The sequence below is a fragment of the Streptomyces sp. NPDC101219 genome, from assembly GCF_044767675.1.
GTDB lineage: Bacteria > Actinomycetota > Actinomycetes > Streptomycetales > Streptomycetaceae > Streptomyces.
On sequence record NZ_JBIWOK010000002.1, the window covers coordinates 439,581 to 497,033 of the forward strand.

General features: G+C 73.6%; 47 protein-coding genes, 1 pseudogene and 1 riboswitch (2 of these 49 running past the window's edge). Of the genes and pseudogenes, 21 read left to right on the forward strand and 27 right to left on the reverse strand.

Annotated elements, in window-relative coordinates; all coding sequences use genetic code 11:
- Positions 1–74: the 3' end of an APC family permease gene (locus ACIRPP_RS05295; protein ID WP_403638115.1), read on the forward strand. Its footprint begins 1,177 nt before the window's first position; only the last 74 of its 1,251 coding nucleotides appear in the window; its start codon lies off the left edge, out of view; its stop codon occupies positions 72–74.
- 461 nt (positions 75–535) lie between these two features.
- Here ACIRPP_RS05295 and ACIRPP_RS05300 read toward each other — a convergent pair whose 3' ends face one another.
- The 12 genes from ACIRPP_RS05300 to ACIRPP_RS05355 all read right to left on the reverse strand — a co-directional run bounded on the left by ACIRPP_RS05300 (position 536) and on the right by ACIRPP_RS05355 (position 12,835).
- Positions 536–931 carry a YccF domain-containing protein gene (locus ACIRPP_RS05300; protein ID WP_164333300.1) on the reverse strand — a complete coding sequence of 132 codons (396 nt, stop codon included), beginning with the start codon at positions 929–931 and terminating at the stop codon, positions 536–538.
- Positions 928–1,791 carry a zinc metalloprotease HtpX gene (gene htpX, locus ACIRPP_RS05305; protein ID WP_403638117.1) on the reverse strand — a complete coding sequence of 288 codons (864 nt, stop codon included), beginning with the start codon at positions 1,789–1,791 and terminating at the stop codon, positions 928–930. The genes ACIRPP_RS05300 and htpX overlap by 4 nt, the downstream gene beginning before the upstream one ends.
- A gap of 279 nt (positions 1,792–2,070) precedes the next feature.
- Entirely contained in the window at positions 2,071–3,570 is a 1,500-nt protein-coding gene (locus ACIRPP_RS05310) for an NADH-quinone oxidoreductase subunit N (RefSeq protein ID WP_403638119.1), read from the reverse strand.
- Positions 3,567–5,138 (reverse strand): NuoM family protein, encoded by a 1,572-nt coding sequence (locus ACIRPP_RS05315; protein WP_403638121.1) that lies wholly within the window; start codon positions 5,136–5,138, stop codon positions 3,567–3,569. The genes ACIRPP_RS05310 and ACIRPP_RS05315 overlap by 4 nt, the downstream gene beginning before the upstream one ends.
- Before the next feature lie 6 nt (positions 5,139–5,144).
- Entirely contained in the window at positions 5,145–7,139 is a 1,995-nt protein-coding gene (locus tag ACIRPP_RS05320; RefSeq protein ID WP_403638123.1) for an NADH-quinone oxidoreductase subunit L, read from the reverse strand.
- Complete coding sequence (gene nuoK, locus ACIRPP_RS05325; RefSeq protein WP_403638125.1) at positions 7,136–7,567, reverse strand: NADH-quinone oxidoreductase subunit NuoK; 432 nt, start codon at positions 7,565–7,567, stop codon at positions 7,136–7,138. Before nuoK ends, ACIRPP_RS05320 begins: the two co-directional genes overlap by 4 nt.
- On the reverse strand, positions 7,567–8,445 hold the full coding sequence (locus ACIRPP_RS05330; RefSeq protein ID WP_403638127.1) for an NADH-quinone oxidoreductase subunit J: 879 nt from the start codon (positions 8,443–8,445) through the stop codon (positions 7,567–7,569). The genes nuoK and ACIRPP_RS05330 overlap by 1 nt, the downstream gene beginning before the upstream one ends.
- Positions 8,442–9,143, reverse strand: a complete 702-nt coding sequence (locus ACIRPP_RS05335; protein ID WP_403638128.1) for a NuoI/complex I 23 kDa subunit family protein — start codon at positions 9,141–9,143, stop codon at positions 8,442–8,444. The genes ACIRPP_RS05330 and ACIRPP_RS05335 overlap by 4 nt, the downstream gene beginning before the upstream one ends.
- Positions 9,143–10,111 carry an NADH-quinone oxidoreductase subunit H gene (locus tag ACIRPP_RS05340; protein ID WP_164349466.1) on the reverse strand — a complete coding sequence of 323 codons (969 nt, stop codon included), beginning with the start codon at positions 10,109–10,111 and terminating at the stop codon, positions 9,143–9,145. The genes ACIRPP_RS05335 and ACIRPP_RS05340 overlap by 1 nt, the downstream gene beginning before the upstream one ends.
- A complete protein-coding gene (locus ACIRPP_RS05345) occupies positions 10,108–11,625 on the reverse strand; it encodes an NADH-quinone oxidoreductase subunit C (RefSeq protein ID WP_403638130.1) in 1,518 nt (505 codons plus the stop codon). The genes ACIRPP_RS05340 and ACIRPP_RS05345 overlap by 4 nt, the downstream gene beginning before the upstream one ends.
- On the reverse strand, positions 11,622–12,410 hold the full coding sequence (nuoB, locus tag ACIRPP_RS05350; protein WP_403638131.1) for an NADH-quinone oxidoreductase subunit NuoB: 789 nt from the start codon (positions 12,408–12,410) through the stop codon (positions 11,622–11,624). The genes ACIRPP_RS05345 and nuoB overlap by 4 nt, the downstream gene beginning before the upstream one ends.
- Positions 12,401–12,835 (reverse strand): NADH-quinone oxidoreductase subunit A, encoded by a 435-nt coding sequence (locus ACIRPP_RS05355; RefSeq protein WP_164346097.1) that lies wholly within the window; start codon positions 12,833–12,835, stop codon positions 12,401–12,403. Before ACIRPP_RS05355 ends, nuoB begins: the two co-directional genes overlap by 10 nt.
- Before the next feature lie 209 nt (positions 12,836–13,044).
- Between ACIRPP_RS05355 and ACIRPP_RS05360 the strand changes: the two genes are divergently transcribed.
- The 5 genes from ACIRPP_RS05360 (at position 13,045) to ACIRPP_RS05380 (ending at position 20,327) form a co-directional block, all read left to right on the forward strand.
- Positions 13,045–14,304, forward strand: coding sequence for a sensor histidine kinase (locus ACIRPP_RS05360; protein WP_403638133.1), 1,260 nt, complete (start codon positions 13,045–13,047; stop codon positions 14,302–14,304).
- 319 nt (positions 14,305–14,623) lie between these two features.
- Positions 14,624–16,009: a sensor histidine kinase gene (locus ACIRPP_RS05365; RefSeq protein WP_403638134.1), complete on the forward strand. Its 1,386-nt coding sequence runs from the start codon at positions 14,624–14,626 to the stop codon at positions 16,007–16,009.
- 341 nt (positions 16,010–16,350) lie between these two features.
- Positions 16,351–17,010 carry a response regulator transcription factor gene (locus tag ACIRPP_RS05370; RefSeq protein WP_343239743.1) on the forward strand — a complete coding sequence of 220 codons (660 nt, stop codon included), beginning with the start codon at positions 16,351–16,353 and terminating at the stop codon, positions 17,008–17,010.
- 316 nt (positions 17,011–17,326) lie between these two features.
- The gene (locus ACIRPP_RS05375) at positions 17,327–19,255 is read left to right on the forward strand and encodes a 2-oxoacid:acceptor oxidoreductase subunit alpha (protein WP_403638135.1); all 1,929 of its coding nucleotides are present in this window, start codon (positions 17,327–17,329) and stop codon (positions 19,253–19,255) included.
- Positions 19,248–20,327, forward strand: a complete 1,080-nt coding sequence (locus tag ACIRPP_RS05380) for a 2-oxoacid:ferredoxin oxidoreductase subunit beta (protein WP_403638136.1) — start codon at positions 19,248–19,250, stop codon at positions 20,325–20,327. Before ACIRPP_RS05375 ends, ACIRPP_RS05380 begins: the two co-directional genes overlap by 8 nt.
- An 88-nt stretch (positions 20,328–20,415) precedes the next feature.
- On the opposite strand, the gene ACIRPP_RS05385 is transcribed toward ACIRPP_RS05380, so the two are convergent.
- Positions 20,416–20,796 (reverse strand): winged helix-turn-helix transcriptional regulator, encoded by a 381-nt coding sequence (locus ACIRPP_RS05385; RefSeq protein WP_403638137.1) that lies wholly within the window; start codon positions 20,794–20,796, stop codon positions 20,416–20,418.
- 98 nt (positions 20,797–20,894) lie between these two features.
- On the opposite strand from ACIRPP_RS05385, the gene ACIRPP_RS05390 reads away from it, so the two are divergent.
- From ACIRPP_RS05390 to ACIRPP_RS05405, 4 genes are all read left to right on the forward strand, one after another.
- Positions 20,895–21,749 (forward strand): SDR family oxidoreductase, encoded by an 855-nt coding sequence (locus ACIRPP_RS05390; protein WP_403638138.1) that lies wholly within the window; start codon positions 20,895–20,897, stop codon positions 21,747–21,749.
- A gap of 173 nt (positions 21,750–21,922) precedes the next feature.
- Positions 21,923–22,945, forward strand: a complete 1,023-nt coding sequence (gene rarD, locus ACIRPP_RS05395; RefSeq protein ID WP_403638139.1) for an EamA family transporter RarD — start codon at positions 21,923–21,925, stop codon at positions 22,943–22,945.
- A gap of 34 nt (positions 22,946–22,979) precedes the next feature.
- Complete coding sequence (locus ACIRPP_RS05400; RefSeq protein ID WP_403638140.1) at positions 22,980–23,453, forward strand: VOC family protein; 474 nt, start codon at positions 22,980–22,982, stop codon at positions 23,451–23,453.
- A 254-nt stretch (positions 23,454–23,707) separates the two neighbouring features.
- Positions 23,708–24,652, forward strand: coding sequence for a M28 family metallopeptidase (locus ACIRPP_RS05405; RefSeq protein WP_403638141.1), 945 nt, complete (start codon positions 23,708–23,710; stop codon positions 24,650–24,652).
- Between the two features lie 40 nt (positions 24,653–24,692).
- Here the strand turns inward: ACIRPP_RS05405 and ACIRPP_RS05410 are convergent, their stop codons facing one another.
- Positions 24,693–25,796 carry a tetratricopeptide repeat protein gene (locus tag ACIRPP_RS05410; RefSeq protein ID WP_403638142.1) on the reverse strand — a complete coding sequence of 368 codons (1,104 nt, stop codon included), beginning with the start codon at positions 25,794–25,796 and terminating at the stop codon, positions 24,693–24,695.
- A gap of 195 nt (positions 25,797–25,991) precedes the next feature.
- Here ACIRPP_RS05410 and ACIRPP_RS05415 point away from each other — a divergent pair, with 195 nt between their 5' ends.
- Positions 25,992–27,377, forward strand: a complete 1,386-nt coding sequence (locus tag ACIRPP_RS05415; RefSeq protein WP_403638143.1) for an amidase family protein — start codon at positions 25,992–25,994, stop codon at positions 27,375–27,377.
- Positions 27,378–27,412: 35 nt separating this feature from the next.
- Here the strand turns inward: ACIRPP_RS05415 and ACIRPP_RS05420 are convergent, their stop codons facing one another.
- Both ACIRPP_RS05420 and ACIRPP_RS05425 read right to left on the reverse strand, forming a co-directional pair.
- The gene (locus ACIRPP_RS05420; protein WP_403638144.1) at positions 27,413–28,645 is read right to left on the reverse strand and encodes an outer membrane lipoprotein carrier protein LolA; all 1,233 of its coding nucleotides are present in this window, start codon (positions 28,643–28,645) and stop codon (positions 27,413–27,415) included.
- A gap of 303 nt (positions 28,646–28,948) precedes the next feature.
- Positions 28,949–29,959: a polyprenyl synthetase family protein gene (locus ACIRPP_RS05425; RefSeq protein WP_403638145.1), complete on the reverse strand. Its 1,011-nt coding sequence runs from the start codon at positions 29,957–29,959 to the stop codon at positions 28,949–28,951.
- Between the two features lie 556 nt (positions 29,960–30,515).
- A riboswitch (cyclic di-AMP (ydaO/yuaA leader) is annotated at positions 30,516–30,678 on the forward strand.
- Between the two features lie 5 nt (positions 30,679–30,683).
- Here ACIRPP_RS05425 and ACIRPP_RS05430 point away from each other — a divergent pair.
- Positions 30,684–31,175, forward strand: coding sequence for a transglycosylase SLT domain-containing protein (locus tag ACIRPP_RS05430; RefSeq protein WP_403638146.1), 492 nt, complete (start codon positions 30,684–30,686; stop codon positions 31,173–31,175).
- Here ACIRPP_RS05430 and ACIRPP_RS05435 read toward each other — a convergent pair.
- Entirely contained in the window at positions 31,169–32,068 is a 900-nt protein-coding gene (locus tag ACIRPP_RS05435) for an HAD family hydrolase (protein ID WP_403638147.1), read from the reverse strand. The genes ACIRPP_RS05430 and ACIRPP_RS05435 overlap by 7 nt on opposite strands.
- Positions 32,069–32,327: 259 nt before the next feature.
- On the opposite strand from ACIRPP_RS05435, the gene ACIRPP_RS05440 reads away from it, so the two are divergent.
- The 3 genes from ACIRPP_RS05440 to ACIRPP_RS05450 all read left to right on the forward strand — a co-directional run bounded on the left by ACIRPP_RS05440 (position 32,328) and on the right by ACIRPP_RS05450 (position 35,785).
- Positions 32,328–33,392 (forward strand): GNAT family N-acetyltransferase, encoded by a 1,065-nt coding sequence (locus tag ACIRPP_RS05440; protein ID WP_403638148.1) that lies wholly within the window; start codon positions 32,328–32,330, stop codon positions 33,390–33,392.
- 18 nt (positions 33,393–33,410) lie between these two features.
- The gene (locus ACIRPP_RS05445; RefSeq protein WP_403638149.1) at positions 33,411–34,874 is read left to right on the forward strand and encodes a glycosyltransferase; all 1,464 of its coding nucleotides are present in this window, start codon (positions 33,411–33,413) and stop codon (positions 34,872–34,874) included.
- Between the two features lie 155 nt (positions 34,875–35,029).
- Positions 35,030–35,785 carry a polysaccharide deacetylase family protein gene (locus ACIRPP_RS05450; protein ID WP_403638352.1) on the forward strand — a complete coding sequence of 252 codons (756 nt, stop codon included), beginning with the start codon at positions 35,030–35,032 and terminating at the stop codon, positions 35,783–35,785.
- Positions 35,786–35,908: 123 nt separating this feature from the next.
- Here ACIRPP_RS05450 and ACIRPP_RS05455 read toward each other — a convergent pair whose 3' ends face one another.
- From ACIRPP_RS05455 to ACIRPP_RS05475, 5 genes and pseudogenes are all read right to left on the reverse strand, one after another.
- Positions 35,909–37,072, reverse strand: a complete 1,164-nt coding sequence (locus ACIRPP_RS05455; RefSeq protein ID WP_403638150.1) for a glycosyl hydrolase — start codon at positions 37,070–37,072, stop codon at positions 35,909–35,911.
- Positions 37,069–37,500 (reverse strand): hypothetical protein, encoded by a 432-nt coding sequence (locus ACIRPP_RS05460; RefSeq protein WP_403638151.1) that lies wholly within the window; start codon positions 37,498–37,500, stop codon positions 37,069–37,071. The genes ACIRPP_RS05455 and ACIRPP_RS05460 overlap by 4 nt, the downstream gene beginning before the upstream one ends.
- Entirely contained in the window at positions 37,497–39,311 is a 1,815-nt protein-coding gene (locus ACIRPP_RS05465; RefSeq protein WP_403638152.1) for a glycosyltransferase, read from the reverse strand. The genes ACIRPP_RS05460 and ACIRPP_RS05465 overlap by 4 nt, the downstream gene beginning before the upstream one ends.
- Before the next feature lie 1,793 nt (positions 39,312–41,104).
- Positions 41,105–42,667, reverse strand: a pseudogene (locus ACIRPP_RS05470) (lipopolysaccharide biosynthesis protein); the annotation flags it as partial.
- Positions 42,660–43,850: a DegT/DnrJ/EryC1/StrS family aminotransferase gene (locus ACIRPP_RS05475; protein WP_403638354.1), complete on the reverse strand. Its 1,191-nt coding sequence runs from the start codon at positions 43,848–43,850 to the stop codon at positions 42,660–42,662. The gene ACIRPP_RS05475 and the pseudogene ACIRPP_RS05470, both read right to left, overlap by 8 nt.
- Before the next feature lie 359 nt (positions 43,851–44,209).
- Here ACIRPP_RS05475 and fahA point away from each other — a divergent pair, with 359 nt between their 5' ends.
- Both fahA and ACIRPP_RS05485 read left to right on the forward strand, forming a co-directional pair.
- The gene (gene fahA, locus ACIRPP_RS05480; RefSeq protein WP_403638153.1) at positions 44,210–45,427 is read left to right on the forward strand and encodes a fumarylacetoacetase; all 1,218 of its coding nucleotides are present in this window, start codon (positions 44,210–44,212) and stop codon (positions 45,425–45,427) included.
- Positions 45,428–45,665: 238 nt separating this feature from the next.
- Complete coding sequence (locus ACIRPP_RS05485; RefSeq protein WP_403638154.1) at positions 45,666–46,604, forward strand: M56 family metallopeptidase; 939 nt, start codon at positions 45,666–45,668, stop codon at positions 46,602–46,604.
- Between the two features lie 186 nt (positions 46,605–46,790).
- Here the strand turns inward: ACIRPP_RS05485 and recQ are convergent, their stop codons facing one another.
- Both recQ and ACIRPP_RS05495 read right to left on the reverse strand, forming a co-directional pair.
- Complete coding sequence (recQ, locus tag ACIRPP_RS05490) at positions 46,791–48,812, reverse strand: DNA helicase RecQ (protein WP_403638356.1); 2,022 nt, start codon at positions 48,810–48,812, stop codon at positions 46,791–46,793.
- Positions 48,813–48,936: 124 nt separating this feature from the next.
- Positions 48,937–49,392: a GNAT family N-acetyltransferase gene (locus ACIRPP_RS05495; RefSeq protein WP_403638155.1), complete on the reverse strand. Its 456-nt coding sequence runs from the start codon at positions 49,390–49,392 to the stop codon at positions 48,937–48,939.
- A 124-nt stretch (positions 49,393–49,516) separates the two neighbouring features.
- Between ACIRPP_RS05495 and ACIRPP_RS05500 the strand changes: the two genes are divergently transcribed.
- The 4 genes from ACIRPP_RS05500 (at position 49,517) to ACIRPP_RS05515 (ending at position 53,151) form a co-directional block, all read left to right on the forward strand.
- Positions 49,517–50,320: an SCO2525 family SAM-dependent methyltransferase gene (locus ACIRPP_RS05500; RefSeq protein WP_403638156.1), complete on the forward strand. Its 804-nt coding sequence runs from the start codon at positions 49,517–49,519 to the stop codon at positions 50,318–50,320.
- Positions 50,321–50,347: 27 nt separating this feature from the next.
- Positions 50,348–51,292, forward strand: a complete 945-nt coding sequence (locus tag ACIRPP_RS05505; RefSeq protein WP_403638157.1) for an SCO2522 family protein — start codon at positions 50,348–50,350, stop codon at positions 51,290–51,292.
- Position 51,293: 1 nt separating this feature from the next.
- Positions 51,294–52,244: an SCO2521 family protein gene (locus ACIRPP_RS05510; protein ID WP_403638158.1), complete on the forward strand. Its 951-nt coding sequence runs from the start codon at positions 51,294–51,296 to the stop codon at positions 52,242–52,244.
- A 91-nt stretch (positions 52,245–52,335) separates the two neighbouring features.
- A complete protein-coding gene (locus ACIRPP_RS05515; RefSeq protein WP_403638159.1) occupies positions 52,336–53,151 on the forward strand; it encodes a hypothetical protein in 816 nt (271 codons plus the stop codon).
- A 92-nt stretch (positions 53,152–53,243) separates the two neighbouring features.
- Here ACIRPP_RS05515 and nuoN read toward each other — a convergent pair whose 3' ends face one another.
- The 3 genes in view from nuoN to nuoL are tightly spaced (at most 5 nt apart) and all read right to left on the reverse strand, a layout consistent with a single transcriptional unit that may run on beyond the window.
- A complete protein-coding gene (nuoN, locus tag ACIRPP_RS05520) occupies positions 53,244–54,893 on the reverse strand; it encodes an NADH-quinone oxidoreductase subunit NuoN (RefSeq protein ID WP_403638160.1) in 1,650 nt (549 codons plus the stop codon).
- Complete coding sequence (locus ACIRPP_RS05525) at positions 54,890–56,461, reverse strand: NADH-quinone oxidoreductase subunit M (RefSeq protein ID WP_403638161.1); 1,572 nt, start codon at positions 56,459–56,461, stop codon at positions 54,890–54,892. Before ACIRPP_RS05525 ends, nuoN begins: the two co-directional genes overlap by 4 nt.
- 5 nt (positions 56,462–56,466) lie before the next feature.
- Positions 56,467–57,453, reverse strand: the 3' portion of a protein-coding gene (nuoL, locus tag ACIRPP_RS05530) for an NADH-quinone oxidoreductase subunit L (RefSeq protein WP_403638162.1). 978 nt of this gene lie beyond the right edge of the window; only the last 987 of its 1,965 coding nucleotides appear in the window; the start codon falls outside the window, past its right edge; the stop codon is at positions 56,467–56,469.

Genomic DNA, 57,453 nt, shown 5'->3' on the forward strand with positions numbered 1-57,453 from the left:
TGGTCGGCGCCGGGGTGCTGGTGGTGGGCGCGCTCGTGTACGGAGCGCGGCGGGGAACGGCCTCCCTGCGGTAGGCGGGCGGGGCGGTGTGCGCGTACGCGGGCAGGCCGGTATACGGGCACGCGGGCAGGCCGGTATACGGGCACGCGGGCGTGCCGGGTGCGGGCACGCGGGCGGAGGCTTGGCCCGGGCGGGGAACGGCCTCCCTGCGGTAGGCGGGCGGGGCGGTGTACGGGCACGCGGGCAGGGCGGTAGGCGCGTACGCGGGCGTGCCGGGTCCGGGTACGCGGGCGTGCCGGGTGCAGGTACGCGGGCGGAGGCTTGTCCCGGGCCGGGCCGGTCGCGCCCTCGGTCTGGCGCCTGGCCAGGGTGGCGAGGGCCGGAGGGGATCGCGGGGCCGGGTGGTGGGTGTACGGGCTGGCTGTCATGGGTCCATCGTGAGGGCCGTCCGCAATCAGCGGGCGGGCCTGTGGACAACCACCGGCTTGTGGATACGTGGTGTGCCCGTGCTGCCGGGGGCCCAGGGCCGGCAGATCTAGTAGGTCGAGGTGAACGGGCGGTCCGTGCGGACGATCTCGCGGCCCATCGGGAGCAGCGACACCGGGATCAGCTTGAAGTTCGCGATGCCGAGCGGGATGCCGATGATCGTGAGGCACAGGGCGATGCCGGTGGCGATGTGGCCGAGGGCCAGCCACCAGCCGGCGAGGACCAGCCACAGGACGTTGCCCACGCAGGACGGGGCACCCGCGTCCCGGCGTTCGACGGCCGTGTACCCGAAGGGCCACAGGGCGTAGACGCCGATGCGGAAGGCGGCGATCCCGAACGGGATACCGATCACGGTGATGCACAGCAGCACACCTGCGAGCAGGTAGGCGAGGAAGAGCCAGAAGCCGCTGAGGACGAGCCAAATGACGTTCAGGATGGTCTTCACTGGGTGCGACCTGCCATCTTCTCGAGCCGGGCGATGCGTTCGGCCATCGGCGGATGGGTGGAGAACATCTTCGACAGCCCCTGGCCAGGACGGAACGGGTTCGCGATCATCATGTGGCTCGCGGTCTCGATCCGGGGCTCGGGGGGCAGCGGGAGTTGCTTGGTGCCTACTTCCAGTTTGCGCAGGGCGGCGGCGAGTGCGAGTGGATCGCCGGTGAGCTGGGCGCCGGAGGCGTCGGCCTCGTACTCGCGGGAGCGGCTGATGGCGAGTTGGATCAGGCCGGCGGCGAGGGGGCCCAGGATCAGGATCATCAGCATGCCGAGGATGCCGGGGCCGTCGTCGTCGTTGGAGCGGCCGATCGGGATCAGCCAGGCGAAGTTCACCAGGAACATGATCACGGAGGCGAGGGCGCCCGCCACCGAGGAGATCAGGATGTCGCGGTTGTGGACGTGGCTGAGTTCGTGGCCGATGACGCCGCGCAGCTCACGCTCGTCGAGCAGGCGCAGGATGCCTTCCGTGCAGCACACCGCGGCGTTGCGGGGGTTGCGGCCGGTGGCGAAGGCGTTGGGCGCCTCGGTGGGCGAGATGTACAGCCGGGGCATGGGCTGGCGGGCCTGGGTGGAGAGCTCGCGGACCATGCGGTACAGCCCCGGTGCCTCGAACTCGCTGACCGGGCGGGCCCGCATCGCGCGCAGGGCGATCTTGTCGCTGTTCCAGTACGCGTAGGCGTTGGTCCCCACGGCGATGACGACGGCGACGACGAGGCCCATGCGGCCGAAGAAACTGCCGATGACGATGATGAGTGCGGACAGTCCCCCGAGGAGGACCGCGGTCCTGAGCCCATTGTGCCGGCGGTGCACGGTACGCCCTCCAAATCCTGCGGCAGGGGGACCCTTGCGCTTGCTTGCTGATCTTCCGTCCGACCTGTGACACCACGGGCGTGCGGTGTCACGTCCAGTGGACCCTTCCCTTTCGGTCAACGCCAGGCGGGGAGCACTAGTTCCCTTGTGCCCGTGGCGGCACGGGGCAGCCGTCCGGGTGAGGGCGGGTCCGGGCGGCGCGCGGCGCCCGGCCGGTGCCACCCCTCACGGTGCCGGCCCCGTGCCCTGCGGGGCCGGCACCGGGTGTCACCGGCCGGCTCAGAAGAGGCCGGTGCCGGTGAACCGCAGGATCAGCTGGGGCGCCCCGGACAGAGCGATGCCGAGGACGCCGGTGACGGCCAGGGCGGCGGTCAGCGGGGCGGGGACGCGGTGCCCGGCCGGTGTGCCGTCGGGGGCGCGGAACAGCAGGGCCGTCCACTTCAGGTAGTAGACGAGCGCGATGACGACGTTGACGGCCATGACGACGGCGAGCCAGCCGAGTCCGGCGTCGACGGCCGCGGCGAAGACGGTGACCTTGGCGAAGAGGCCGATGATGCCGGGCGGCAGTCCGGCCAGGCAGAGCAGGAAGAAGCCCATGAGGAGGGCGGTCACCGGGTTGGTGGCGTAGAGGCCCCGGTAGTCGGCGACGCGGTTGAGACGGTGACTGCGGCCGACCAGGGCGGCGACGGCGAACGCGCCGAGGTTCACGGCGGCATACATGAGGGCGTAGGCCACGGTGGAGCCGATGGACCTCTCGGCGTCGTCGGAGTACGCGGCGGCGGCGATCGGCACGAGGAGGAAGCCGGCCTGGCCGATGGACGACCAGGCGAGGAGGCGGACGGCGCTGTACGCGCGGGTGAGGCCCTGCCGGAGCGCGCCGACGTTCCCGACGGTCATGGTGAGGGCGGCGAGCGCGGCGAGCGCGGGCCCCCACACGTCGGCGTAGGAGGGCAGGGCGACGACGGTGACGAGGATGAGGCCGGTGAAGCCGACGGCCTTGCCGATGACCGACAGGTAGGCGGCGATCGGCAGGGGCGCTCCGACGTAGGTGTCGGGCACCCAGAAGTGGAAGGGGGCGGCGGCGGTCTTGAAGGCGAAGCCGACGAGGGTGAGGACGACACCGGTCTGGGCGAGGGTGACGAGCTGGCCGTCGACGTCCTGGATGCGCTCGGCGAGGCGGGTCAGGTGGAGGGTGCCCGTGGCGGCGTAGAGGAAGCTGACCCCCATCAGGCTGACCGCGGTGGCGGTGACGGACGACAGGAAGAACTTCAGGGCCGCCTCGGAGGACCTGCGGTCGCCGTACCGGAGGCCGACCAGCGCGAAGGCGGGCAGGGAGGCGACCTCCAGGGCGACGATCAGGGTCGCGAGGTCGCGGGCGGCGGGCAGCAGGGCGGCGCCGGCGGCGGAGGACAGCAGCAGGAACCAGTACTCGCCGTCGGGGAGCCGCCTGCGGTCGTCGCCGAGGGCGGTGACGGACAGCAGGGCCGTGAGGAGGGCGCCGCCGAGGACCAGGAACTGGATGACGAGGGTGAAGCGGTCGGCGGTGTAGCTGCACACGCCGGTGTCGCCGACCAGGCAGAAGGTGCTGCGGTCGGCGTCGAGGAGCGGCAGCAGCATGAGCGTGGCGGCGGCGAGACCGGCCACCGCCGTCCAGCCGAGGAGCGGTTTGCGGTGCTCGGGGACGAACAGGTCCGTGACGAGGACGACGAGTCCGGCGACCGCGGCGAGGGTGGGCGGCGCGATGGCCAGCCAGTCGACGGACTGGACGAGGGAGCTCATCGGATGCCTCCTGCGAGGAGCTGCTGCACGGCGGGGTCGGTGAGTCCGAGGAGGGCTCCCGGCCACAGCCCGGCCACGACGGTGAGGACGACGAGCGGCGTCCAGGCCGCGAACTCGTAGCCGCGCACGTCGGTGAGTTTCGGCGTGTCGCCGGGGGCGGCGCCCATGCAGACGCGGCGGACGACGACGAGCAGGTAGGCGGCGGTGAGCAGGGTGCCGAAGGCGCCGATCGCCATGAAGGTGAGGAAGGCGGGCCGGCTGAGGCCCTCGGCGGGGTCGAAGGCGCCGAAGAGGGCGAGCATCTCGCCCCAGAATCCGGCGAGGCCGGGCAGGCCGAGGGAGGCGACGGCGGCGAACGCGAGGAGGCCGCCGAGGCGGGGTGCCTTGCCGTAGAGGGCGCCGGTCTGCTCGGCGAGGGTGTCGAGGCCGGTGCTGCCGGTGCGGTCCTTGATGCCGCCGATTAGGAAGAAGAGCAGGCCGGTGATCAGGCCGTGGGCGATGTTGGCGAAGAGGGCGCCGTTGACTCCGGTCGGGGTCATGGTGGCGATGCCGAGGACGACGAAGCCCATGTGGCCGACGGAGGAGTAGGCGATGAGGCGTTTGAGGTCGCCGTTCGCGCCCGTCCGGGCGAGGGCGAGGCAGGCGAGGGACCCGTAGATGATGCCCACGACGGCGAAGGCGGCGAGGTAGGGCGCGAAGGTGCGGAACCCGTCGGGGGCGGCGGGCAGCAGGATCCGGACGAACCCGTAGGTGCCCATCTTGAGCAGGACGCCGGCCAGCAGCACCGATCCGACGGTGGGGGCGGCGGTGTGGGCGTCGGGCAGCCAGCTGTGCAGGGGCCACACCGGGGTCTTGACGGCGAGCCCGATCCCGATCGCCAGAACGGCGATGACCTGCACGGACGTGGTCAGTGACCGGCCGTTGTCAGTGGCGAGTGCCACCATGTCGAACGTGCCTGCCTCGATGCCGAGCAGGAGCAGGCCGAGGAGCATGACCACGGAGCCGAGCAGCGTGTAGAGGATGAATTTCCAGGCGGCCCCGGCCCGGCCCTCGCCGCCCCAGCGGGCGATGAGGAAGTACATCGGGATGAGGACCATCTCGAACGCGAGGAAGAACAGGATCAGGTCGAGGACGGCGAAGGTCGCCAGGGTGCCGGACTCGAGGACGAGCAGCAGGGCGACGAACGCCTTCGGGGACGGTCCCGCGGGCGGCTTGAAGTACGAGTAGAGGGCGCTGAGGAAGGTCAGCAGGGCGGTCAGGACCAGAAGGGGGAGGGAGATGCCGTCGGTGCCGAGGTGGATGCGCACGTCGAGCGCGGGGATCCAGCTGATGTCGGTCGTGGCCTGCATCTTCGACGGCTGGTCGTGGTCGAAGCCGGCCGCGAGGACGATCGCGGCCAGGAGGACCGCCCCGGTGACCGTGACGCCGTGCCGGAGCACGGCCTGGTCAGGGGACTTTCCCTTCAGCCCGGGCGGCGCGGGCAGCAGAGCGGCGGCGGCACCGAGGAGCGGGCCGACGACGAGGAACGCCAGAAGGAACTGCATCACGGACTCGCTGATATCGATCACGCCTGCTCACGCTCCCGTGGCGACGAGGACGGCGGCGACCGCGAGGACGACGGTGCCGGCGAGCAGCGCGCTCACATAGGTCTGCACATTGCCGGTCTGGGCGCGGCGTACGGCGGTTCCGAGCCAGCGGGGCAGCGTGCCGGCACCGCGTACGTAGGTGTCGACGACCTCGCGGTCGAGGAACCGGACGAGTCCGGCGCCGGCCCGCACCGGGCGGACGAAGAGCGCCGTGTACACGGCGTCCAGGTGGAAGCCGGCGGCCGCGTGCCGGTGCAGGGGGCCGAGCAGCAGCCGTCCCGGATCGGCCGGGTCGGGGGCGCCCGCGATGTCTCCGTAGGCGGGCCGGTGGGCGGCGATGGCTTCCGCCTCCACCTCGCCCGCGTCGGCGTCGGGGTGGGCGGCCACGGCGCCGAGCGGTACGCGGGCCGCGTGCGCGGTGGTGTGCCGCCAGGTGGCGTAGGTGACGATCCCGCCGACGAGGGCCACGCCGGTGCCGAGGACGGACGTGGTGAGGGTGGGGGTCAGGTCGTGCCCGTCGAACCAGTCCGGCAGCACGCGGAACGCGAGCCCGCCCAGGGCGAGTGACGGGACGGCGAGCACCCAGAGCACGGCCGTCATCGTCAGCGGCTGCCTGCCGTGGTCGGGCGCCTCGACGCCGTGGCCGCGGAAGGCCAGCAGCCACAGGCGCATCGCGTACGCGGCGGTGAGCAGGGCGGTGGCCAGGCCGGCGAGGAGGACGATCCAGCCCGCGGCGGCGGGAGCGTGTTCCGTGTGGCCGGTGACGACGTGCTCGGCGACGCCGAGGACGGCCTCCTTGGAGAAGAAGCCGCTGAACGGCGGGATGGCGGCGAGCGCGAGCAGCGCCACGGTCATCGTCCAGTAGGCGTCGGGCACGCGGTCCCGCAGGTGCCCCATGCGGGACATGGCGGCCAGTGAGTTGGTGCCGGCGGCGTGGATGACCACACCGGCCGCGAGGAACAGCAGCGCCTTGAAGGCGCCGTGGGAGAGGAGGTGGAAGACGGCGGCTCCGCGGTCGGCGACGGCGAGGGCGCCGGTCATGTAGCCGAGCTGGCCGATGGTCGAGTAGGCGAGGACCCGTTTGATGTCGTCCTGGGCGAGCGCGGCCAGCGCCGATCCGGTCATGGTCACGGCGGCCATGACGGCGAGCACGGTCATCGCGGCCCCGGACGCCTCGAAGAGCGGAAGGAGACGGGCGACGAAGTAGACACCGGCGGCGACCATCGTCGCGGCGTGGATCAGCGCGGAGACGGGCGTCGGGCCGGCCATCGCGTCGGGCAGCCAGGTGTGCAGCGGGAACTGCGCCGACTTGCCCGCGACACCCGCCAGGAGGAGCAGCGCGATCACCGTGGGGTGTTCGATCCCGCCGCTCGCCACGGCGCCGAGGATGCGGGTGATGCGGAAGGACCCTGCGTCGTGGGCGAGGGCGAACAGGCCGATGAGGAAGGGGACATCGCCCAGCTTGGTGACCAGGAACGCCTTGAGGGAGGCGGCGCGGGCCTCGGGGGTCTCCCAGTAATGGCCGACGAGGAAGTAGGAGCAGATGCCCATGACTTCCCAGCCGACGAGCAGCACCATCAGGTCGCCGGAGTAGACGACCAGGAACATCGCGGAGGTGAACAGCGACACCAGGGCGGCGTAGGAGGGGTAGCGCGGGTCGTTGCGCAGGTAGCCGGTCGAGTAGACCTGCACGCAGGTGGCGACGACGCCGACCAGGACGGCGGTGAGGGCGGCGAAGCCGTCGATGTGCAGGGCGAGTTCGATGGGCACGGAGCCGGTCGGGGTCAGCTCGGTGGCGGCGTCGACGGCCCGGCCTCCGCCCTGCCGGGCGGCGACGGTCGCGGCGAGCACGAGGGAGGTGAGGGTCGGCAGGACGGCGAGCGGGCGGACGAAACCGGGGGCGGTGCGGCCCAGGAGCAGTCCCGCGATCGCGCCGAGGAACGGCAGGAGGGGGACGAGGACGGCGAGAGTGGTCGTGGTCACGCGGTGGCCTCAGCCTTCTCGGCGGCCGGCCCGGTCGCCCGGGCCCCGGGAGCGTCGCTGTCGGATGCGCCGTCGGAGCCGCCCCGGCCGTCGGGTTCGTCGGGGCCGTGGCCCTCGGCGGTGTCGCGGAGCCTGTCGATGTCCGCGGTGCCCCGGTTGCGGTGGACGGCGAGGACGATCGCCAGCCCGATACCGATCTCGGCCGCGGCGATGGCGATGGTGAACAGGGTGAGGGCCTGGCCGGAGTGCAGGGTCTCCTCGGCGGCGCGGCTGAGCCACACGTCGAACGCGACCAGGTTCAGGTTGACCGCGTTGAGCATCAGCTCCACCGACATCAGGACGAGGATCGCGTTGCGGCGGGCGAGGACCCCGTACAGGCCGGTGCAGAACAGCAGGACGGACAGCACGGCGGGATAGGCGAGGTGCATCAGCGGTCCCCTTCCGTGTCGCCCGGCACGGCGTCGTCGGCCGGGGGACCGGCGGGGCCGGCGGCCGACGGCTCGGACGGAGCGGAGGGAGCGGAGGGAGCGGAGGGATCGGAGGGATCGGAGGGAGAGGGCTGAGCGGACGGATCGGCCGCAGCCGGGCGGGCGGTGGCGCCCGACCGGGCGGTGGCACGCGACGGCGAGGTGGCGCCCTGGCCGTCGGCGGTGCTCGACTGCGGGCCGGTACCCGGCCGCCTGCCGGGCCGGTCGGAGCGGGCGGCCGTGGCGGTGGGGGCCGCCTTCGCCTTGCGGGACAGGACGATCGCGCCGACCAGGGCGGCGAGGAGGAGGACGGAGAGGGCCTCGAAGGGGAGGACCCAGTGCTGGAAAAGGGCCGCGCCGGTCACGTCGGTGGAGCCGGAGGGCGCGCCCTCCAGGTCGATCCAGGTGGTGCGGAAGGCGTCCACGACGACCCAGACCAGGGTGCCCGCGGCGGCCACGGCCACGGCGAGCGCGAACCACCGGTTGCCCGAGTCGGCGTCCGGGGAGCGTCCGATGGGCGCCCTGGTGAGCATCAGGCCGAACAGGATGAGGACGATGACCGAACCGACGTAGATGAGGACCTGCACCCAGGCGATGAACTCGGCGGTGAGCAGGAGGTATTCGACGGCGAGGCCCCCGAGGGCCACCACCAGCCACAGGGCGGCGTGCACCAGTTGGCGGGTGGTGACGGTGATGACGGCGGCGCCGAGGGTGACCAGGCCTACGAGGAGGAAGGTGATCTCCACGCCCGTGGGTGAGAGGAAACCGTGGGACTCGGCCCCCAGGTGCGGGGCGCCGGCGCGTCCGGCCAGGCCGGCGACGGTCGCTGCGAGGGTCATTCCCGGCCCTCCTGCCGTGGGTGCCGTGTCGGCCGCGGCTGGTCCGTCTGCTGCTTCGACTCGCCCGCGGGGCGGGTCGGTGACTCGGCGGCACGGGCCTGCTCCTCGGCGTGCGTCCCGGTGCCGGACGGGCCGGCCGGGGCCGGAGGTGCGGCCGGGGCGTTCTCGGACGCCTGGGCGGCGGCCAGTTTGTCGGCGGTCTTGCGGGCGGCGGCGAGTTCCTTCGGTTCCTCCGCGCCCGGGTCGAGGGCGGGCGGGGCCGGCACCGTCCACATCCACTCGCGGAGCTTGTCGCGCTCGTGGGTGAGGTCGCGGATGTCGGTCTCGGCGTACTCGAACTCGGGTGACCAGAACAGTGCGTCGAAGGGACAGACCTCGATGCAGATGCCGCAGTACATGCAGAGGGCGAAGTCGATGGCGAAGCGGTCCAGGACGTTGCGCTGGCGCTCCCGGCCACCGGGGGCCGCCGGCGGGACGGTCTCCTTGTGGGAGTCGATGTAGATGCACCAGTCCGGGCACTCGCGGGCGCACAGCATGCAGACCGTGCAGTTCTCCTCGAAGAGTGCGATCACCCCGCGGCTGCGCGGGGGGAGGTCGGGCTGGGTGTCCGGGTACTGCGCGGTGACGGACTTCTTCGTCATCGTCCGCAGGGTGACGGCCAGCCCCTTGGCCAGGCCGCTGCCGGGGAGGGGAGCCATTACGCGATCACCACCTTGACGATGCCGGTGAGGGCGATCTGAGCGAGGGCGAGGGGCACGAGGACGGTCCAGGCGAACTTCTGCAACTGGTCCTCGCGCAGCCGGGGATGCGTGACACGGAGCCAGATCACGACGAAGGCGAGGACCGCGGTCTTCAGCAGGGTCCAGACCCAGCCGAGCCCGTCGGCGCCCCAGGGGCCGTGCCAGCCGCCCAGGAACAGGACGGTGGTCAGCCCGCACAGGACGACGATCCCGGCGTACTCGGCGAGCAGGAACAGGGCGAAGCGCAGACCGGTGTACTCGGTGTAGGCACCGAAGATGATCTCCGAGTCGGCGACGGGCATGTCGAAGGGAGGGCGCTGGAGTTCGGCGAGCCCGGCGACGAAGAAGACGCACGCCCCGGTGATCTGCCAGGGCAGCCACCACCACTCGAAGGCGTCGAGGATGCCGACGAGCGAGACGGTGCCGGCCGCCATCGCCACCGACGCGGCGGTGAGCAGCATCGGCAGCTCGTAGGCGAGGAGCTGGGCGGCGGTGCGCAGGCCGCCGAGGAGGGAGTACTTGTTGGCGGAGGCCCACCCGGCCATGAGCGAGCCGAGGACGCCGACGCCCATCACGGCGAGGACGAAGAACAGGCCCGCGTCCAGCACCTGGCCGACCGCGCCCTCGCCGGGGCCGATCGGGATGGCCAGCAGCACGAGCAGGTAGGGCAGGAGCGCGACGGCCGGGGCGAGCTGGAAGATGCGGCGGTCCGCTCGCGCCGGGACCACGTCCTCCTTCTGGGCGAACTTCACGCCGTCGGCGATGAGCTGGGCCCAGCCGTGGAAGCCGCCCGCGTACATCGGGCCCAGGCGGCCCTGCATGTGGGCCATCACCTTGTGCTCGGTCTGGCCCACGAGCAGGGGGAACGTGAGGAAGACGACGAAGACGACCAGGAGTCGCAGGGCGACGTCGAGCACGTCGTTCACTGCGGGCCTCCTGGCGTGCCGGGGTCACGGGGGTCGGGGTCACGCGGGCCGGGGTCACGCGGGTTCGGGTCACCCCGGTCGGGGTCACGCGGGTTCGGGTCACCCCGGTCGGGGGCGCGGGTTTCGGGCGCGTCGTTGTCACGGGCGCCCTTGTCCCGGTCGCCGTTTTCTCGGTCGCCGTCTTCTCGGTCGCCGTCCTCCCGGTCGCCGTTGTCTCGGTCGCCGTTGTCGGCGTCGGCATCCGATGCGGCTCCGGATTCGACGCCGGATGAGGATTCGGCGCCGGCCCCGGCTCCCGGTCCGGTCCCGGCTGCGGCTGCGGGTGCGTCCGCCGGCTCCTCGAAGGCCGGGCGGGCGTGGTGCCAGGGGGCGTCGGGGCTGCGGGGGCCCGCGGGGGCCTGGCCCGCGGCGGGTGCGGCGGTGCCGGGAGCGGTGCCCGCATCCGGGGCGGGACCGTCCTCGGCGGGACCCTTCGTCGCGGCCGTGTCGCCGGCGGACGTCTCCGGTGCCTCAGGGCCCCTCCGCTGGCTGGCCGACCCCTCGGACGCGCTGCGGGTCCGGCGGGCGGGCCGCGCCGGACGGGAGCTCCGGCCGGGCGCCTCGGCCGGAGTCGTCGCCCCGGCCGGAGTCGCAGACTCGGCGGGAGGCGTCGAGTCGGCGGGAGGTGTTTCGGGCGGCGTCGGCGTCTTCGCGGCCGACTGGCTCACCGAGCCCTCGGCAGCCGTCCGCATGCGGCGGGGCGGCCGGTTCGCGGACGGGTCACCCGCACCCGCACCCGCACCCGTATCCCTGCCCGTGGCTCCGCTGCCGCTTCCGGCGGCGGACTGGCTCGCCGAGCCCTCCGCGGCCGAGCGGGTGCGACGGACCGGGCGGTCGCCGGCGGCGCGGGCCCCCGCACCGGCCGCTCTGCCCGCGCCCCGGGCGGGACGGGCCGGGGCCGGCGGGAGCTGGCCCTTCATCGGGCCCCACTCGTTGGGGTCCGGGACGCCCGGGGGCAGCATCTGGCGGCGGCGCGGGCCCCCGTGCTCGGACTCGCCGGGCTCCTTGGCGCCGGGCCAGGCCTTGGCGACGCGGGCGGCGAGGACGAAGTCCTTGCGCAGGGGGTGCCCTTCGAAGCTCTCGGGCAGCAGCAGGTGGTCCAGTCCCGGGTGGCCGGTGAAGTCGATGCCGAACATCTCGTACGTCTCGCGTTCGTGCCACGCGGCGCCCGCGTAGACGTGCACGGCGGACGGCAGCGCCGGTGACTCGTGCGGGACGGTGGTGCGCAGGAGCAGACGGCGGACCGGCGACAGCGCGGCGACGTGGGCCGCGACGTGGAAGCCGGTGCCGGGTTCGTCGACGGCGCTCAGCCAGTCGAAGTATGTGCAGCCGAGGCGGTCCCGCGCCGTCTCCAGCGCGGAGATCCAGGCGGCGGGCGGTACGTCCACGGTGAGGACGTCGTACGACTCCTCGGCCGTGGCGTCCGCACCGAACAGCTCCTCGGCGTCGGCGGGGAGCCAGCCGACGGCGGTCATCGGTCACCCCCCGCACCCGGCTCATCAGACGCGCCCGGCTCACCCGGCTCACCCGGCTCACTCGGCTCGCCCGGCTCACCCAGGGCACCCGGCGCACCCGATGCACCCGGCGCCCCCGGCTCGGGCGGCCGTACCAGGCCGCTCTGCAGGGCCGCCGCGGAGGGCCGGGAGGCCGCGTACCGCTCCCCCAGCGACTCGCGGGCGATCTTCTCCTGGAGTTTGAGGATGCCCTGGAGCAGCGCCTCGGGCCGGGGCGGGCACCCAGGCACGTAGACGTCGACGGGGATGATCTGGTCGACGCCCTTGGTCACGGAGTAGGAGTCCCAGTAGGGGCCGCCGCAGTTGCTGCACGCGCCGAAGGAGATGACGTACTTCGGCTCGGGCATCTGCTCGTACAGCCGCTTCACGGCGGGCGCCATCTTGTCGGTGACCGTGCCGGAGACGACCATCAGGTCGGCCTGGCGCGGGCCCGGGGCGAACGGGATGACGCCGAGGCGGATGAAGTCGTGGCGGGCCATCGACGCGGCGATGAACTCGATCGCGCAGCAGGCGAGCCCGAAGTTGAAGACCCAGAGGGAGTAGCGGCGGCCCCAGTTGAGGATGACCTTCATGGGTTCCGGGGCCAGCCGGGAGAGCACGCCCAGCTTGCCGCCGCCCGGTGCGGACGGCAGGGCGGGGTCCGGCAGCAGCACCGGCTCGGTTCCCGGGGCGGCGCTGCCCGGTGCGGGGGCCCGGCCGGTGTCCCGGGCGGCGGGCGAGGCGGAGGTCGCGGGAGTCACGTCCATGTCAGGACGCCCTTCTTGTATGCGTACAGCAGGCCGACGGCGAGGAAGCCGAGGAAGATGAACATCTCCACGAGGGTGGTCGCTCCGTAGCCGTCCGCGGCGAAGACGGTCGCCCAGGGGAACAGGAAGATCGAGTCGACGGCGAAGATGACGTAGAGGAACGCGTAGACGTAGTAGCGGACCTGGGTGTGGGCCCAGCCCTCGCCGACGGGGTCGACGCCGCACTCGTACGTCAGCAGTTTCTCGGGGGTCGGGACGACGGGCCGCAGCAGCCGGCCCGCTCCGAAGGCGACGGCGACGAACAGCACGCCGACGACGGCGAGCAGCCCGACGACCGAGTACGCCTGGAAGTAGTCCGCCGCGACGTGCGCAGCGACGACGGTCGAGTCGATGGCGGTCGAGTCGACGACGGTCGGTTCCCGCACGTCCGCCCCTCACTCCTCGGCTGTGTTGTCCCGGTTCCGCGCTGTGACCGCCGGTGTCCGGCGATCTGTACGGACGGGAGTCTAGGCCCTGATAAAGGCACGGTAAGCGGCCCGTCGCCCTCTCTTCCCGGGGGGTGGGGTTTTCCCCAGGGAACGAGGGCGGTCGCCCTCATGGCGCGGGCCCCCGGCGGGCGGGCAGGCTAGGGCGCATGACCGAGCATGGCGACCCCCGCGACCTCGGCGGCCTGCGCGTCCCCGCCGTCCGCGACGCGTACGGCGACCGTCCGCCGCCGCCCCGTTTCGCGTTCGACCGGCACACCTGGAAGGAGATCGCGCATCTCCTGCTGAACCTCCCGGTGTCCCTGGTCGGCTTCACCTACGTCGTGACCGTGCTGTTCACGAGTGCCTGGCTGACCGTCACCGTGATCGGGTTCCCGCTGCTCGCCGCCGCCCTGATGGGTGCGCGGCTGCTGGGCAGGGCGGAACGGGCCCGGGCGCGGGCGCTGCTCGGGGTGCGGGTGGACGAGCCGAGCCGGCTGCCGATGCGCGGCTCGGTCGGGTTCTGGCCGCAGCTGTGGATGGCGGTGAAGGACCCGGTGGGCTGGCGCACCATGCTCTACGAGCTGATCCGGCTGCCGTGGGGCATCCTCACCTTCACCATCACGCTGACGTCGCTGTTCGTGCTGTGGCCGGTGCTGCCCTATCTCGCGCGCGGGATGGCGGACGTGGACCGGGCGATGGTGCGGGGTCTGCTGTCGCCGTCCGACGAGCTGGAGCGGCGCATCGCCGAACTGGAGTCGGACCGGGGCGTGGTCGTGGACACGGCGGCCGCGGACCTGCGGCGCATCGAGCGCGATCTGCACGACGGGGCGCAGGCCCGGCTGGTCAACCTCGCCATGGGGCTGGGCCTGGCCAAGGAGAAGCTGACCGAGGACCCGGACGCGGCGGCGGCGATGGTCGAGGAGGCCCACGGCGAGGTGAAGCTGGCGCTGCAGGAGCTGCGGGACCTGGCCCGGGGCATCCATCCGGCGGTGCTGACCGACCGGGGCCTGGACGCGGCCCTGTCGTCGGTCGCCACCCGCTGCACGGTGCCCGTGAAGGTGACGGTCGACCTGGCCGAACGTCCGGCGGCGGCCATCGAGGGCATCGCGTACTTCACGGTGTCGGAGCTGCTGCAGAACGTGAGCAAGCACAGCGCGGCACGGTCCGCCTCGGTCGACGTGTGGCGCACCGACGACCGGCTGCTGGTGCAGGTGTGGGACGACGGCCGGGGCGGCGCGAGCCTGGAGCGGGGCACCGGGATGCGGGGTCTCGCCGACCGGCTGGGCGCGGTCGACGGACTGTTCGTCGTGGACTCGCCGGAGGGCGGGCCGACGACGGTGACGGCGGAACTGCCCTGGCGGGACCGCTCCGACGCGCACGCGGGCACCCCGCGTCCACCCCGAACCCCCCGCACCACCGCACCCTGACGCATGACACCCGACACCCGACACCCGACACCCGACGCACGACACCCGACACCCGACGCACGAGGCCCGACGCACGAGGCCCGACGCACGAGGCCCGACGCCCACGACCGCATGCCGGAGTCGCCCCCACGCCTGCGCGGCGGGTTCCGCGGCGGGTTCCGCGGCGGGTCGCACGGCGGGTCGCACGGCGGGCGGGGGCGACGCGGGTGGGGTTAACCCCCGTCCAGGACTGCGACGGACTCCATGGTCCGCCGACCTGGGACGGAGCAGGCTGGAGATACGACACCACAGCCGCCGGACAGGGAGAAGGACGACGCCGATGGCCACCGATCACGGACAGGGCGACGGGTACGGGCACGGGCCGTCCCACGGACTCGGCAGCGGACCGGGGTACCGGGGCACCGCCGAGCGCCGCCACCGGCTGCCGGCCGCGCTGCGGGCGCCGGTCGAGGGCCGCAGCTGGCGGGAGCTGGGATACGTCCTGCTGAGCCTGCCGATCAGCATCATGCTGTTCACCTACGCGGTCACGATGGTGTCGCTGGGGGCGGGCCTGCTGGTGACCTTCCTGGGCGTCCCGGTGCTGGCGGTGGCGCTCGCCGGGTGCCGCGGGATCGGTGCGGTGGAGCGGGCGCGGGCCCGGGCGCTGCTGGACCTGGAGGTGGACGAGCCGGAGCCGCTGCGGATGCGGAAGCCGGGCGTGATGGCCTGGATGGGGGCGGTGCTCAAGAGCGGCACCTCCTGGCGGGCGCTGCTGTACTCGCTGCTCCAGATGCCGTGGTCGATCTTCACCTTCACCGTGTCGGTGACGTTCTGGTCGATCGGCTGGACGCTGCTGACGTACCCCCTGTGGTTCTGGGTCTTCCCGGCCTACGCCGGTCAGGGCGGGATCCAGTTGTACGGGGACGAGCAGCACCGGATCTACCTGGACAACGCCTTCGAGGTCACGGTGACGGCGCTGGTGGGGCTGCTGTTCACGATTGCCACGCCGTGGATCGTGCGGGCCCTGACGACGGTCGACCGGGTCATGGTGCACGGGCTGCTGGGTCCGTCGCGGCTGGCGACGCGGGTGGTGGAGCTGGAGTCGGACCGGGGCGTGGTCGTCGACACCGCGGCGGCGGACCTGCGGCGCATCGAGCGCGACCTGCACGACGGGGCGCAGGCCCGGCTGGTCAACCTGGCCATGGGACTGGGCCTGGCGAAGGAGAAGCTGCGGGAGGACCCGCGGGTCGCGGCGCGGATGGTGGACGAGGCGCACGGCGAGGTGAAGACGGCGCTGCAGGAGCTGCGGGACCTGGCCCGGGGCATCCATCCGGCGGTGCTGACCGACCGGGGCCTGGACGCGGCGCTGTCGTCGGTCGCCTCGCGGTGCACGGTGCCGGTGCAGGTCGAGGTGGACCTGACGGAGCGGCCCGCGTCGGCGATCGAGGGCATCGCGTACTTCACGGTGTCGGAGCTGCTGCAGAACATCAGCAAGCACTCCCGGGCGACCTCGGCGACCGTCGAGGTGTGGCGGACGGAGAGCCGGCTGATGCTCCAGGTCACGGACAACGGGGTGGGCGGTGCCGACGTGTCCGCCGGGTCCGGGCTCGCGGGTCTGGCGGAGCGGCTGGACGCGGTGGACGGCGTGCTGGTGGTCGACTCCCCGGCCGGCGGTCCGACCCGCGTGACGGCGGAGCTGCCGTGGCGCACGGAACCCGGCCGGTGAACCCGGCCCCGTGAAACGCAGCCGGTGAACCCCGGCCCGGTGAACCGCAGCCGGTGATCCCGGCCGGTGACGGCCCCCTCCCAGCAGGTGGGCGCCTCCCGGCAGGTGGGCGCCTCCCAGCAGGTGGGCGCCTCCCAGCAGGTGGGCGCCTGCCGGCCGGTGACGTCCCGGCTCCGGCCCCCAGGAGCGTCCTCGCCTTCCGTCCCCCGGCGGACACTCCCGCCCGCGTCCCCCTCCGCACGGCCCGGCCGAGCTGGGATGCTGGGTCCTGTCGACCGGCTCCGCCACACGGGCGGTCCCGGGACAACGGGCTTGGGGGGCCGAGGAACGTGGAGGACAGGGTGCGGGTGGTCATCGCCGAGGATTCGGTGCTGCTGCGGGAGGGACTGACCAGGCTGCTGACCGACCGGGGCCACGAGGTCGTGGCGGGGGTGGGCGACGGCGACGCGCTGATCAAGACCATCGGCGAGCTGGCCGACCAGGGGGGCCTCCCGGACGTCGTGGTCGCCGATGTGCGCATGCCGCCGACCCACACCGACGAGGGCGTGCGCGCGGCGGTGCAGCTGCGCCGGTCGCACCCCGGCGTGGGGGTGCTGGTGCTGTCGCAGTACGTGGAGGAGCGGTACGCCACCGAACTGCTCGCCGGTTCCAGCCGGGGCGTCGGCTATCTGCTCAAGGACCGGGTAGCCGAAGTACGTGAGTTCGTGGACGCGGTGGTCCGGGTGGCCGAGGGCGGTACGGCCCTGGACCCGGAGGTGGTCGCCCAGCTGCTCGGGCGCAGCCGCAAGCAGGACGTGCTCGCGGGACTCACCCCCCGGGAGCGCGAGGTGCTGGGCCTGATGGCCGAGGGGCGGACGAACTCGGCGATCGCCCGGCAGCTGGTGGTGAGCGACGGCGCCGTGGAGAAGCACGTCAGCAACATCTTCATGAAGCTGGGCCTGTCCCCCAGCGACGGCGACCACCGCAGGGTGCTGGCCGTGCTCACCTACCTGAACTCCTGAGCCACCCGCCGGCGGCCGGGGGCGGGCCGCCCGTACGGGCGATTCCGGTGGGCCGGACGTGCCGTACGGGCGATTCGCGCGGACGGGGCCGAACCGCTGCGGGAGCGGGCCGCGTCTTGGATGGAAAGGGCCGGAGGGCCGGAAACCGGCGTGATTCAAGGGAAAAGGCGGGACACGTCGATGGGCCGCCACGGCTCGCGGTCGTGTCCAATATGCGAATGACTCAAGGAAGGCGACCCTTACGGACGTAGGGTTGATCCAGGGAGGGCCTGCGGGAGGGCCGTCCCGGACAGCCGCCTCGAGGAGGTCCAGTTCAGTGACCAGTCAGGTCAGCAGCCCAGCGGAGCAGGCCGACGGAGCAGTCGTAGGAGAGCAGCGCAAAGCGGCGGGAGCGAAGGACGTCCGCCGGCTCGACCGGGTGATCATCAGGTTCGCGGGGGACTCGGGTGACGGCATGCAGCTCACCGGTGACCGCTTCACCTCGGAGACCGCGTCGTTCGGCAACGACCTGTCGACCCTGCCGAACTTCCCCGCGGAGATCCGCGCGCCCGCCGGCACCCTGCCGGGCGTCTCGTCCTTCCAGCTGCATTTCGCCGACCACGACATCCTCACCCCGGGTGACGCGCCGAACGTCCTGGTGGCGATGAACCCGGCCGCGCTGCGGGCGAACATCGGGGATCTGCCGCGCGGCGCGGAGATCATCGTCAACACGGACGAGTTCACCAAGCGGGCGATGGCCAAGGTCGGCTACGACAGCAACCCGCTGGAGGACGGCTCGCTCGACGGCTACAACCTCCATCCGGTGCCGCTGACGACGCTGACGGTCGAGGCGCTGAAGGAGTTCGACCTGAGCCGCAAGGAGGCCGAGCGCAGCAAGAACATGTTCGCGCTGGGCCTGCTGAGCTGGATGTACCACCGGCCGACCGAGGGCACCGAGCGGTTCCTGAAGACGAAGTTCGCGAAGAAGCCGGACATCGCGGCGGCCAACATCGCCGCCTACCGGGCGGGCTGGAACTTCGGCGAGACCACCGAGGACTTCGCCGTCTCCTACGAGGTGGCCCCGGCCGCGACGGCGTTCCCGCCGGGCGTCTACCGGAACATCTCGGGGAACCTGGCGCTGGCGTACGGCCTGATCGCGGCGTCCCGGCAGGCGGACCTGCCGCTGTTCCTGGGGTCCTACCCGATCACCCCGGCCTCCGACATCCTGCACGAGCTGAGCCGCCACAAGAACTTCGGCGTGCGCACCTTCCAGGCGGAGGACGAGATCGCGGGCATCGGCGCGGCGCTGGGGGCGGCCTTCGGGGGGTCCCTCGCGGTCACGACGACGTCCGGCCCCGGGGTGGCGCTGAAGTCGGAGACCATCGGGCTGGCGGTGTCGCTGGAGCTGCCGCTGCTGATCGTGGACATCCAGCGCGGCGGCCCGTCGACGGGTCTGCCGACCAAGACGGAGCAGGCGGATCTGCTGCAGGCGATGTACGGGCGCAACGGCGAGGCGCCGGTGCCGGTGGTGGCGCCGCGCACGCCGGCGGACTGCTTCGACGCCGCGCTGGAGGCGGCCCGGATCGCGCTGACGTACCGGACGCCGGTGTTCCTGCTGTCGGACGGCTACCTGGCCAACGGCTCGGAGCCGTGGCGGGTTCCGGACCTGGAGGAGCTGCCGGACCTGGGCGTGCAGTTCGCGCAGGGCCCCAACCACTCCCTGGACGACGGCACCGAGGTGTTCTGGCCGTACAAGCGGGACCCGCGGACGCTGGCCCGGCCGTGGGCGATCCCGGGCACCCCGGGGCTGGAGCACCGCATCGGCGGCATCGAGAAGCAGGACGGCACGGGCAACATCTCCTACGACCCGGCCAACCACGACTTCATGGTCCGCACCCGTCAGGCGAAGGTCGACGGCGTCGACGTGCCCGACCTCGACGTGGACGACCCGGACGGCGCGCGGACGCTGGTCCTCGGCTGGGGGTCGACGTACGGGCCGATCACGGCGGCCGTGCGACGGCTGCGCCGGGCCGGGGAGTCGGTGGCGCAGGCGCACCTGCGGCACATCAACCCGTTCCCGAAGAACCTCGGCGAGATTCTCCGGGCGTACGACAAGGTGGTGGTCCCCGAGATGAACCTCGGCCAGCTCGCCACCCTGATCCGGGCGAAGTACCTGGTCGACGCGCAGTCCTACAACCAGGTGAACGGCATGCCGTTCAAGGCGGAGCAGCTCGCCACGGCTCTGAAGGAGGCCATCGATGGCTGAGACGTCCACACGAGGCACGGGCACGATCGGACCGCTCTCGCTGGTGCCGAAGGCCGAGGGCAAGCAGTCCATGAAGGACTTCAAGTCCGATCAGGAAGTGCGCTGGTGCCCGGGGTGCGGCGACTACGCCGTCCTCGCCGCCGTGCAGGGCTTCATGCCCCAGCTCGGCCTGGCGCGGGAGAACATCGTCTTCGTCTCCGGCATCGGCTGCTCGTCCCGCTTCCCGTACTACATGAACACCTACGGGATGCACTCCATCCACGGCCGCGCCCCGGCCATCGCGACCGGTCTCGCGGCGTCCCGGCGCGACCTGAGCGTGTGGGTGGTGACCGGTGACGGCGACGCGCTGTCCATCGGCGGCAACCACCTGATCCACGCCCTGCGCCGCAACGTCAACCTGAAGATCCTGCTGTTCAACAACCGGATCTACGGTCTGACCAAGGGCCAGTACAGCCCGACCTCCGAGGTCGGCAAGATCACCAAGTCGACGCCGATGGGGTCGCTGGACGCCCCGTTCAACCCGGTGTCGCTGGCGCTCGGCGCGGAGGCGTCGTTCGTGGCCCGCACGGTCGACTCGGACCGCAAGCACCTCACCGAGGTGCTGCGCCAGGCCGCGGACCACCCGGGCACCGCCCTGGTGGAGATCTACCAGAACTGCAACATCTTCAACGACGGCGCCTTCGAGGTCCTCAAGGACCGGCAGCAGGCCGAGGAGGCGGTGATCCGGCTGGAGCACGGGCAGCCGATCCGCTTCGGCAGCGAGGGTTCCAAGGGCGTCGTGCGGGACCGGGAGACGGGTGACCTCCGCATCGTGGCGGTGACGCCGGAGAACGAGGCCGACGTGCTGGTCCACGACGCGCACGCCGAGTCGCCGACCACCGCGTTCGCGCTGTCCCGGCTCGCCGACCCGGACACGCTGCACCACACCCCGATCGGGGTGCTGCGCTCCGTGGACCGCCCGGTCTACGACACGCTGATGTCCGACCAGCTCGACACCGCCGTCGAGCAGCACGGCAAGGGCGACCTCGCCGCCCTCCTCGCGGGCGGCGACACCTGGACCGTCGTCGGCTGACGGCGGCTCCTCGCGGTGCGCGCACCGGGGCCCGGACACCGAGCGTGTCCGGGCCCCGCGTCGTGCTCCGGGCGGCCGGCCCGGCGGTTCAGGTCGCGCGGGCGTCGTCGTAGGCGCGCCGGGCGGCGAGCACGTCGGCGGTGCGCTTCTCGGTCCACCGGGCCAGGTCGCGGACCTGTTCGGCGGCCTCGCGGCCCAGACCGGTGAGGGAGTAGTCGACGCGGGGCGGGATGACGGGCCGGGCGTCGCGGTGCACCAGGCCGTCGCGCTCCAGCGTCTGGAGGGTCTGGGTGAGCATCTTCTCGCTGACCCGGCCGATGGCCCGGCGCAGTTCGCTGAACCGGTGCGGCCGGTCCAGCAGGTGGATCAGCACCAGCACGCCCCAGCGGCTGATCACGTGCTCCAGGATCAGGCGGTGCGGGCACATCGCCTCGGCCTCGTCGCGCCTCTCTCGGTTGCTTACCGTCATGCCAGTACCTTACTTGAAAGTGGGTACTTTCCTTTGGTTAGTGCCCCTCCTAGGGTGAGTGACAGAGCCACCCACCCCCGCACAAGGAGTCACGCACCATGAGCATCGTCGTCACCGGCGCCAACGGGCACCTCGGCCGGCACGTCGTCGGACAGCTGCTGGAGAAGGTCCCGGCCGAGCAGATCACCGCCGTCGTCCGCAGCGCCGAGAAGGCCGCCGACCTCGCCGGGCGCGGGGTACGGATCGCCGTCGCCGACTACGACGTCCCGGAGAGCTTCGACGGCGTCTTCGCGGCCGGGGACAAGGTGCTGCTGATCTCCGGCAGCGAGGTCGACAAGGACCGGGTGGCCCAGCACCGGACCGTGATCGAGGCGGCGCGGGCCGCCGGGGTCGCGCTGCTCGCCTACACCAGCGCCCCGGGCAGCCTGACCGCATCGCTGGCCGACGCCCACCGGGGCACCGAGGAGGTGCTGCGCGGCTCGGGCGTGCCGTACACGCTGCTGCGCAACAGCTGGTACCACGAGGTGTACACCGAGAACCTGGCGCCCGTGCTGGAGCACCGTGCGGTCGTCGCCGCCGCCGGTGACGGCCGGGTCTCCTCCGCCTCGCGCGCCGACTACGCGGCCGCCGCCGTCGCCGTCCTCACCGGTGAGGGCCACGAGAACCGGACCTACGAGCTGGGCGGCGACGAGGCGTGGAGCTTCGCCGAGTACGCGGCCGAGCTGAGCCGGCAGACCGGCGAGGAGATCGCCTACCGGGCCGTCACCGTCGAGGAGCTGACCGGCATCCTGACCGGTGCGGGCCTGCCCGGGCCGGTGGCCGCGGTCTACGCGGGCGTGGACGCCTCCATCGCCCGGGGCGAGCTGGTCGTCGACAGCGGCGACCTGTCCCGCCTGACCGGCCGGCCGACCACCCCGCTGGCCGAGGCGATCGCCGTCGCACTGAAGGGCTGACCGCCCAGCGGCCGTCCCCCGCATCGTCCCGGCCCCGCTCCCGCACGCCCGGCACCCCCGCCGTCATGACCGTATCGCGGTACGGGTATGACAGGCGGGGGTGCCGGGCGTTACCGTCGAACAGTGCGGGCGTCGCCCGGGCACGGCAGACGTCGGCGATCGAGGGAGGGCCAGTGACCGGGAAGCCGGCCGCCGAAGGGCGCGCAGGACTGCTGAACGGCTTCGCGGCCTATGGCATGTGGGGACTCGTCCCCCTCTTCTGGCCCCTGCTGATACCCGCCGGAGCGGTGGAGATCCTCGCCCACCGGATGGTCTGGTCCCTCTTCTTCGTGGCCGCCGCCCTGCTCTTCATCCGGCGCTGGGCCTGGCTCGGCGAGCTGCTGCGGCAGCCGCGGCGGCTGGCGCTGGTCGCCCTGGCGGCGACGGTCATCAGCCTGAACTGGGGCGTCTACATCTGGGCGGTCAACTCCGGGCACGTCGTCGAGGCGTCACTCGGCTACTTCATCAATCCGCTGGTCACCATCGCGATGGGCGTCCTGCTGCTGAAGGAGCGCCTGCGCCCGGCGCAGTGGGCGGCGGTCGGCGTCGGCGCCGCCGCGGTCGTCGTCCTCACCGTCGGCTACGGCCAGCCACCGTGGATCTCCCTCTGCCTCGCCCTCTCCTTCGCCACGTACGGCCTGGTGAAGAAGAAGGTCGGCCTCGGCGGGGTCGAGTCGCTGGCCGCCGAGAGCTCGATCCTGTTCCTGCCCGCGCTCGGCTACCTGGTGTGGCTGAGCGGCCGGGGCGACGCCACCTTCACCACCGAGGGCACCGGCCACGTGCTGCTGCTCGTCGCGTCCGGGCTCGTCACCGCCCTCCCCCTGGCCTGCTTCGGCGCGGCCGCCATCCGCGTCCCGCTGTCCACGCTGGGGCTGCTCCAGTACCTGACACCGGTCCTGCAGTTCCTGCTCGGTGTCCTGTACTTCAAGGAGGCCATGCCGCCCGAGCGCTGGGCCGGGTTCGCACTGGTGTGGCTGGCGCTCACGCTGCTCACCTGGGACGCGCTGCGCACCGCCCGCCGGACCGCGCGCGCCCTCGCGGAGCGCCGGAACGGGAGCGGGACGGCCGCCGCGGTCCGGGCGGACGGCGCGGCCGACGGCCCTCAGCCGGTGCCGGCGGGACCCGAGGCGGCCGACGCGGCGAGGGCAAATACCTGATGCCCGCAGGCCGTGCGAGCGATAGAAAGGCTGCATGACGCAGACTTCGGCATCACCCGTACCCGTGCACTGGAAGCTCGTCGTCGACGCGGGGGACCCGCACGCCCAGGCGGACTTCTGGGCGGCGGCCCTCGGCTATCTGGTCGAGGACAACAGCGCCCTGATCGCGCAGCTGCTCGCCGCCGGGGCCCTGTCCGCCGACCTGGTGGTGGAGCACCACGGCCGCCGGTCCTTCCGGGACCTGATCGCGGTCCGGCACCCCGAGGACCCGTACGAGGAGAGGAGCGGCACCGGGCTCGGCCGGCGGCTGCTCTTCCAGCGGGTGCCGGAGGCGAAGACGGTGAAGAACCGGATCCACCTCGACCTGCACCCCGGCCCGGAGCGCCGCGAGGAGGAGGTCCGGCGGCTGGAACGGCTGGGCGCGCGGGTGCTGCGGGACGTGCGGGAGCCGTCCGGGTCGTGGACGGTGATGGCCGACCCCGAGTCGAACGAGTTCTGCGTGCAGTAGGGAATCCCGGCGGGTCCGGCGACGCCTCACGCGTCCCGGACCCGCCGGCCCTGCCTTGCGGACTTCCCCCCGGCACAGGCGCCTGAGCCGGACGGTTCGGACGCCTCCGATATGCGTGACCGCGTGTCCTGATACCGCTCTTGACGGAGAGTCAGTTTCAGATTCACCATCCAGGCACCCCCACACCCAGGGGATGCCTGTGGACGTCCCTGTGGACGTCCCACGGGCTCACCCGAGGAATTCGGAGCCCCCACATGAAGCTCTCCGTTTCCGTCCGTGCGGCGACGGCCGGTGCCGTCGCCACCGTCACCCTGCTGGCCGGCGGGACCTCGTCGGCCGGTGCCGCCCCCGCCCCGCGCGCCGCCGCGCCCGACATACCCGTGGCGAACGTCAAGGCCCACCTGGCCCAGCTGCAGTCCATAGCCGCCGCCAACGGCGGCAACCGCGCCCACGGCCGCCCCGGCTACCAGGCGTCCCTCACCTACGTGAAGAGCAAGCTGGACGCGGCCGGATACACCACCCGCATCCAGCAGTTCACCGCCTCCGGGCGCACCGGCTACAACCTGATCGCCGACTGGCCCGGCGGCGACCCGGACCGCGTCGTGATGGCGGGCGCCCACCTCGACGGCGTCAGCTACGGTCCCGGGATCAACGACAACGGCTCCGGTTCCGCGGCCGTCCTGGAGACCGCGCTCGCCGTCGCCCGGGCCGCACACCGGCCCGCCGGACATCTGCGCTTCGCCTGGTGGGGCGCCGAGGAGCTCGGCATGGTCGGCTCCCGCTACTACGTCAACCAGCTTTCCCTCATGGACCGTTCGCGCATCGACGGCTACCTGAACTTCGACATGATCGGCTCGCCGAACCCCGGCTACTTCGTCTACGACGACGATCCCGCGATCGAGAAGACCTTCAAGGACTACTTCGCGGGCATCGGCGTCCCCACCGAGATCGAGACCGAGGGCGACGGCCGCTCCGACCACGCCTCCTTCAAGAACGCGGGCATCCCGGTCGGCGGCCTGTTCACCGGCGCGAGCCGGACCAAGACCGCCGCCCAGGCCGCGAAGTGGGGCGGCACGGCGGGCAGGGCCTTCGACCGCTGCTACCACTCCTCGTGCGACACGACCGCCAACATCGACGACACCGCCCTGGACCGCAACAGCGACGCGATCGCCCACGCGGTGTGGGAGCTGTCGCGGTAACGGCCGCCGCGGTCCGCGCCCGCCCGGGCCCCCGCCTCGCTCAGTCCTGCCGGGCGCGAGCCCGTGCGGTCAGCCGGTCCATGCGGGCGCGGGCCGACTCCAGGTCTTCGGGCTCGTCCGCGGCCGGCCCCCCGTCGGCGGCCAGCTCCGTCCACAGGCCGACGAGTTCCCGCCCGAGCTCCAGGCCCAGGTGCGGATCGCGCACCGCCCGCCAGGCGGTGGCCGCACCGCGGACGGAGCTGTAGGCGGCCTCGGCGTCACCCGCGCGGCGGTGGATCGCGGCCAGGTCGAGGCAGGTCCGCAGGGCGGGCTCCGGCCGGCCGGCCAAGTAGCCGATGTACGCGGTCAGTTCCCGCAGCCGGAGCACCTCCGGGTGCTCCGGTCCGAGAGCGGCCGTCGCCTCGGTCACGGTCTGCCCGGCCAGCCGCGCGGCCGGGTCGAGCCGTCCCTCCCGGACGGCGTCACTGATCCGGGCCACGGGCTCGGCCAGGGACCCGCCGGACGGGCCGAGCGGCTCGTCCCCCAGCACTGCCTCCGCCACCGCGTCGAAGCCGCGGGGCGGCGCGGGCCGGGCGCCCGGGTCGAGGGCGGGGTCCGGGAACGGTTCGGGGGCTCGGCGGCGCACCTCGTCGGCGACGACGGGGTGCGGCTTGGCGTCCATCACGGGCGGCGGCCCGAAGGTGCCCGTCGGAGGCAGCACCGTGCCGGGCGGTACGGCCGCGCCGGCGGGGCCGGGCACGGATCCCGGGCCACCCACGCGATGGGCTGCGGCGGGCGGCACCGAGGCGTCCGGGGCGTGAGCCGGAGGCGGGGGCTGGGACGGCGGGGCGATCGGCGCGGGGTCCGCGGTGAAGTGGCTGGAGCCGTCCGGCTCGACCCGCAGCGGGACGATGTAGCCGATGCGCTCGTCCCGGACGGTGGCCAGGACGGCCTGGCCGGAGGCGAGGGCCATGCGCTGGAGCCGGTTGAGCACGGCCCGCTGCAGTTCCTCCCCGGGAGCCGCCGTCACCGGCACCCCGCCGACGGACGCGGCGCCGGCATCCTCCCCGGCGGCGGGGATGCGGACCTCGATCGGCACGGCCGCACGGTGCGTCGTGTGCGCCGCCTGCTGTTCCCGCTTCTTCTCACGGCTGAGTCGCGCCATGGTCCCCTCATTCGGGTCGTACACCTACCGACCAGTCTGTCCGCCCTCCCCGGTTTCTCACGTCACCGCGCTGTCACAGGCTCGTCCCAACGGCCGTCCGGCCGGTGGCGGACCGGCGCGGGGCGGCGTGCGGACCGGGCGTGGACCGGCGTGCGAACCGGCGTGCGCGGGGCCGGGGAGGGGCATCACGAGGGCATGGGAGGCAGGGCACGCAGGGGACAGGGACCGGAGAGCTGCGCGGCGTCCGGCCCCGCCTCCGCGCCGGCTCTGGAGATTCCCCCGGTGGTGGAGACCGCCCCGGCCGTAGAGATTCCCCCGGCGGTGGAGACCGCCCCGGCCGTGGAGGTCGCCCGGGCCGTGCGGGCGGGCCGGGTCCGGGCCGTGGAGGTGGTGGCGGGGGCGCTGGAGCGCATCGAGCGGGCCGATCCGGTGCTGTGCGCGTTCCTCGAGGTGTGGCGCGAGGAAGCCCTGCGGCAGGCGGCGGCGGTGGACGCGCGGGTGTCCGCGGACCGCGCTCGCGCGCGGCGCACCGGCGGGCCGGGACGCGACGGGCTGCTGCCGCTGGCCGGAGTTCCCATCGCGGTGAAGGGGCGGCACGGGCTGCGCGCCGCGGGCCCGTTGCTCGCCGCCGGCGCGGTCGCCGTCGGCGCCACCTCGGTGCCCGGCCCGGGCACGCCCTGGCAGACCTGGGGGCGGGGCGCGCACGGCCGCACGGTCAACCCCTGGCGTCCGGACCGTACTCCGGGCGGTTCCTCTGCCGGGGCCGCTGCGGCGGTGGCGGCCGGGCTGGTCCCGCTGGCGACGGGCAGCGACGGGGCCGGGTCGGTGCGCATCCCGGCGGCCTGGTGCGGCGTCGTCGGTCTCAAGGCCACCAACGGCCGCCTGCCGTCGTCCGACCGGACGGGTCTGGCGGCGCCCGGGGTCCTCGTCCGGTCGGCGGCGGACGCGGCGGCCTGGTGGCGGGTGGTGTCGCGGGGGCCGGGCCGCGACGGGCCCGCTCCGGACGCCGACGGCCCGCCGGGGGTACGGCTGCCGGTGGCCGCCGTCTGGTCCCCCGATCTGGGCTTCGCCGCTCCGGAGGACGAGCCGGCGGCCCTGGCCCGGGCGGCCGTCCGACGGCTCGTCGAGGCGGGGGTGGTGCGGCTGGTCCGGCCGCGGGTCCCGTTGCGGCTCCTGGATCCCGCGCCCGCCTGGCTCGCCCTGCGCACCCGCGCCGGTGACCCGGCCGCCGCCGGGGCCCTGCGGGCGGAGAACGACGCGCGCCTCGCCTGTCTCTTCACCCGGGCCGCGCTGCTGCTGACGCCCACGGCGCCCACCGCCCCGCACGGTCACGAGGGCCCCGGCGACGTCTACTCCACCGCGCTCACCTGGGCGTTCAACCTGAGTGGGCACCCGGCGCTGAGCCTGACCGCGGGACGCGGCGGCGACGGGTGTCCGGCGGGGCTCCAGCTGGTGGCACCGCACGGGCGGGAGGCGCTGCTGCTCGCCGTGGCGCGAGCCGCGGAGCGCGGCGGCGCCACGGCCGTGCCGGTGGCTCCCCCCGCCGGGGCGGCCGGGCCGGGCCCGGTCCCGGCGGGCTGAGGAGCCGGCCCGGCCGCCGGTACGGTGCTGCCGGGTTACTTCGCTCCGTCGGCCGTCTTCACCAGGTGGTCCTTGGTGACCGCGCCCACGTAGACGGTGCCGTCCTCGGTGATCAGGGCGTTGACCAGGCGGGTGCTGAACACCGTGCCGGTGCCGAAGTCGCCCTTGACCCGGTCGCCGAGGGAGCCGAGGAAGCCGTCGAGGTCGCTGCCGGTCCCGCCGGCGGGCAGGCCCGGGCCGCCGGTGTCGAAGGTGGCGACGGAGTTCCAGCCCTCGCCGAGGACCTTCATGCCGTCGAGGCCCTTGCCCAGGTCCTCCTCGGACTTCGGGGCCTTCCCGGGCCGCTCGGAGTCCTTGCCGGCGTGCCGCTCCGCCTCCTTCTCCAGCGCGCCCTCCTCGGTCACCTTCGCGCCCTTGGGCGGGGTGAAGTCGAAGGTCGACGCGGCGGGCCGGTCGAAGCTGACCTTGGTGAAGCCGACGTCGACGACGGCCGCGCCGCCGCTCGCCGGGGTGAGCGTGAACTTCAGGGGCAGGCCGGTCTCGTGGTCCACGGCGATGCTGATCGCGCCGACCGTGGAGCCGGACTGCCGGGGCTTGACGACCAGCTTGTAGGCGTCCCGGCCGGCCACCTGGGCGGTGCCGTCGACGGTCACGGACGTGGTGTCGTCGACCGACTTCAGGGCCTCCTCGGCGAAGTCCTTCGGGGTGGCCGGCGGCTGGTGCTCGCCGCGGTCCCCGGCGGGCTCGTCGACCGTGCCGTGGAACACCTCGTTGGACTTGCTGTCGTAGCCCCAGACGTTCTTGCCGTTGTGGATGAGGCTGTACTCGTCGGAGCCGTCGAGGAGGGACAGCTTCTGCCGCTCCGGTCCGTCGGCCGCGACGCGCAGGGTGTGGGTGCCGGAAGCCAGCTCCGTGAGCTTGGCGGACGGGTCGGCGGAGGAGCCGTCGCCGCCCTGGCCGAGGGCACCGGAGGTGAGACTGCTCTCCAGCCCTCCGAGGTCGGGCAGGCCGAGGTCGGTGGTGACCTTCACGGTGCCGGACAGCTGCTCCACGTCCGACTTCGCGATCTTCTCGATGAGCTGGGCTGCGGTGATGTCCGGCAGGTCGGGGTCACCGGAACTGGCGATGGCGGGCACGAGCCCGATGGTCGCGGCCGCCACCCCCATCACCGTGACCGGGACGACGTACCGGGCGGCCCTGCGGCGGCCCGGGCCGGGGTCGCCGGCCGGCTCCGCGGTCGTCCTGTCGTCGGATGCGTACGGTGCCATGTGTGCCCTACCTCCTGGTCGGCGGCGGCCTGCGTCGCGTGCCTGCGCACCTGTTCACCCCGAGCCGCCGTCCTCACCCGAACCGGTGAGGAGTGATGATGTCCTTCGTGTTCCATCTGACCAAACGGCGGCGGCCGATGCGTCAGACCGCGGGCTCAACTCCGTGTACTGCTGGGGTATGACATCGGGGCGCCACGGGTCCGCCGACCAGTAGGGGTGGGCCGCTCACCAGTAGGGGTGGTCCGGCCGCCCGTGGGGGACGGCCGGTGTCCGGGTGCGGCGGCCGGTCCCGGCGCGCCGTGGTCAGCCGGCCCGGTGCACCACGGCGTCGCACAGCTCCGTCAGCGCCGTCTTGGACTCGCATTCCGGCAGCGGGGCCAGCGCGGCGCGCGCCTCCTTGGCGTAGCGCACGGTGTCGCGGCGGGCCTGCTCCAGGGCGGGGTGGGCGCGCAGCAGACGCAGCGCCTCGGCGTGCCGGGCGTCGTCGGTGAGGTCGGAGCCGAGCAGCTCGCACAGGGCGAGGTCGTCGGCCAGGCCGAGCCGCTCGGCCCGCTCGCGCAGCCGCAGCACCGGCAGGGTGGCGATGCCCTCGCGCAGGTCGGTGCCCGGGGTCTTGCCCGACTCGTGGGAGTCGGAGGCGATGTCGAGGACGTCGTCGGCGAGCTGGAAGGCGACGCCGAGCCGCTCGCCGTACTGGGTGAGCACGTCCACGACCGTCTCGTCGGCGCCGGACATCATGGCGCCGAACCGGCAGGACACCGCGACCAGGGAGCCGGTCTTGCCGCCGAGCACGTCCAGGTAGTGCTCCACGGGGTCCCGTCCGTCCTGCGGGCCCGCGGTCTCCAGGATCTGGCCGGTGACCAGCCGCTCGAACGCCACCGCCTGCACGCGGACGGCCTCGGGGCCGAGGTCGGCGAGGATCTGCGAAGCCCGCGCGAAGAGGAAGTCGCCGGTGAGGACGGCGACGGAGTTGCCCCAGCGGGTGTTGGCGCTGGCGACCCCGCGGCGCACCGCGGCGTCGTCCATCACGTCGTCGTGGTACAGCGTGGCCAGGTGGGTCAGCTCCACGACCACGGCCGACGGCACGACGCCCGGCGCGTAGGGGTCGCCGAACTGGGCGGAGAGCATCACCAGCAGCGGCCGGAACCGCTTGCCGCCGGCCCGCACCAGGTGCTGGGCGGCCTCCGTGATGAAGGGGACCTCACTCTTGGTGGCCTCGAGCAGCCCCTCCTCGACAGCCGTCATCCCGGCCTGGACATCGGCTTCCAGAGCCTGGTCCCGCACGCTCAGCCCGAACGGCCCGACGACGGTCACGAGGGGTCTCCTGTCTGCTGGTGTCCACTGGCGTTTACACGGTTTGTCGATAGGTCGCTGCCATCACTCAAGTCAGCGTATCCGGTCATGTTTCGATCACCGCCAGGGCCCGGGGGTACAGGCCGGGCAGGAGGCGATCAGGACCGGCCCGTTTTTGATCGGTTCATAGCAGTGGACATTCTCTGACTTTCCGGGGCGGATCGCTCCGCATTCCGGACCACACCTCGGCATGCTCACCATCCTGCCCGCCCCGACGCCCGATTTGCCGCAATTACCAAGCGAATTCCTCTTAGTGTGAAATGCGCTCCGACCCGGCGACCCGTGAGGTCGGTCACGCGCCGCCCGACACATCGACGACATCCGTACACCGCCGGTTCCCCGTTGCCCCGCAGCGAGTTGAGCCGTGGCGACCGTAAAGGATCAAGTGGCGCAAACCGCCCATGTCAAGATCAAACAGCGTTTACCGTGACCCTCGCACTTGTTCCCGGCGTGTGCTCTCGCATACGTTCCGGGCCGCCGGGCGGACGCCGAATCCTGCCGCCGCCCGCACCACCCAACGACGAACTCACTCACGCACGGCAGGAGCGGGGGACCCAGGTAAGTCGCCGGGCCGGTCACGCGCCGGAACGGCTCGGGGTGAAGCCGTGCCCGCAGGGGCACGGCCGGACACTCTCCCGTCCGAACCCGACAGCTCACCTCGCAGGCGTAGGAGAGGAACACAGACATGCCTGCATCCGGTCAGCTCCGCCGCTTCGGCAGCCGACGTCTCGCCCGCACCCTCGCCGTCGCCGGCACCGGCGTCGCCGTGGCCGCCCTGCCGCTGTTCGGCGCCTCCAACGCCGCAGCGGCCACCCCGGCCGCCGCCCCGGCCGCCGCCACCGCGGCGACGGTGTACCCGAACAACCTCGACGGCTGGATCCGCGAGTCGCTGTCCGTCATGGCCCAGCACGGCATCCCCGGCTCCTACGAGGGCATCCACCGCAACATCATCCGCGAGTCCTCGGGCAACCCGCAGGCCATCAACCTGTGGGACTCCAACGCCGCCAAGGGCACCCCGTCCAAGGGCCTGCTCCAGGTCATCGACCCGACCTTCGCCGCCTACCACGTGCCCGGCACCGTCTACGACCCGTACGACCCGGTCGCCAACATCACGGCAGCCTGCAACTACGCGGCCGACCGCTACGGCTCGATCGACAACGTCTTCGGGGCCTACTGAGCCACCACCCTCCCTGCGGCGGGCAGGGACGCATCACCCGGGGCGGACGGGTGCGGCACGTGTTGGGGCACGTGCGGCACCGGCCCCCTGCCGAACAGTCGCTCGAGGACGACGGCCACGCCGTCGTCCTCGTTCGTCGTGGTGACCTCGTCGGCCACCGCCTTCAGCTCGTCGTGGGCATTGGCCATCGCCACCCCGTGGGCCGCCCAGTCGAACATGGGGATGTCGTTGGGCATGTCGCCGAACGCGATCGTGCCCGCCGGGCCGACCCCCAGCCGCTCGGCGGCCAGCGCCAGCCCCGTGGCCTTCGTGATCCCGCACGGCTGGAGCTCCACCGTGCCCGGTCCCGACATCGTGACTGTGGCCAGCGAGCCGATCACCGAACGCGCCGCCGCCGCCAACGCGTCGTCCGACAGCACCGGGTGGCGCAGCAGCACCTTGCTGATCGGCCGCTCCCACAGATCGGTCCGCCGCCCCACCCGCACGGCGGGCAGCGTGGGGTGCGGCATCCGGTAGCCCGGCTCGATCAGCGTGAGCCCGTCGACCCCGTCCTGGTCGACCGCCGCGTACACCTCGCCCGTCTCCGCCTCGATCTTGCCGAGCGCGGTCTCCGCGAGCTCCCGGTCCAGGGTGACCGACCACAGCAGCCGTTCCGTCCCGGCGTCGTACACCTGCGCGCCCTGGCCGCAGACCGCGAGCCCCGTGCAGCCGAGGTCCGCGAGCAGCGGGCGCACGCGGGGGGCCGGGCGCCCCGTCACCACCAGATGCCGGGCACCGGCCCGCCCGGCCCGTGCGAGCGCGGCGAGGGTCCGGTCGGACAGGGTGTCGTCGCCGCGCAGCAGCGTCCCGTCCAGATCGGTGGCGATGAGCGAGTATGCGGTGGGTGCGGCCATGATCAGAGAATACGGACAGCGCACCCGTCCCCTTCACCGCCTCCGCCCGCCCCGGCCCCCGCCGCCGCCCGGCGCCGGCCCCACGGCCCGCCCGTCCCGGCTCCTCCCGGCCACGGCCGGGTCGTACCCGGTTGACGGTTTGTGCACCATTTGGCAATAAGAGGCGACGCGGCCTACCGGGCACGGTTCCCCGGCGGTACCTTCCAAGGGTCCAGGGGGGACTTGATCGGGGGGTCAGGTGAGCAGTGGACGCACGCGTGTGCTGAGGCCCGAGGAGCTCGGCGAGGGGGAACGGGAACGGTGGCGCGAGCTGCGCGCCACGGCGGACACACCACGCAATCCGTTCATGGAACCGGAATTCACCACGGTCGTGGGACGGGTACGGCCGCGCGCCCGGGTCGCGGTGGTGTACGAGGGCGCGGACCCGGCCGGGTTCCTGCCGTACGAGCACGGACCGTGGGGGCAGGGCCGGGCGATCGGCCTGGGGGTGTCCGACTGCCAGGGAGCGATCCTGCCTCCCGGGTCGGCGGTGGACCCCCGTGAACTGCTGCGCGCCTGCTCGGTGTCCAGCTTCGCCTTCGACAACCTGGAGGCGGACCAGGGGCTGTTCGTGCCGTACGCGGCCGAGGAGCACGCCACCTACGTCATCGACGTGGAGAAGGGGTACGAGACCTACGAGTCCGTGCTGCGCACCCAGTCGCCGAAGTTCCTGAAGACCACGCTGGCCAAGGAGCGCCGGCTCGGCCGCCAGGCCGGCCCGGTCCGGTTCGTCTTCGACGAGCGCGACCCGGCCGCGCTGCGCACGCTCATGGAGTGGAAGTCGGCGCAGTACCGCAGGACGGGCCGGCGCGACCGGTTCGCGCAGGAGTGGATCGCCCGGCTGGTGGCCCGGCTCGCGGAGACCCGGTCCGCCCAGTGCACGGGCACCCTGTCGGTGCTCTACGCCGGCGGCCGGCCCGTCGCCGCGCACTTCGGCCTGCGCTCGGCCACCGTGCTGGCCTGCTGGTTCCCGGCCTACGACCCGGAGTTCGCGAAGTACTCGCCGGGGCTGGTGCTGCACCTGCGGATGGCCGAGGCCGCCGCTGCCGAGGGGGTGGGCCTGCTCGACATGGGGCGCGGCCCGGCGGAGTACAAGGACTCGCTGAAGACGGGCGAACTCGCCGTCTACGAGGGGGCGGTGACCCGTCCGGGCACGGGCGCCGCGCTGCACTGGCTGAGCCGTGAGCCCGTACGCCGCGCGTACGGCTTCGTCCGCGCCCGCCCGCGGCTGGCGTCGCTGGCGTCGCGGACGCTGAAGGGCGCCGCACGGCTGCGCCGTCCGTGAGGGAGGGGAGGGGGACGCATGTCCCGCAGAACACGCACCGCCCAGGAGGAGATCCGCCGGTTCCTGGCCATCGGCGCCGTGCAGGTCGCGGAGGTGGACCTGCGCGGTGACGAGGCCGGCCTGAGACCCGGCCCCGGCAGCCCGCCGGTCACGCACGGCGAGGTGTTCGCCCTGGTCCGCCGCGACGGCCGGCCGGCGGGCACCCTGCTGGGGCACGTCCCGCGGGGCGCCGACCCGAGGACGGTGCTGGCCCGCCTCGCCCGTGAGGCGGTGCCGGACAGCCCGGCGGACGGGTCGTCGGCGCTCAGGCGCACCGGCGCGGAGGGGGCGCCGGGGGGCGGGGCCGGCCCGGGGGCACCGTCTGTGGGCGGGCACACCGGCACGGAGGCGCCGGCGGGGGCCGGGGCCGGCCCGGGAGCGCCGCCGCCGGGCCCACTCCGGCCGGGCCCGGGGACGCCGCCGCCGTACACGACGGTCGTCGTGGCCACCCGGGAGCGGGCCGGGCAGCTCGCCCGGGCCCTCGACTCCCTGCTCGCCCAGGACCACCCCCGGTTCGAGGTCGTCGTCGTCGACAACGCACCCGTGACCGACGAGACGCACGACCTGGTGCACCGCAAGTACGGGGAGCGCGTGCGCTACCTGCGCGAGCCGGTCCCGGGGCTGGCCGTCGCCCACAACGCGGGGCTCGCCCAGGCCCGTGGCGAGGTCGTCGCGTTCACCGACGACGACGTCGTCGCCGATCCCCGCTGGCTGACCGAGCTGACCGCGCCCTTCGCCGCCGACCCCCGGCTCGGCTGCGTCACCGGCCTGATCCTGCCCGCCCGGCTGCGGACCCCGGCCCAGGTGCTGCTGGAGAGCCACGGCGGCTTCGCGAAGGGCTTCACCCCGGCGACGTACGACCCGCGGGAACCGCCCCGCGACGAGCCGCTGTTCCCGTTCACCGCGGGCCGGTTCGGCTCGGGCGCGAACATGGCCTTCCGTACCGGCGTGCTGCGCGCGGTGGGCGGCTTCGACCCGGCCACCGGCGCCGGGACCCCGGCCCGGGGAGGCGACGACCTGTACGGCTTCGTCCGCGTCCTCGCCCAGGGGCACCGGCTGCGGTACACGCCGTACGCCCTGGTGTGGCACCACCACCGGGAGACCTGGGCCGACCTGGAGACCCAGGCGTACGGCTACGGTGCCGGGCTCACCGCCTACCTCACCGCGGTCCTCGTCGACCGCCCCGCGCTGCTGCCCGCGTTCCTCGCCCGGCTGCCGGGCGGGCTGGCCCACGCCCGCTCCCTGACCGCCGTACGCGACACCGACGGCGGGGGCACCCCGGGCGCCCACCACACCCGCACGCATCCCTGGCCCCGCCGGCTCTCCCGGCTGCAGCGCCGGGGCATGCTGTACGGACCGGTCGGTTACCTGCGCGCCCGCCGCGCCCTGCGGGACGCCGGATACCGGCGGCCGGACGCGGACAGCGGGAGGGGAACGCCATGACGACATCACCGCACGAGCCGGGCGGCACGGACGGAGAACCCCGCCCGGGGGACGGCGCGTCCGGGGAACCGGCACCGGACGGGGAACCGGCACCGGACGGGGAACCGGCACCGGACGGGGGCCCGGCCGTCCCCGTGTTCCTCTACCACGCCGTGATGGACGACCCGCCGGACTGGATCGCCGAGTTCACCGTCACACCACGGCAGTTCGCGGCCCATCTCGACGCCGTCGTGGACAGCGGCCGCACCCCCGTCACCATCAGCGCCCTCGCCGACCACCTGGCCGGGCGGGCGCCGCTGCCGCCCCGGCCGGTGCTGCTCACCTTCGACGACGGGTTCGCCGACCTGCCCGGCCCCACCGCCGAGGCACTCGCCGCGCGGGCCCTGCCCGCCACCGCGTACCTCACCACCGGCGCCCTCGCGTCCGGGGGCGGGAGTCTGCTGCCGCCCGGCCCGATGATGGGCCTGGACCAGGTGGCCGGCCTGGAGGACGCGGGCATGGAGGTGGGCAGCCACACCGTCACCCACGCCCAGCTGGACACCCTGACCGCCCGCCGGCTCCGTGCCGAACTGGCCGACTCCAAGGCGGTCCTGGAGGACGCCCTCGGGCACCCGGTGCCCCACCTCGCCTACCCGCACGGCTACAACAGCCCCCGGGTGCGGGCCATGACGGCCCGGGCCGGGTACGAGACGGCCACCGCGGTGCGGCACGCGCTCAGCTCGGTCCGGGACGAGCCGTACCGCATCTCCCGGCTCATCGTCCGCCGCAGCCACACCCTCGCCGACGTGGAGGACTGGCTGGCGGGCAGGGGCGCGCGGGTCGCCCCCTACCGGGACGGCCCGAAGACGGTCGGCTGGCGCTGGTACCGGCGGGCCCGGGCGGCGGTGCGCGGCCCGGAGTTCGCCGGCTGATCCGGCACGGCGGGGCGGGCCGGGCCGGCTGGGCGTGTGCCGCGGTGCGGCGGGCCTGGCCGGCCCGTCGGGGCCTGCGCCGCGTCCGGCGGGCCGGAAGCCGTGCACCGGCCCGCCGCCGGGTCACTTCCGCGGCTGGTTCAGATACGGGTCGGCCACCGCCTCGCGCAGGCTGTCCCACGCCGCGTCGCCCGCCACGGCGAGGTTGCAGTGCGGTCCGGGGTCCCGGTGGTTCCACTGCAGGGCCGCCTTGACGCCGTCCAGGTCCTTCAGCACGCCGGGGACCTCGGCGTACCACTCGGCCTGACGGTCCGGGCGGTCCGCGTCGGCGGCCGTGCCGAACTCGGAGAGCATGAGCGGCTTCTCGTCGGAGATGTTCGCCCGCACCCACTCATGCGTGGCCCGCTGGGTCTGCGCGAAGCCGAGCCACTCCGTCTTGTGGCAGCGGTAGTAGTTGTACTGGTTGTAGCCGATCCAGTCGACGTACGCGTCGCCCGGATACATCCGCTCGAACAGGTCGGCGTGGCCGAGGTAGCCGGTGATGATCCAGGTCCACACGACGTTGTCGACGCCCAGCTCCCGGAACCGGTCGTGGATGTGCCGGTACGCCGCCACGTACTCCGCCGGGGTGCCGTTGGCCGGAGTGCGGGTGTCCATCTCCAGGTCGAAGGAGAGGAACACCTTCTTCCCGGTGCGCTCCCCGTACTCCTTGACGCGCCGGGCCTGGACGTCGATGACGGTGTCGTCCAGTTTCCCGGACGCGATCTGCTTCCACGTGGGCTGCTGCTGCTTCGTGCCGCCCCACCACTTGCTCTCCCAGGAGAGCAGCAGCATCCGGTCCGCACCGACCGCCTGCTCCTCCGGGCTGAGCAACTGCCCCTCCCGGCGGGTGCCTTCGGGCAGCGACATGTCGTGGTACGTGTACACGATGTCCAGCTTGCGGCCCACGCGCTTCTCGTAGGCCGCCACCTTCTGTGCGAGGTCGTGGCGTTCGTGCGGCACGAACGCGCCGAACCAGGCGCCGCACGGCGGCTCCAGCAGATCGGTGGGACGGCACTCGTCCTGTGCCGAGGCGTCCGGCGGTCCGGAGGCGTTCCGCAGGGCGAGCAGCGCGACCAGGACGGCACTGACGACCACCGCCGACGTCACCAGCAGCCGGCGGCGCGCCGACGCGGGCCGTGCCCGGGCGCCGCGGTGCCGGCCGGCACCGGCGGTGTCCGGGTCGGTGGGGGCCGGCGTACCACGCAGGGCGGCGGTGATGCGGCGCGGGAGACGGGCGAACCTCACAGAGCGGAACCCTTCCGTGTCCTCGGCGCCGGCGGGGAGCCGCCCGGTCGCGGGCAGAACGCGGCGAGCGTCGTCAGCACCGTCAGGGCCAGCAGCACCCGCTGGGCGCTGAAGGTGTGGGTGGCGATCAGCACCGTGGCGACGATCATCACCGCGCCGAGGCTGCCGAACACCACGAGCATCAGCCGTTCGAGCAGGTCGGAGTGGTGGGCGAAGCGCGGGTCGCGCCGGTCGACCGGCCCCTGCGCGGGCCGCACGCGCAGCGCCGGGCCACAGGCGCCGACCAGGGCCGCGCCCGGCCCCGCCGCCAGGAACGCGACGACGGCCGCGCCCCGCAGCGGCGAACCGCCGGGCAGCGCCAGCGAGGCCAGTGCCAGCCAGCCGCCGAACGGCGGCAGCATCCGGACGACGAGATCCTGTGGTGTCATCGCTCCGTCCCTCCCTCGGGGCGCAGTTCGTAGACCGTCCCGGCGCTGTTCCCGGCCACCCGCCGGAAGCGGGCCGACGCCGCGACCGACCGCTCGATGCCCGTCAACTGGGCCTCGGTGAGCTGCCCGTTCATCGTGGAGTTGGCGAGCTGCCCCTGGGAGAACAGCAGGTAGGCCCGGCCGGGGCCGTCCAGCCCGGCCATGTCCTCGGCCAGGGTCCCGGCCGGGTCCGCCACGATCCGGTCGATGTGGGACCGCTCGTCGTCCAGGAACCAGTAGTGGTCGATGTCCCCGTACGAGGCGTAGGCGAGCGGGTAGTTGCGGTTGGCGGCGACGACCAGCGAGCCCTCGGGGGCCTCGTCGAAGAGCTGCTGCACGAGCGCCACTTCCTGCGGCGGGAAGTAGTTGATGCGGTCCTTGCCGGAGTAGCTCGGCACGAACGCGAGCGTCCCCGCGACGAGGACGACCGGCGCGACCCACGCGGCGAGGCCCCGCCGCACCGCGGACCGCCCCCGAGAACCGGCCGGCCCGGCCGGGGCGGGCGACGCCTCGGCGGCCAGCGTGCGCACCTTCGGCAGCAGGGCCGCCGCGGCGAAGAAGGCGGCACCGGGCAGCATGAACATCAGCACCCGGAAGATCATCTCGCTTCCGTAGCTGCTCGCCACCAGCATCGGCAGGGGCGCCGCTGCGATCAGCAGCAGGGGCATCGCCCGGTGCCGCAGCACCCGTTGCCGCCAGATCCCGGCCACCGCCAGCAGCAGGACCGAGCCCGACAGCAGGCGGGCCGCCCACGAGGTGGCGACGGCTCCGGTGCCGGTCGGTGTGGTGCCGTAGCCGGTCGACACGTTGCCACCGACGTCGCCGACGGAGCGGATCATGTCCGGCATCGCGGCGGACAGGAAGGGCAGCGCCGCGGTCAGACACCAGGCGAGGAAGATCACGACCGTGGTGACCACGGGCACCCAGTCCCGGTGGCGGCGCAGCAGGCACAGCGCGAGCAGCGACACCACGAGCATGCCCGGGGTGAGCTGGTGGGAGATGACGATCGCCGTCACCATCACCACGATCACCGCGGTCCACACCGCCTGCCCCCGCCGCCGGGCGCCGCCGGAGCGGCCGTACCGGCGCAGCACCACGGCCAGCACCCCCAGGTGCAGCGCGAACGCCACCGACTGCGGGGAGAAGTAGTCCTGGCCCACCCAGTTGGCCACGAAGAACAGCCACACCCCGGTCCAGATCAGCCGCCGGTCCTCGGTGAACGTGCGGTAGATCAGCAGCAGCGGGAGCAGCAGCATCAGGCTGGACGCCAGCGGCCACCACGCCATGTACATCGCCGCGGAGTCCACGCCCAGCAGCCGCACCAGCGCGGCCTGGGCGGCGAAGAAGCCGGGCCACTGGTCGTAGACCGCCATGTCGCCGACCTCGGCGGCGGTCTGGAGACCGCCCGCGGTCAGCAGGTGGTCGACGACACCGTCGTGCTTCCACGCCCAGGCGTACAGCGGGGTCGGGTAGAGCACGGCCTGGGTGGCCCGCTCCATCACCAGCAGCCCCAGCACGTACGCCGCGGACCAGCCGCCGGGCCGGCGCGGATCGCGCACGGTGAGCCAGAAGCCGGCGGTCAGCACCGCCAGCCCGGCCCAGAACGCCGGGTGCAGCGCGGTGACCAGGCCGAAGTCGTCCAGCGCCGACACGTCGGTGTGCCGGACCGCGTACCCCCACAGGGCGAGCGCCGCGGCCAGCGGCACGAGGGGCCAGGCGGCGAGGGCGCGGCGCCCGGACCACACGGGCGGCAGGTCGGACAGGTCCGTCACACGTTCATGGGCGGGGCTCGACGACTCCGGGGAGGGACGGGACTGGGACGCAGTCCACCCGCCCGACGCGAGCGCTTCGGACGCTTGCGGTGCGGACGCTTGCGGATCGGACGCGTGCGGTGCGGACTCCCGCGGCTCACGAGGTGCCTCGGACGACACGTCGGGCAGGGACGACGACACGTCCGGGACGGACCCGGATGCCGGGGACTGCTCCGGTGCGGACCCCTCCGGGGTCGCGGCGGCGGAAACCGGCACCGAGGTGTTCTCCGGCGCGGGTTCGGGCCCGGATCTCTCGCGTGGAGTGGCTGGCGGACGCACGGTGGTTCCCCCCTGGCGGTTCGGCTCTGACGACGTGTTCAGTCCTCGGACGGGCCGGACGGCCGTCTTCTGTCGGGCAGGCCCCCGGCGGATCCGTCCCGGTGGGACGGGCGGAGGAGCGGGCGGAGCAGCCGGAGCACGCGGTCCGGCAGTGACGAGGCCGCCACGGCACGGAACACCGGCACGAGCAGGACGAGGACGGCGAGCAGGACGGGCGCGGCCGGCGCGAGCACGTCCCGCCCCACCCAGCCGCCCACCGCCACGAGATACAGGACCCCCCAGCGCCTCGCCCACGACAGCCGCCCGCCCGCGCACGCGAGCAGCAGCCACAGCGGGACGAGGCACAGCAGCAGGCAGACCGCCGGCGTCCACCGCAGCAGCGGTCCGGGCCCGCCGAACCCCACCGCATCCGCGACAAAACCGGCCGTCCTGGAATACAACGCCCCGTCCACCGCCCGCGGTTCCCGGCCGAGGGCGATCGGCGCGGCGTGCAGGGCGACGAGGGCCGACCCCAGCGCGGCGGCCGAGAGCCACGGCGCCGGACGCAGGCACAGCGTCACCGAGGCGACGAAGACGAGGAGCAGCACTCCCCCGGCGGCCAGCGCGGGCAGCGGCAGTTCGTTCAGCAGCTGACGCCCGGTGAGGTCGCCTCGCGGCGGGTCGCCGAGCCAGGGCAGCGGGCGCAGGGCCGCCCAGAAGACGAGCGTGGCAAGCCCGAGCACGGCCCACAGGGCGCCCCTGAGGAAACGGTCGGGATCACGGGTGCCGGGGCGGGGCTCCGGCCTCAGGTCCGCGGCGGGCGGCGCGTCGTCCCACGGCGTGCTGCTCGCCTCGACGGGCGCCTCCCGCTCCCAGGAGGACAGCACCGCGGGCAGCTCGGGGGGCGGTGCCTCGGCGGCCCGGGCGGGACGGGGCGCGGCCGGGTCCGCCTCCGGGCGGGGGCGTGGCGGCTCCCCGCCCTGGGGCGGTTCCTGGGCACGGACCGCTTCCCGGTCCGGGGGCTCGTCGTGGACCCGCGCCGCGGCACGGACCGGTTCCGGGCCCCGGACGGCCTCTGCGTCCCGGACCGGCTCTGCCTCCCAAACCGATTCCGCGTCCCAGACCGGTTCCGCGTCCCGGACCCCTTCCGCGTCCCCGGCCATCTCCTCGCCCCGAGTCGGCCCCTCACCCTCAGCAGACCCCGCGTCCCGGGCCACCTCCCGGTCGCGGATCTCCGCAGCGTCCCGCACCCCCACCACGTCGTGAGCCCGGGCCACCCCCGCATCGTGGGCCCGGGCCACCTCCGCGCCGTGGGCCCGGGCTGCCCCCTCATCGCCGTCCCCGGTCCCGCCGTCCGCCTGCTCCCGGTCCCGCTCGCGGTCCCGGTCATGAACGCGATCCCGGTCCCCGTCATGAGCGCGATCCCGGTCCCCGTCATGAACGCGATCCCGGTCCCGAGCGCGTTCCTGGTCATCGGCCCGGCCCCGGTCGCGGTCCCCTCCCCCGCGCGTCGGCTGCTGCGGCCGTACGACGAGCGCCAGGGTGTCGGCCTGGAGCGCCTCCCGCTCGTAGCCGGGGCTGCCGATGAAGAGGGTGACCGTGTCCTCCCCGTCGTCCTCGTCTGCGCCCCTGCCCTCGTAGGCGGCCCGGCGGGCCCAGCCCGTGCCGTATCCGGCGGTGGCGTTCAGCCGGGCCCAGCGGGTGCCGTAGACGGGGGCGGCCGGCGCCAGGTCCGCCGGAGCGGCCGGACCCCCGCGCAGCGCCGACCGCAGGCCGAACACCGAGACGACCGCGATCAGCGACATGCTGATCAGCACCGCCCAGCCCGCGCCGGATATCCCCGCCGGGGTGAACAGCACGGCCGCGCTGCCCAGGACCAGCACGCACATCGCGCCCTGGAGGGCGGCGAGCACTCCGGTGCGCCCCTGCACCCGCAGCACCCCGATGTACAGCTCCACGACGACCCGGGGCAGGGCCCCCAGCGCGAGCAGCCTCAGCACGGTCGAGCCGTGTTCCGCGTAGTCGGGGCTGAAGGGGGTGAGGATCTGTTCCGCGAAGACGACCAGGACCAGCACCACCGGCACCAGCAGCAGGGCCATCCGCCGCAGGGCGCCGCGTACGCCGTCGGCGAGCTGCCGCGGGTCGTGCGAGGCGTGCGCGGTGAGCGACGAGGCCATGTTGATGGCCATGAACTCCATGGTCCCGCCGACGGTGTAGGCCACGTAGAAGTAGCCGTTCTCGGCGGCGCTGAAGCGGACCGCGACCATCACCGGCAGCAGGTTGATCATCGCGAGGCTGAACAGCGCGCCGAGCGAGTCGCCCGCCAGGAAGCGGCCCATGGAGCGGAACCGGGGCGGCTCGACGTCGCGGTCGGCGGCGGCCTGGCGCGGGATGAGGCGGCGGAAGATCAGCCAGCCGAGGGGCAGGGTGGAGAAGGCGATCGCCACGGCCCAGGAGACGAAGATGCCGAGCACCGGCAGCGCACCGGCGAAGACGGCCAGCAGGGCCAGCTTGCCGAGGGAGAACACGGCGTTGCCCGCCGGCACCCACTCGGCCTTGCGCAGGCCCGTCAGCACACCGTCCTGGAGCGTCAGCAGGGCCCAGGCCACGCACGCGGCGACGAACAGGGCCCCCGCCAGCGGGGTGCCGAGGGGTTCGTACGACGCGCCCCACTGGTCGAGCGTGAGCAGGAAGACGCCCGCGGCCAGGGCGACGACCAGCGAACTCGCCCCGTACACGCCCCACACGAGGCGGGCGGTCTCCCGCCCGGCCCGGGGCACGAAGCGCACCACGGCGCCGATCATCGTGGTCGCCGTGATGCTGGCGAGCAGCCGCATCGCGGCGATCGCGGCGGACCCCTGGCCGACGGCGTCCTCGGAGTAGTACCGCGCCGCCACCAGCCAGAAGCCCAGGCCGAGGACGGCGGACACCCCGGTGCTGAGCATGAGGAAGTAGGCGTTCTTGAACAGCGAGTCGGAGCCCGTGGCGCGGGCGGCGGGCTCCGGCCGCCCGCCGCCGGGGCGCACCGCGGCGGGCTCGTGGACCCGGGTGTCAGCCACCGGCTTCCCGCTCCCTGGGCACCGGCCCCGGACGCCGGGTGAGCGCCCGCGGTGGTTCGGCGGGCCGGATCCCGGACCGCTCCAGCACGTCGAGAGCCTCGCGGGCCCGCAGCGGGTCCACGGGCAGGGCGTGCCGGGCGAACCAGCGGGCCGCCTCGGGCGCCGGGGACGGATCGGTGAACTCCGCGCCCGCGTAGTCGTCCAGCGGCGGATCGTAGAGGTAGCCGACGACGATGCCGCGGCGCGCCAGCGCGGCCGTCGCCGCGTCCCGGTCGGCGACCAGCAGCGGCACCCGGAACAGCGGCTGCACGGTGCTGCCCGCGCGCGGGCGGGCCCATCGCGACGACAGCAGCAGTTCGGTGCCGGCCCGGGAGGCGGCGAGGATCCCGTCGAGCCGGCCGAGCCGCCGGCCGATCCGGCGCAGCCGCACCGGGCCCGGCTCCAGCCGGTAGTCGTGCATGTCGACGCGCACCCACGCGTCGTGCGCGCCGAGGCCGGGGGCGGCGTCCGCGGCGCGGCTCAGCTCCCGCGGGCGCAGGGGCATCCGGATGCCCTCGCGCTCGGTGAGCCCCAGCAGGCCCATCGTGGCCCAGGCGGCCCGGCGCAGCCCGAGGCCCCGCACCGCGGCCTCGGCGTACGGCCGGACCGCGTAGGTGAGTTCGGACCGGGCGCGGCGTGGGACCAGCAATTCGTCGCGGGCCGCGCGCAGCACGTCGGCGAGGTCCGGGTCGGCGACTGCCAGCATGCCGCCCGCCTTGGCGTCGACATGCTTGGAAAGGCTGAAAACCGACGCGTCGCCCCAGGCCCCGACCGGCCGCCCGCCGACCTCGCTGCCGATGGCGTGCGCCGCGTCCTCGAACAGCGGGATGCCCAGTGAGGCGCACCGCGCGCGCAGGCGCGGCGCCGGGTCCGGGTTGCCGTAGAGGTTCGTGGTGAGCACGGCGGAGAGCGAGCCCCACACGTCGGCGGGCACGGCATCGAGGTCGATGGACGCGTCGAACGGGTTCAGTGGGGCCTGCACCGGCCGCAGTCCGGCGGCCAGCACGACGAAGAAGATGACGTCGTCGTTGACCGGCGACATCAGGACCCTGCCGCCGGGCGGGCACCAGTGACGCAGCGCCACGTACAGCCCGAGCCGGCACGACGGCATGTACACGCATTCCCGGCCGAGCCGGTCACGCAGGGTGTCCTCCAGCCGTCGTGGCTGGGCACCCGGACGCACCGAACCCGGACCGGCCTCCCCAATGGCCATCCGCCCCCCTGAGGTGCCGTCGGAAAACCCCCTCCCCGAGGCCTTCCGGCACCTGCCCAGAGTCGCCCCGTTCGCACCGCTCCGTCAAGATTGCGTCGCGTCCTGTGGATAACTTCCGGTACGCAAGTGACGTCCTGCGCGGGCCCGTCCGCGCCCGCACGCCGCCCGCCCGCCCCGTCCGCCACCGCGCCACCACGACGGCTCTGCCCAAGACAGGGGTGTCCCCCGTAACGTGTGGCACGGCCACGGACACGTGGAGCACTGCGCACACGAAAGCGAGGCAGCACCCGATGCCCCCCTTCGATGTCCCCGAGGGCGATCCCTTCGGCCCGCACAATTTGCCGTACGGCGTGTTCTCGCCCCCCGGCTCGTCGGAGCGGACCGTCGGCGTCCGGCTCGGCGACCACGTCCTCGACGCCGGAGCCGCCGCCCACGCGCTCGGCTCCCCGTACGCCTCCCTGCTGGCCCGGCCGACCCTCAACGCCCTGCTGGCGGCGGGCCGGACGGCCTGGTCGGACGTGCGGCGGGCGATCACCGCGTGGGTGACCGTCCCGGCGCACCGGGAGACCGTGGAGCCGCTGTTCCACCCCCTGTCCGCGGTGACCCTGCACCTGCCCTTCGAGGTCGCGGACTACGTGGACTTCTACGCCTCCGAGAACCACGCGCGGAACGTGGGCCGGATGTTCCGCCCCGACGCCCCGGACTCGCTCACGCCCAACTGGAAGCACCTGCCGATCGGCTACCACGGCCGCGCCGGCACGGTGGTGGTGTCCGGCACCGAGGTGGTGCGTCCCGCGGGCCAGCGCAAGACGCCCGCCGACGACGCCCCGGTCTTCGGCCCGTCCGTCCGGCTGGACATCGAGGCCGAGGTCGGATTCGTCGTCGGTGTGCCGTCCGAGCAGGGGCGCCCGGTGCCGCTCGGCGCCTTCCGGGACCACGTGTTCGGCCTGTGCCTGCTCAACGACTGGTCCGCGCGCGACGTCCAGGCCTGGGAGTACGTGCCGCTCGGCCCGTTCCTCGGCAAGTCCTTCGCGACCTCGGTGTCCGCGTGGATCACCCCGCTCGACGCCCTGGACGAGGCCCGGGTGGCGCCGCCGGAGCGCACCCACGACCTGCTGCCCTACCTGGACGACCGGCAGGAGGAGCCCGGCGGTTACGACCTGCGTATCTCCGTCGCCCTCAACGGCCACGTCGTCTCCGAGCCGCCCTTCTCCACCATGTACTGGACGGCCGCGCAGCAGCTCGCCCACATGACGGTGAACGGCGCGTCCCTGCGCACCGGCGACCTGTACGGCTCCGGCACGGTCAGCGGACCCACCGAGCGGGAACGCGGATCGCTGCTGGAGCTGACCTGGAACGGCCGCGACCCGCTGGAACTGCCCGACGGCAAGCGGACGTTCCTTCAGGACGGGGACGAGGTGACCCTGACGGCCTGGGCGCCCGGTCCCGGCGGGGTGCGCGTCGGACTGGGCGAGGTCACCGGCCGGGTGGTGCCCACGCCGTCCTGACCGGACCGTTCCCACGGGTCGGCCGGACCACAACCGACCGTTCCCGCGGGGCCGGCCGGACCGGAACCGGCCGACCCCTGCCTCGCACCGCCCCGCGCCGTCATACTGGGCGTCGGGCGGTGCGGACGGTCCGGCCGGCAGCCCGCGGCCCCCCGCGCACCCGCCCCGCGCCCCCCGCTGTGTCCCGACCCGCTGTGTCCCGAGCCGCCCTCTTCCGAGAAGATCCGGAGTCCGTGGCATGACCGTCTGCCTGCTCCTGCTGAGCTTCGTCGCCGTGACGGCCGCCGTCCCCGTCCCCCGGGCGCTGACCCGGGCGAAGTGGCCGGAGCGGGAGCCGGTGGTGGGCCTGTGGGTGTGGCAGTGCCTGGTCGCCACCGTCCTGCTGTGCTGTGTGACCGCGCTCGCCCTGGGCGCCGCCGCCGTGTTCGGCACCGTCCGCGCCCAGCTCTTCGCCCCGGCCCCGCCCGCGGTGACCGCCGCCTACGACCTGTCGTCCGCGCCGGCCTGGGCGGTCGTCCTCACGGTGCTGCTGGCCTGCGGGGCCGCCTGGACGACGGCCATGCTCGCGCGGGAGCTGTTCGAGGCCCGCCGGCGCCGCGCCCGGGCCCGCGCCCACCTGCGGGAGCGGGCGCCGGACCTGCCCGCCGGGCTGCCCCGGGCCCGGGGCCCGCTGCTGGTGCTGGAGGACGAGTACCCCGACGCCTGGTGGATGCCGGGCAGCCCGGCACGGCTCGTCGTCACCACCGGCGCGCTGCACCGCCTCACCGACCACCAGCTCGACGCCGTCCTCACCCACGAGCGCGGTCACGCCCGGGCCCGCCACGACTGGCTGCTGCACCTGTCCACCGCGCTCGCCACCGGATTCCCGCGCGTCCCCCTGTTCGCGCACTTCTGCGACCAGACCCACCGCCTGGTCGAACTGGCCGCCGACGACACCGCCTCGCGCCGCTGCGGTCACCTGACGACGGCCCTGGCGCTGATCGAGCTGAACCAGCACCGCGGGGTGCTGTCCTGCGCCTCCAGTCACCGCCTGCTCGGCGAGCGCGTCGACCGCCTGCTGCAGCCGCCGCCCCGCCTCGGCCGCCGTGACCGTGCCCTGACCACGACGGCGGCGGCGCTGGTCCCTCTGGTGCCCCTGCTGATCACCTTCGCGCCGGGCCTGACCGCGCTGCCGTAGCCGAGGGCGGCGGGCATCCGCGCATGGGCACCGGGACGGCGCCGGGCGGACCGCGCCGCGCCCTTGACCTCCGCGGGGCGGCCCCAAGGGGCACCCCGGGAGTCCGTCCCGCCCCAGGGCGCACCCCCGCCCCTGGGCGCACTCCTGGATCCCGCCCCTGGGCGCACTCGGGGTCTTTCCCAGGGGTCACTCCCAGGGGTCGGGTTCCGGCTCCTCCTCGGGCCAGGCGTCGTCCGGTCCCGGGGCACGGGCACCGGCGCCGCGCGGGGCCGCGCCGGGGGCGTCCGAAGCCGTGCCGTGGGCGTCCGGGTCCGCGGCGGGCGGGGCGGACAGCCCGGCCAGCACCTCCAGCACGCCCTCGCCGTAGGTCGCCAGCTTCTTCTCGCCGACGCCGCCGATCCCGCCGAGCTCGGCCACCGACGTGGGGCGGGCGGTGGCGATCTCCCGGAGGGTGGCGTCGTGGAAGATGACGTACGCCGGGACGCCCTGCTCGCGGGCCTGCTCCGCGCGCCAGGCGCGCAGCGCCTCGAAGACCGGGACCAGCTCCTCGGGCAGTTCCGCGGCGGCCCGGGCCTTGCGCTCGCCCCGCCCGGAGCCCGCAGCGCCGCCGCGCGCCTTCGCCGTGGCCGGCCGCTTCGGCTCCTTGCGCAGCGGCACCTCCCGCTCGCGCCGCAGCACCGCCGAGCTGGCCTCGGTCAGCACCAGCGTGCCGTAGTCGCCCTCGACGGCGAGCAGGCCCTGGGCCAGCAGCTGGCGGACCACGCCCCGCCACTCGCCCTCGTCGAGCTCCTCGCCGATGCCGAACACGGACAACTGGTCGTGGTCGAACTGGATGACCTTGGCCGTCCGCCGCCCGAGCAGGATGTCCACGATCTGCACCGCGCCGAACTTCTGCCCGCGCTCCCGCTGCAGCCGCACCACGGTGGACAGCACCTTCTGCGCCGCCACCGTGCCGTCCCAGGTCTCCGGCGGGTTGAGGCAGGTGTCGCAGTTGCCGCACGCCTCCCCGCCGGGCTCCTGGCCGAAGTAGGCGAGCAGCTGGCCGCGCCGGCAGCGGGCCGTCTCGCACAGGGCGAGCATCGCGTCCAGGTGCTGGGCGGCCCGGCGCCGGAACGCCTCGTCGCCCTCGCCGGTCTGGATCAGCTTGCGCTGCTGGATGACGTCGTTCAGCCCGTAGGCCATCCACGCCGTGGACGGCAGGCCGTCCCGCCCCGCGCGCCCGGTCTCCTGGTAGTAGCCCTCGACCGACTTGGGCAGGTCGAGGTGGGCGACGAACCGGACGTCGGGCTTGTCGATGCCCATGCCGAAGGCGATGGTCGCCACCACCACCAGTCCGTCCTCCCGCAGGAAGCGCGCCTGGTGCGCGGCACGCGTCCCCGCGTCGAGCCCCGCGTGGTAGGGCACCGCCTCCACCCCGTTGCGCGAGAGGAACTCGGCGGTCTTCTCCACGGAGTTGCGGGACAGGCAGTAGACGATGCCCGCGTCGCCGGCGTGCTCCTCGCGCAGGAACTGCAGCAGCTGCTTCTTCGGGTCGGCCTTGGGGACGATGCGGTACTGGATGTTGGGCCGGTCGAAGCTGGCCACGAAGTGCCGGGCGTCCGGCATCCCCAGCCGCTCGGTGATCTCGCGGTGCGTGGCGTGCGTGGCCGTGGCCGTGAGCGCGATGCGGGGCACGTCCGGCCACCGCTCGCCGAGCAGCGACAGCATGAGGTAGTCCGGGCGGAAGTCGTGTCCCCACTGGGACACGCAGTGCGCCTCGTCGATCGCGAAGACGGAGATCTTGCCGCGCGAGAGCAGGTCCAGCGTGCCCTCCAGCCGCAGCCGCTCCGGCGCCAGGTACAGCAGGTCCAGCTCCCCGGCGAGGAACTCGGCCTCGACCACCCGGCGCTCGTCGAAGTCCTGCGTCGAGTTCATGAACCCGGCGCGCACCCCGAGCGCCCGCAGGGCGTCCACCTGGTCCTGCATCAGCGCGATCAGCGGGGATACCACCACGCCCGTACCCGGTCTGACCAGGGCCGGGATCTGGTAACACAGCGATTTGCCGCCGCCGGTGGGCATGAGCACCACGGCATCGCCGCCGGCGACCACGTGCTCGATCACGGCCTCCTGCTCACCGCGGAAGGTCTCGTACCCGAACACCCGGTGCAGCGTGTCCCGCGCCTCGCTCTCCGTCACTGCCATCTCGGCGATACCGCCCATCCCGCCCATCGACCCGTCCCCCGTGCGTCGTCCCTCGACCACTGCGTCCACGATAGGCGTCCGCGCCGACAGGCCCGGAGTTTTCCACAGGCGCCCGGCTCGGACGCCCTCGTCGGCCGTGCGGGAAGCGCCCTCACCGCCGCGTCGGGCCGAGCGCCAGGACCAGGCGGTCCGCGCCCGTCCCGTAGTAGTCCGCGCGCCGCCCCACCTCGGTGAACCCCAGGCCGCGGTAGAGCGCCAGCGCCGAGTCGTTGGCCGGTTCGACGGTCAGCCGGATCTCCTCGGCGCCGTCCTCCCGCAGCCCGTCCACGCACGCGCGCAGCAGTTCGCGCCCCCAGCCGCACCCGCGCGCCGCGCGCGTCACGCCCAGGGCCAGGACCCAGCCGCGGCGTCCGTCCGACGTCCGGGCGGCGACCGCGTATCCGACGAGGCCGTCGCCGTCGTCGTCCAGGACGAGCATCCGGGCTCCGCAGAGGTCGTGGAGCTGCCGCAGCACGAAGTACGGGTAGGCCCAGTCCGGGAACAGCTCCTCGTCGAGGCGGGCCAGCGCGGCCAGGTCGCTCTCCCTCATCGGTCTCATGTGCACCATGGGTCTCTCCCGATTCCTCGTTCACCGCCGTATGCGCTGTGTGCTCCCCGCGTGCGCCCCCGTGCTCCCGGGGATGTCCGGCGGACCTCCGGACACGGCCGCCCCGGTCCCCTACTCTCGACGGGTGGATCGACACGCGACGCACGGAGCAGCGGAACCACGAACCGCCCCCCTCGTCGAGGCCGAGGCCCCCCGCTGGGACGCCTTCGATCCGGACGCCTACGTCCGCCAGAACTATCTTCGGCTCCACCCCGCGGACGCCGCGATCCTGCGGGCCGGCCGCGACCACCTGTGCCGGCACTTCGGCCGCCACGGCCTGCCCGCGCCGCTCACCGGCATCGACGTGGGCGCCGGGGCCAACCTCTACCCGACGCTGATGCTGCTGCCGTGGTGCAAGGAGATCACCCTCCTCGACTTCGCCGAGAACAACGTGGCCTGGCTGCGCAACACCCTGCACCGGGACCAGTCCTACGGTCCGAACTGGGACCCCTTCTGGGACGTGCTGCGCGGCCGCAGCCCCTACGCGGAGATCACGGACCCCCGCGGCCACCTCCGGGGCAGCACGCGCATGGAGACGGGCGACGTGTTCGAACTCCCCGAGTCCCGCTGGGACATAGGGACGATGTTCTTCACCGCCGAGTCCATCACCGCCTCGGTCACCGTGTTCCAGGAGGCCGTGCGCTGCTTCGTCCGCTCCCTGCTGCCGGGCGCCCCCTTCGCCGCCGCCTTCATGGCCGAGTCACGGGCCTGCTACTACGTGGGCCGGGAGCGCTACCCGTCCTGCGACGTCGACGAGCACACGGTGGCCGCCGCCTTCGGACCGTACGCCGACGGCCTGCGCATCCGGCGCTTCCGGCAGGGGCACGCGTTGCGGGACGGCTACGAGGGAATGATCCTGGCCTGCGGCCGGCGCCGGACCACCCGGTAGGACGCACGGACGAGTTCAGGGGGAAGTGTGACCGAGGCCGTCTTCCGAGAGGTCACCGCGGAGCCACGCACCCAGGCCGTTCCGCTGTCCCACCTCTCGCTCGAAATAGGCCACCTGTACGCGGAGGACTTCGACTACGGGGCGGCCCGGCTGCGGGCTCACTTCGCGCACGCCCGGCCCTGGGTGGACGCCGTCGCCGCCTCCGCCGCGCTCGACACGGGCGGCAAGCGCCTGCGGATGAGCACCTGCTTCCTGGTCGACGACTACTTCTCCCGGTTCTCCTCGCCCGCCGACGTCGTCCCGGCCCTGCTCGCCGAGGCCGAACGGGCCGGTCTGGCCATCGACTACCTCGTCCGGGAGTCGGGCTGCGCGGAGGCCGACGGGTTCCCGCTCGCCCGTTCGGTGGCGCACCGCCTCGTGGAGTCACCGCCCCGCGGGAGCACCGGCGTGCGCCCACCGGTCACCGAGACGGGCTGGATCGCCAACGGCAGCCGCAGCCCCGCCGCGGGCGCCGCTCCCGGCTGGCGGCCGCCCCACGAGACGGCGGCCCGGCGGCACTCGGTCTTCCTGGACATCGAACTCTGGGACCGCCATGGCCCCGGCCAGACCTTCTCCTGCGCGTTCCTGGCGGCCGTCTGGCAGTTGCTGCGCCTGGGACTGCTGCGCAAGGACGGCCGCCCGGTGCTGCGTCCGCGGCTCTGGGAGGGCGGCGGCTTCCCCCAGGAGTGGGACGACCTGCCCCCGCTGCTCCAGCTCAACCCGGCGGCCCCGCCCTTCGCCGCCTACCGCACCTGCTCCCTGCTGCCGTCCCGGTACCTCCCCGTCGAGCACGCCGTCCTGGTCCTGCTCGACCAGATCGAGGTGGACCCCGACGCGCTGCAGCAGGTGGCCGAGCGGTCGGCCGGCGAACGCGTCCGCCTGCCCGAGTCGATCACGGACCGCACCTCCTACGTCTTCTATCCGGGGCCCTGACATGGACGGCCCCACGGAAGCGGCTCAAATCGCCCTCCTCGGCGGGGAGGTACGCACCCGCCTGCTGCCGACGGCCCGGGCCCTGCGCCCCGCCGAGGCGGCGGAGCTGCTGCGGCTGCGGCTCGACGAGCCGGTCCGTGTCTCGCGGCGCCCGAACCTCCACGTGGTGTCGCCGCCCCGGCTCACCGGCGTCGACTGCGCCCTGCCCACCGACGACGGCAGCAAGGTCCGCGGCATCGGCACGGTCATCTCCTGCGCGGCGGTCACGGAGGGGCACGTGCTGCAGGTGAACGCCTACACCGGCGTGACCGCCGCCGGGCCCGACGCCCGGCGCCCGTGGGGCCACTACCTCAGCCGGCCCGGGGTGACCGAACCGCTCGGCAAACTGCCCGAACCGGCCACCGCGCGGGGGTTCCTGGCCGGCAGCCGCGACACCGGACTGGATCCCGGGCTCCTGGCCGAGGCCCTGCTCACCGAGGTGCTGCGGCAGCCGCTGCCGGAGCCCGCCGAGGCGCTGCCCGCGCCGCGCACCCGGCTGCGCTGGGTGGCCCTGCGGGCCGCGGAGGCCGACCGGCCCCGGCTGGAGCGCTTCACGCTGGAGGAGGACGGGCTGCGGACGGTCGAACTGCGGCTCCCGGACGGCGCCGTGCCCCGCGAGGTCGCTGCCTTCTGCGCCGACCTCGCCCTGCACGACTGGCTGCTGACCACCCTCATCCAGCTCCTGGACGACCACCCTCCCGACGCCCCCGCGGCCACCGCGGGCAGGGTGCTGCGCGCGGCCGTGGACCACCTGCTGCACCTGTGGATGCCGGGCGCGCGGGTGGCCGCGCCGCTGGCCGGGCTGTGGGAGGTCCTGGAGCGGACCCCCGGGTTCACCCGGCAGTGGCAGTCCCTCGCCCAGCGAGTGAGAGACCGGGCGGCGCGCACCCCTCCGGGCGGGCCGTCGCCCTGACGGCCGCGGAGCCGTGCACACCGCAGTTCGCCTACCGCTACGAAATCCGGGGGAAGCCATGCGGCCCACGCGCCGAATACCCGATGTCCTGGTGAGAGTGTTCGTGAGCGCCCTCGCGGGCGGTGTCACCTACGGCGTCACCAACCTGACGGACCAGCCGGAGATCTGGAAGATCACGCTGTCGGTGTTCCTCGCCGGAGCGGCCCTGATCGTGCAGCAGCTCGCCGACTTCGAACGGCGTCTGGAGCGCGGCCTGTCGGAGTTCAACGAGACGGCGCTGCTGTTCTCGCAACTGGACGTCTCGCCCGTCGGCGCGGAGGAGGTCCGGCAGCTCGCGCGCAACGTCGCGTCGCTGGAGTCGGGGCGCGACCCGTTCTTCTACGCCTTCGTCCGCGGGGAGATCCGGCGCACCGCCAAGCTGCTGGAGGACCTCAAGGGGCATCACGCGGACTACCCCGGGGAGGACCGGGACTGGCTGCTGAACCTGACCCGCTGCGCGAGCGCGTCCGTCGACGCGGTCAGCACCTCCGTGGACCGCGGCTTCTGGGAGACCGACCTGGGGTGGCGCTACGAGGACGCGCAGGAGGAGGCGGTGCGGCGGGGCGTGCGGGTGCGCCGTCTGATCATCCTGAACTCACCCGGCGACCTGGACGCCGACGTGGACGAGATCCGCGACCGGCAGCGCAGCCTCGGCGTCGACGTGCGGGTGCTGGTCCTGTCGACCCTGGAGGCCCGGGACCGGCGGGACGCGGTGCGCAACTTCGTGGTCTTCGACGACGCCGTCAGCTACGAGATGACCACGGAGGACAACGACCCGTCGAGGATCTACGAGACGAGCCTGATCGTCGGTGAACGCGCCGCGCAGCGCGGCCGCCGCTTCGAGGCGTGGTGGGCCAAGGGCGAGTGACGCGCCCGCCCGTGGCGTCCCGGCACGAAGGGGCCCGGGTCTCCAGCCGGAGACCCGGGCCCCTTCCGTGTGCGCGCGGGCGGCGGCGCGCGTCAGCGCACGAACACGCCCGCCGTGCCGGCCAGGTCCAGGAAGTACTGCGGCGCCACGCCGAGCACCACCGTGACCGCCACGCCGACCGCGATCGCCGTCATCGTCAGCGGCGACGGCACGGCGACGGTCGGGCCCTCCGGTCGGGGTTCGCTGAAGAACATCAGGACGATCACCCGGATGTAGAAGAACGCGGCGATGGCCGACGCGATCACACCGACCACGACCAGCGGCACCGCGCCGCCCTCCGCCGCCGCCTTGAAGACGGCGAACTTGCCGGTGAAGCCCGCGGTGAGCGGGATGCCGGCGAAGGCCAGCAGGAACACCGCGAACACCGCCGCCACCAACGGCGAACGGCGGCCCAGACCGGCCCACTTGGACAGGTGCGTGGCCTCGCCGCCCGCGTCGCGGACGAGGGTGACCACGGCGAAGGCGCCCATCGTGACGAAGGAGTACGCCGCCAGGTAGAAGAGCACCGACGACACGCCGTCCGGGGTGGCGGCGATGACACCCGCGAGGATGAAGCCCGCGTGGGAGATCGCCGAGTACGCCAGGAGCCGCTTGATGTCGGTCTGCGTGATGGCGACGATCGCACCGATCAGCATGGTGGCGATCGCGACGCCCCACATCACCGGCCGCCAGTCCCAGCGCAGTCCGGGCAGGACCACGTAGAGGATGCGCAGCAGGGCGCCGAAGGCGGCCGTCTTGGTGGCGGCGGCCATGAAGCCGGTGACCGGCGTCGGGGCGCCCTGGTACACGTCCGGGGTCCACATGTGGAACGGGACGGCGCCCACCTTGAACAGCAGGCCCATCACCACGAGGGCGCTGCCGACGAGCAGCAGCGCGTCGTTGCCCATGGTGCCCGCGAGCGCCGGGCTGACGTCCTGCACGGTGCCCTCGACGACCTGCGCGATCGTGGCGTACGACATCGAGCCGGCGTAGCCGTACAGCAGGGCGATGCCGAACAGCATGAACGCCGAGGCGAACGCGCCGAGCAGGAAGTACTTGACCGCCGCCTCCTGCGAGATGAGCCGCTTGCGGCGGGCCAGCGCGCAGAGCAGGTACAGCGGGAGGGAGAGCACTTCCAGCGCCACGAACAGCGTCAGCAGGTCGTTGGCGGCGGGGAAGACCAGCATGCCGGCGACCGCGAACAGCAGGAGCGGGAACACCTCGGTGGTGGTGAAGCCGGCCTTGACCGCCTTCTTCTCCTGGTCGCTGCCGGGTACGGCGGCGGCCTGGGCGGCGAAGGAGTCGACCCGGTTGCCGTGCGCCTCCGGGTCGAGCCGGCGTTCGGCGAAGGTGAACAGGCCCACCAGGGCGGTCAGGAGGATGACGCCCTGGAGGAACAGGGCCGGGCCGTCGACGGCGATGGCGCCCATCGCCGCGATGCCCGCCTTCGTCGTGCCGTAGCCGTCGACCGCCAGCGCCACCACGGCCGCGAAGGCGGCGGTGAGGGCGACCGCTGCGACGAACATCTGCGCGTGGTACCGCGCCTTCCGCGGCACCAGGCCCTCGATGAGGACGCCGACGACCGCCGCGCCGACGACGATCAGCGTGGGCGCCAGCTGGGCGTACTCGATCTTCGGCGCGTCGATCTTCGCGATCGGTTCGGCCGCCGTCGTCCACAGGCTGTGGATGGCTGTTGCGCTCACTTGGCCGCCTCCACCTCGGGCTGGGGGTCCTTCTGGTCCACGTCGGACAGGGTGTGCTGCACCGCCGGGTTCACGATGTCCGTGACGGGCTTCGGATAGACGCCCAGGAACAGCAACAGCACGATGAGCGGCGTCACCACCGCGATCTCACGCAGCCGCAGGTCCGGCAGCTTGGCGACCTCCGGCTTCACCGGGCCCGTCATGGTCCGCTGGTAGAGGACGAGGGTGTACAGGGCGGCGAGCACGATGCCGAGGGTCGCGACGATGGCGATCGCCGGATGGCGGGTGAACGTGCCGACCAGCACCAGGAATTCACTGACGAACGGCGCCAGACCCGGCAGCGACAGCGTCGCCAGGCCGCCGATCAGGAAGGTGCCGGCCAGCACCGGGGCCACCTTCTGCACCCCGCCGTAGTCGGCGATGAGCCGGGAGCCGCGCCGCGAGATCAGGAACCCGGCGACCAGCAGCAGCAGCGCCGTCGAGATGCCGTGGTTGACCATGTACAGCGTGGCGCCGGACTGGCCCTGGCTGGTCAGCGCGAAGATGCCCATCACGATGAAGCCGAAGTGGGAGATCGACGCGTAGGCGATCAGCCGCTTGATGTCGCGCTGGCCCACCGCGAGCAGCGCCCCGTAGATGATGCTGATCACCGCCAGCACCAGGACCACCGGGGTCGCCCACTTGCTGGCCTCCGGGAACAGCCCGAGGCAGAAGCGCAGCATCGCGAAGGTGCCCACCTTGTCCACGACCGCCGTGATGAGCACGGCGACCGGGGCGGTCGACTCGCCCATGGCGTTGGGCAGCCAGGTGTGCAGCGGCCACAGCGGCGCCTTCACCGCGAACGCGAAGAAGAAGCCGAGGAACAGCCAGCGTTCGGTGCTCTGCGCCATCTCCAGCGAGCCGTTGGCCCGCGCCTCGGCGATCTCTGGGAGGGAGAAGCTCCCGGCGACCATGTACAGGCCGATCACCGCGGCCAGCATGATCAGTCCGCCGGCCAGGTTGTAGAGGAGGAACTTCACCGCCGCGTAGGACCGTTGGGTGGCGCCGGCCTTCTCGCCGTGTTCGTGCGCCCGGTCCCCGAAGCCGCCGATCAGGAAGTACAGCGGGATCAGCATGGCTTCGAACAGGATGTAGAAGAGGAAGACGTCGGTGGCCGTGAAGGCGAGGATCACCATCGCCTCGATGGCGAGGATCAGGGCGAAGAAGCCCTGCGTCGGCCGCCACCGCTTGCTGCCCGTCTCCAGCGGGTCGGCGTCGTGCCAGGACGCCAGCACGATGAACGGGATCAGCAGGGCGGTCAGCGCGATCAGCGCGACCGAGATGCCGTCCACCGCCAGGTCGTAGCGGACCCCGAAGTCGGCGATCCAGGCGTGCGACTCCGTGAGCTGGTAGCGGTCGCCGCCCGGTTCGAAGCGCACCAGGATGACGACCGCCAGCGCGAGCGTGGCGAGCGAGACCAGCAGGGCCAGCCACTTGGCGGCCGTGCGCTTGGAGGCCGGTACGGCGGCCGTGGCGATCGCCCCGATGGCCGGGAGCGCCGCCGTCGCTGTCAGCAGAGGAAAGGACATCGGTATCAGACCGCCCTCATCAGCAGGGTCGCGGCGACCAGGACCGCCGCGCCGCCGAACATGGAGACCGCGTAGGAGCGGGCGAAGCCGTTCTGCAGGCGGCGCATCCGGCCGGACAGGCCGCCGAACGAGGCCGCCGTCCCGTTGACGACGCCGTCGACCAGGGTGTGGTCGACGTACACCAGCGAACGCGTGAGGTGTTCGCCGCCGCGGACCAGGACCACGTGGTTGAAGTCGTCCTGGAGGAGGTCGCGGCGGGCGGCCCGGGTGAGGAGCGAGCCGCGCGGGGCGACCGCCGGGACCGGGCGGCGCCCGTACTGGGCCCAGGCGACGGCCACACCGACGACCATCACGGCGACCGTGGCCAGCGTGACCGTCAGGGCGCTGAGCGGGGAGTGGCCGTGGTCGTACCCGGTGACCGGCTCCAGCCAGTTCAGGAAGCGGTCGCCGATGCTGAAGAAGGCACCGCCGGCGACCGATCCGACGGCCAGCACGATCATCGGGACCGTCATGACCTTCGGGGACTCGTGCGGGTGCGGCGGGGTGTACTCGCCGCTCGTCTCGGCGGCGGGCTCCACGTCCGGCGCGGCCGGGGACGGCGTCGGGGCGTTGCGCCAGCGCTCCTCGCCGAAGAACGTCATCAGCATCACGCGCGTCATGTAGTACGCGGTGATGGCCGCGCCCAGCAGGGCGCAGGCGCCGAGGATCCAGCCCTCGGTGCCGCCCTTGGCGAAGGCGGACTCGATGATCTTGTCCTTGGAGAAGAAGCCGGACAGGCCCGGGAAGCCGATGATGGCGAGGTAGCCGAGGCCGAAGGTGACGAACGTGACCGGCATGTACTTCCTCAGGCCGCCGTAACGGCGCATGTCGACCTCGTCGTTCATGCCGTGCATGACCGAGCCGGCGCCGAGGAACAGGCCGGCCTTGAAGAAGCCGTGCGTCACCAGGTGCATGATCGCGAAGACGTAGCCGATGGGGCCGAGGCCCGCGGC

Excerpts from the sequence above, each read along its gene's own strand:
- ACIRPP_RS05335 (WP_403638128.1), bottom strand. The coding sequence starts at position 9,143 with ATGGCTCCCCTCCCCGGCAGCGGCCTGGCCAAGGGGCTGGCCGTCACC.
- ACIRPP_RS05525 (WP_403638161.1), bottom strand. The coding sequence starts at position 56,461 with ATGTCCTTTCCTCTGCTGACAGCGACGGCGGCGCTCCCGGCCATCGGG.
- ACIRPP_RS05390 (WP_403638138.1), top strand. The coding sequence starts at position 20,895 with ATGAGCATCGTCGTCACCGGCGCCAACGGGCACCTCGGCCGGCACGTC.
- ACIRPP_RS05365 (WP_403638134.1), top strand. The coding sequence starts at position 14,624 with ATGGCCACCGATCACGGACAGGGCGACGGGTACGGGCACGGGCCGTCC.
- ACIRPP_RS05495 (WP_403638155.1), bottom strand. The coding sequence starts at position 49,392 with ATGGTGCACATGAGACCGATGAGGGAGAGCGACCTGGCCGCGCTGGCC.
- ACIRPP_RS05445 (WP_403638149.1), top strand. The coding sequence starts at position 33,411 with ATGTCCCGCAGAACACGCACCGCCCAGGAGGAGATCCGCCGGTTCCTG.
- ACIRPP_RS05430 (WP_403638146.1), top strand. The coding sequence starts at position 30,684 with ATGCCTGCATCCGGTCAGCTCCGCCGCTTCGGCAGCCGACGTCTCGCC.
- ACIRPP_RS05360 (WP_403638133.1), top strand. The coding sequence starts at position 13,045 with ATGACCGAGCATGGCGACCCCCGCGACCTCGGCGGCCTGCGCGTCCCC.
- nuoK (WP_403638125.1), bottom strand. The coding sequence starts at position 7,567 with ATGCACCTCGCCTATCCCGCCGTGCTGTCCGTCCTGCTGTTCTGCACC.
- ACIRPP_RS05405 (WP_403638141.1), top strand. The coding sequence starts at position 23,708 with ATGAAGCTCTCCGTTTCCGTCCGTGCGGCGACGGCCGGTGCCGTCGCC.
- ACIRPP_RS05345 (WP_403638130.1), bottom strand. The coding sequence starts at position 11,625 with ATGACCGCCGTCGGCTGGCTCCCCGCCGACGCCGAGGAGCTGTTCGGT.
- ACIRPP_RS05485 (WP_403638154.1), top strand. The coding sequence starts at position 45,666 with ATGACCGTCTGCCTGCTCCTGCTGAGCTTCGTCGCCGTGACGGCCGCC.
- recQ (WP_403638356.1), bottom strand. The coding sequence starts at position 48,812 with ATGGGCGGGATGGGCGGTATCGCCGAGATGGCAGTGACGGAGAGCGAG.
- ACIRPP_RS05460 (WP_403638151.1), bottom strand. The coding sequence starts at position 37,500 with ATGACACCACAGGATCTCGTCGTCCGGATGCTGCCGCCGTTCGGCGGC.
- ACIRPP_RS05450 (WP_403638352.1), top strand. The coding sequence starts at position 35,030 with ATGGACGACCCGCCGGACTGGATCGCCGAGTTCACCGTCACACCACGG.
- fahA (WP_403638153.1), top strand. The coding sequence starts at position 44,210 with ATGCCCCCCTTCGATGTCCCCGAGGGCGATCCCTTCGGCCCGCACAAT.
- nuoB (WP_403638131.1), bottom strand. The coding sequence starts at position 12,410 with ATGGACGTGACTCCCGCGACCTCCGCCTCGCCCGCCGCCCGGGACACC.
- ACIRPP_RS05420 (WP_403638144.1), bottom strand. The coding sequence starts at position 28,645 with ATGGCACCGTACGCATCCGACGACAGGACGACCGCGGAGCCGGCCGGC.
- ACIRPP_RS05400 (WP_403638140.1), top strand. The coding sequence starts at position 22,980 with ATGACGCAGACTTCGGCATCACCCGTACCCGTGCACTGGAAGCTCGTC.
- ACIRPP_RS05435 (WP_403638147.1), bottom strand. The coding sequence starts at position 32,068 with ATGGCCGCACCCACCGCATACTCGCTCATCGCCACCGATCTGGACGGG.
- ACIRPP_RS05385 (WP_403638137.1), bottom strand. The coding sequence starts at position 20,796 with ATGACGGTAAGCAACCGAGAGAGGCGCGACGAGGCCGAGGCGATGTGC.
- ACIRPP_RS05380 (WP_403638136.1), top strand. The coding sequence starts at position 19,248 with ATGGCTGAGACGTCCACACGAGGCACGGGCACGATCGGACCGCTCTCG.
- ACIRPP_RS05410 (WP_403638142.1), bottom strand. The coding sequence starts at position 25,796 with ATGGCGCGACTCAGCCGTGAGAAGAAGCGGGAACAGCAGGCGGCGCAC.
- ACIRPP_RS05330 (WP_403638127.1), bottom strand. The coding sequence starts at position 8,445 with ATGACCCTCGCAGCGACCGTCGCCGGCCTGGCCGGACGCGCCGGCGCC.
- ACIRPP_RS05415 (WP_403638143.1), top strand. The coding sequence starts at position 25,992 with ATGGGAGGCAGGGCACGCAGGGGACAGGGACCGGAGAGCTGCGCGGCG.
- ACIRPP_RS05310 (WP_403638119.1), bottom strand. The coding sequence starts at position 3,570 with ATGAGCTCCCTCGTCCAGTCCGTCGACTGGCTGGCCATCGCGCCGCCC.
- ACIRPP_RS05510 (WP_403638158.1), top strand. The coding sequence starts at position 51,294 with ATGGACGGCCCCACGGAAGCGGCTCAAATCGCCCTCCTCGGCGGGGAG.